The 54943-nt window shown below is 75.5% G+C and carries 54 protein-coding genes and 1 pseudogene (1 of these 55 cut by a window edge); 36 read left to right on the forward strand and 19 right to left on the reverse strand.

What is annotated here, in order from left to right:
- The 4 genes from ACZ402_RS17895 to ACZ402_RS17910 form a co-directional block, all read right to left on the reverse strand.
- Positions 1-488 (reverse strand): ClpX C4-type zinc finger protein (locus tag ACZ402_RS17895; protein ID WP_375825523.1); only part of this gene is annotated, 488 nt, incomplete at its 3' end.
- Between the two features lie 89 nt (positions 489-577).
- Complete coding sequence (gene zapE / locus ACZ402_RS17900; RefSeq protein WP_375825522.1) at positions 578-1792, reverse strand: cell division protein ZapE; 1215 nt, start codon at positions 1790-1792, stop codon at positions 578-580.
- A gap of 9 nt (positions 1793-1801) precedes the next feature.
- A complete protein-coding gene (locus ACZ402_RS17905; protein WP_375825521.1) occupies positions 1802-2746 on the reverse strand; it encodes a permease prefix domain 1-containing protein in 945 nt (314 codons plus the stop codon).
- Positions 2743-3087, reverse strand: coding sequence for a PadR family transcriptional regulator (locus tag ACZ402_RS17910; RefSeq protein ID WP_375825519.1), 345 nt, complete (start codon positions 3085-3087; stop codon positions 2743-2745). Before ACZ402_RS17910 ends, ACZ402_RS17905 begins: the two co-directional genes overlap by 4 nt.
- Before the next feature lie 118 nt (positions 3088-3205).
- On the opposite strand from ACZ402_RS17910, the gene ACZ402_RS17915 reads away from it, so the two are divergent.
- The gene (locus ACZ402_RS17915; protein ID WP_375825518.1) at positions 3206-3916 is read left to right on the forward strand and encodes a metal-dependent transcriptional regulator; all 711 of its coding nucleotides are present in this window, start codon (positions 3206-3208) and stop codon (positions 3914-3916) included.
- 129 nt (positions 3917-4045) lie between these two features.
- Here ACZ402_RS17915 and ACZ402_RS17920 read toward each other — a convergent pair whose 3' ends face one another.
- A complete protein-coding gene (locus tag ACZ402_RS17920) occupies positions 4046-4672 on the reverse strand; it encodes a superoxide dismutase (protein ID WP_375825516.1) in 627 nt (208 codons plus the stop codon).
- Between the two features lie 147 nt (positions 4673-4819).
- Here ACZ402_RS17920 and ACZ402_RS17925 point away from each other — a divergent pair, with 147 nt between their 5' ends.
- The 3 genes from ACZ402_RS17925 to ACZ402_RS17935 all read left to right on the forward strand — a co-directional run bounded on the left by ACZ402_RS17925 (position 4820) and on the right by ACZ402_RS17935 (position 6274).
- Complete coding sequence (locus ACZ402_RS17925; protein WP_375825515.1) at positions 4820-5176, forward strand: iron chaperone; 357 nt, start codon at positions 4820-4822, stop codon at positions 5174-5176.
- Between the two features lie 83 nt (positions 5177-5259).
- On the forward strand, positions 5260-5697 hold the full coding sequence (gene arfB, locus ACZ402_RS17930; RefSeq protein ID WP_375825514.1) for an alternative ribosome rescue aminoacyl-tRNA hydrolase ArfB: 438 nt from the start codon (positions 5260-5262) through the stop codon (positions 5695-5697).
- A gap of 157 nt (positions 5698-5854) precedes the next feature.
- Entirely contained in the window at positions 5855-6274 is a 420-nt protein-coding gene (locus ACZ402_RS17935) for a VOC family protein (RefSeq protein ID WP_205201125.1), read from the forward strand.
- Here the strand turns inward: ACZ402_RS17935 and ACZ402_RS17940 are convergent.
- Positions 6271-6990, reverse strand: coding sequence for a helix-turn-helix transcriptional regulator (locus ACZ402_RS17940; protein ID WP_375825513.1), 720 nt, complete (start codon positions 6988-6990; stop codon positions 6271-6273). The two genes, ACZ402_RS17935 and ACZ402_RS17940, sit on opposite strands and share 4 nt — an antisense overlap.
- A gap of 231 nt (positions 6991-7221) precedes the next feature.
- Between ACZ402_RS17940 and ACZ402_RS17945 the strand changes: the two genes are divergently transcribed.
- The 14 genes from ACZ402_RS17945 (at position 7222) to ACZ402_RS18010 (ending at position 23319) form a co-directional block, all read left to right on the forward strand.
- A complete protein-coding gene (locus tag ACZ402_RS17945) occupies positions 7222-9048 on the forward strand; it encodes a fatty acyl-AMP ligase (protein WP_375825512.1) in 1827 nt (608 codons plus the stop codon).
- Complete coding sequence (locus tag ACZ402_RS17950; protein WP_375825511.1) at positions 9045-9311, forward strand: acyl carrier protein; 267 nt, start codon at positions 9045-9047, stop codon at positions 9309-9311. The genes ACZ402_RS17945 and ACZ402_RS17950 overlap by 4 nt, the downstream gene beginning before the upstream one ends.
- Positions 9308-10285: a 3-oxoacyl-[acyl-carrier-protein] synthase III C-terminal domain-containing protein gene (locus ACZ402_RS17955; RefSeq protein ID WP_375825510.1), complete on the forward strand. Its 978-nt coding sequence runs from the start codon at positions 9308-9310 to the stop codon at positions 10283-10285. The genes ACZ402_RS17950 and ACZ402_RS17955 overlap by 4 nt, the downstream gene beginning before the upstream one ends.
- Entirely contained in the window at positions 10282-11757 is a 1476-nt protein-coding gene (locus ACZ402_RS17960; protein WP_375825509.1) for a preATP grasp domain-containing protein, read from the forward strand. Before ACZ402_RS17955 ends, ACZ402_RS17960 begins: the two co-directional genes overlap by 4 nt.
- Positions 11754-13070 carry a type III PLP-dependent enzyme gene (locus ACZ402_RS17965; protein WP_375825508.1) on the forward strand — a complete coding sequence of 439 codons (1317 nt, stop codon included), beginning with the start codon at positions 11754-11756 and terminating at the stop codon, positions 13068-13070. The genes ACZ402_RS17960 and ACZ402_RS17965 overlap by 4 nt, the downstream gene beginning before the upstream one ends.
- A 71-nt stretch (positions 13071-13141) precedes the next feature.
- A complete protein-coding gene (locus ACZ402_RS17970; RefSeq protein WP_047233438.1) occupies positions 13142-13432 on the forward strand; it encodes an acyl carrier protein in 291 nt (96 codons plus the stop codon).
- Position 13433: 1 nt separating this feature from the next.
- On the forward strand, positions 13434-14381 hold the full coding sequence (locus ACZ402_RS17975) for a hypothetical protein (RefSeq protein WP_375825506.1): 948 nt from the start codon (positions 13434-13436) through the stop codon (positions 14379-14381).
- A complete protein-coding gene (locus tag ACZ402_RS17980; RefSeq protein WP_375825505.1) occupies positions 14378-15196 on the forward strand; it encodes an acyl-CoA dehydrogenase family protein in 819 nt (272 codons plus the stop codon). The genes ACZ402_RS17975 and ACZ402_RS17980 overlap by 4 nt, the downstream gene beginning before the upstream one ends.
- Positions 15193-16350 (forward strand): acyl-CoA dehydrogenase family protein, encoded by a 1158-nt coding sequence (locus tag ACZ402_RS17985; protein ID WP_375825504.1) that lies wholly within the window; start codon positions 15193-15195, stop codon positions 16348-16350. The genes ACZ402_RS17980 and ACZ402_RS17985 overlap by 4 nt, the downstream gene beginning before the upstream one ends.
- 58 nt (positions 16351-16408) lie before the next feature.
- On the forward strand, positions 16409-18250 hold the full coding sequence (locus ACZ402_RS17990) for an MATE family efflux transporter (protein ID WP_375825503.1): 1842 nt from the start codon (positions 16409-16411) through the stop codon (positions 18248-18250).
- On the forward strand, positions 18247-20454 hold the full coding sequence (locus tag ACZ402_RS17995; protein ID WP_375825501.1) for a hypothetical protein: 2208 nt from the start codon (positions 18247-18249) through the stop codon (positions 20452-20454). The genes ACZ402_RS17990 and ACZ402_RS17995 overlap by 4 nt, the downstream gene beginning before the upstream one ends.
- On the forward strand, positions 20451-21221 hold the full coding sequence (locus ACZ402_RS18000) for an HAD-IA family hydrolase (protein WP_375825500.1): 771 nt from the start codon (positions 20451-20453) through the stop codon (positions 21219-21221). Before ACZ402_RS17995 ends, ACZ402_RS18000 begins: the two co-directional genes overlap by 4 nt.
- Complete coding sequence (locus ACZ402_RS18005) at positions 21218-21985, forward strand: 4'-phosphopantetheinyl transferase family protein (RefSeq protein WP_375825499.1); 768 nt, start codon at positions 21218-21220, stop codon at positions 21983-21985. The genes ACZ402_RS18000 and ACZ402_RS18005 overlap by 4 nt, the downstream gene beginning before the upstream one ends.
- Complete coding sequence (locus ACZ402_RS18010) at positions 21982-23319, forward strand: condensation domain-containing protein (RefSeq protein ID WP_375825498.1); 1338 nt, start codon at positions 21982-21984, stop codon at positions 23317-23319. The genes ACZ402_RS18005 and ACZ402_RS18010 overlap by 4 nt, the downstream gene beginning before the upstream one ends.
- Here the strand turns inward: ACZ402_RS18010 and ACZ402_RS18015 are convergent.
- Positions 23306-24106, reverse strand: a complete 801-nt coding sequence (locus ACZ402_RS18015; RefSeq protein WP_375825497.1) for a thioesterase family protein — start codon at positions 24104-24106, stop codon at positions 23306-23308. The genes ACZ402_RS18010 and ACZ402_RS18015 overlap by 14 nt on opposite strands.
- A gap of 162 nt (positions 24107-24268) precedes the next feature.
- Here ACZ402_RS18015 and ACZ402_RS18020 point away from each other — a divergent pair, with 162 nt between their 5' ends.
- The gene (locus ACZ402_RS18020) at positions 24269-25288 is read left to right on the forward strand and encodes an NAD(P)H-dependent flavin oxidoreductase (protein WP_375825496.1); all 1020 of its coding nucleotides are present in this window, start codon (positions 24269-24271) and stop codon (positions 25286-25288) included.
- 22 nt (positions 25289-25310) lie between these two features.
- Here the strand turns inward: ACZ402_RS18020 and ACZ402_RS18025 are convergent, their stop codons facing one another.
- Positions 25311-26270: an ArgP/LysG family DNA-binding transcriptional regulator gene (locus ACZ402_RS18025; RefSeq protein WP_375825495.1), complete on the reverse strand. Its 960-nt coding sequence runs from the start codon at positions 26268-26270 to the stop codon at positions 25311-25313.
- A 52-nt stretch (positions 26271-26322) separates the two neighbouring features.
- Between ACZ402_RS18025 and ACZ402_RS18030 the strand changes: the two genes are divergently transcribed.
- Entirely contained in the window at positions 26323-26988 is a 666-nt protein-coding gene (locus ACZ402_RS18030) for a LysE/ArgO family amino acid transporter (RefSeq protein WP_375825494.1), read from the forward strand.
- A 12-nt stretch (positions 26989-27000) separates the two neighbouring features.
- On the opposite strand, the gene ACZ402_RS18035 is transcribed toward ACZ402_RS18030, so the two are convergent.
- From ACZ402_RS18035 to ACZ402_RS18045, 3 genes are all read right to left on the reverse strand, one after another.
- Positions 27001-27381 (reverse strand): VOC family protein, encoded by a 381-nt coding sequence (locus tag ACZ402_RS18035; RefSeq protein ID WP_375825493.1) that lies wholly within the window; start codon positions 27379-27381, stop codon positions 27001-27003.
- A 43-nt stretch (positions 27382-27424) separates the two neighbouring features.
- Positions 27425-28192 (reverse strand): methyltransferase domain-containing protein, encoded by a 768-nt coding sequence (locus ACZ402_RS18040; RefSeq protein ID WP_375825492.1) that lies wholly within the window; start codon positions 28190-28192, stop codon positions 27425-27427.
- A gap of 146 nt (positions 28193-28338) precedes the next feature.
- On the reverse strand, positions 28339-29208 hold the full coding sequence (locus ACZ402_RS18045) for an MBL fold metallo-hydrolase (protein ID WP_375825491.1): 870 nt from the start codon (positions 29206-29208) through the stop codon (positions 28339-28341).
- A 100-nt stretch (positions 29209-29308) separates the two neighbouring features.
- Here ACZ402_RS18045 and ACZ402_RS18050 point away from each other — a divergent pair, with 100 nt between their 5' ends.
- From ACZ402_RS18050 to ACZ402_RS18065, 4 genes are all read left to right on the forward strand, one after another.
- Positions 29309-29827, forward strand: coding sequence for a VanZ family protein (locus ACZ402_RS18050; RefSeq protein WP_375825489.1), 519 nt, complete (start codon positions 29309-29311; stop codon positions 29825-29827).
- Positions 29828-29962: 135 nt separating this feature from the next.
- On the forward strand, positions 29963-30937 hold the full coding sequence (locus ACZ402_RS18055; protein WP_375825488.1) for a LacI family DNA-binding transcriptional regulator: 975 nt from the start codon (positions 29963-29965) through the stop codon (positions 30935-30937).
- Between the two features lie 199 nt (positions 30938-31136).
- Entirely contained in the window at positions 31137-32174 is a 1038-nt protein-coding gene (gene glsA, locus ACZ402_RS18060) for a glutaminase A (RefSeq protein ID WP_375825487.1), read from the forward strand.
- On the forward strand, positions 32171-33811 hold the full coding sequence (locus ACZ402_RS18065) for an MFS transporter (RefSeq protein ID WP_375825486.1): 1641 nt from the start codon (positions 32171-32173) through the stop codon (positions 33809-33811). The genes glsA and ACZ402_RS18065 overlap by 4 nt, the downstream gene beginning before the upstream one ends.
- A gap of 4 nt (positions 33812-33815) precedes the next feature.
- On the opposite strand, the gene ACZ402_RS18070 is transcribed toward ACZ402_RS18065, so the two are convergent.
- Positions 33816-34952, reverse strand: a complete 1137-nt coding sequence (locus tag ACZ402_RS18070) for a YihY/virulence factor BrkB family protein (RefSeq protein WP_375825485.1) — start codon at positions 34950-34952, stop codon at positions 33816-33818.
- A 337-nt stretch (positions 34953-35289) separates the two neighbouring features.
- On the opposite strand from ACZ402_RS18070, the gene ACZ402_RS18075 reads away from it, so the two are divergent.
- The 3 genes from ACZ402_RS18075 (at position 35290) to ACZ402_RS18085 (ending at position 40012) form a co-directional block, all read left to right on the forward strand.
- Positions 35290-35679 carry a carboxymuconolactone decarboxylase family protein gene (locus ACZ402_RS18075; protein ID WP_375825484.1) on the forward strand — a complete coding sequence of 130 codons (390 nt, stop codon included), beginning with the start codon at positions 35290-35292 and terminating at the stop codon, positions 35677-35679.
- Positions 35680-35710: 31 nt separating this feature from the next.
- Positions 35711-37945 carry a winged helix-turn-helix domain-containing protein gene (locus ACZ402_RS18080; protein WP_375825483.1) on the forward strand — a complete coding sequence of 745 codons (2235 nt, stop codon included), beginning with the start codon at positions 35711-35713 and terminating at the stop codon, positions 37943-37945.
- 150 nt (positions 37946-38095) lie between these two features.
- Positions 38096-40012, forward strand: coding sequence for a heavy metal translocating P-type ATPase (locus ACZ402_RS18085; protein ID WP_375825482.1), 1917 nt, complete (start codon positions 38096-38098; stop codon positions 40010-40012).
- A gap of 7 nt (positions 40013-40019) precedes the next feature.
- Here the strand turns inward: ACZ402_RS18085 and ACZ402_RS18090 are convergent, their stop codons facing one another.
- A complete protein-coding gene (locus tag ACZ402_RS18090) occupies positions 40020-41192 on the reverse strand; it encodes an epoxide hydrolase family protein (protein WP_375825481.1) in 1173 nt (390 codons plus the stop codon).
- A gap of 205 nt (positions 41193-41397) precedes the next feature.
- Between ACZ402_RS18090 and ACZ402_RS18095 the strand changes: the two genes are divergently transcribed.
- The 6 genes and pseudogenes from ACZ402_RS18095 to ACZ402_RS18120 all read left to right on the forward strand — a co-directional run bounded on the left by ACZ402_RS18095 (position 41398) and on the right by ACZ402_RS18120 (position 47113).
- The gene (locus tag ACZ402_RS18095) at positions 41398-43764 is read left to right on the forward strand and encodes an arylsulfatase (protein ID WP_375825480.1); all 2367 of its coding nucleotides are present in this window, start codon (positions 41398-41400) and stop codon (positions 43762-43764) included.
- Positions 43765-43887: 123 nt separating this feature from the next.
- The gene (locus ACZ402_RS18100; protein WP_375825479.1) at positions 43888-44364 is read left to right on the forward strand and encodes a DUF6325 family protein; all 477 of its coding nucleotides are present in this window, start codon (positions 43888-43890) and stop codon (positions 44362-44364) included.
- A gap of 24 nt (positions 44365-44388) precedes the next feature.
- Positions 44389-44709, forward strand: a complete 321-nt coding sequence (locus ACZ402_RS18105) for an SHOCT domain-containing protein (protein ID WP_375825478.1) — start codon at positions 44389-44391, stop codon at positions 44707-44709.
- A gap of 32 nt (positions 44710-44741) precedes the next feature.
- On the forward strand, positions 44742-45119 hold the full coding sequence (locus tag ACZ402_RS18110; RefSeq protein WP_375825526.1) for an SHOCT domain-containing protein: 378 nt from the start codon (positions 44742-44744) through the stop codon (positions 45117-45119).
- Positions 45120-45177: 58 nt separating this feature from the next.
- Positions 45178-46454: pseudogene (locus ACZ402_RS18115) on the forward strand (glutamate decarboxylase).
- Between the two features lie 5 nt (positions 46455-46459).
- Positions 46460-47113, forward strand: coding sequence for a hypothetical protein (locus ACZ402_RS18120; protein WP_375825477.1), 654 nt, complete (start codon positions 46460-46462; stop codon positions 47111-47113).
- Positions 47114-47171: 58 nt separating this feature from the next.
- Here the strand turns inward: ACZ402_RS18120 and ACZ402_RS18125 are convergent, their stop codons facing one another.
- Both ACZ402_RS18125 and ACZ402_RS18130 read right to left on the reverse strand, forming a co-directional pair.
- The gene (locus ACZ402_RS18125; RefSeq protein ID WP_375825476.1) at positions 47172-47843 is read right to left on the reverse strand and encodes a peptidase; all 672 of its coding nucleotides are present in this window, start codon (positions 47841-47843) and stop codon (positions 47172-47174) included.
- 360 nt (positions 47844-48203) lie between these two features.
- Positions 48204-48719 carry a mycothiol transferase gene (locus tag ACZ402_RS18130; RefSeq protein WP_375825475.1) on the reverse strand — a complete coding sequence of 172 codons (516 nt, stop codon included), beginning with the start codon at positions 48717-48719 and terminating at the stop codon, positions 48204-48206.
- A gap of 301 nt (positions 48720-49020) precedes the next feature.
- Between ACZ402_RS18130 and ACZ402_RS18135 the strand changes: the two genes are divergently transcribed.
- Both ACZ402_RS18135 and ACZ402_RS18140 read left to right on the forward strand, forming a co-directional pair.
- Positions 49021-49749, forward strand: a complete 729-nt coding sequence (locus tag ACZ402_RS18135) for a DUF2306 domain-containing protein (protein ID WP_375825474.1) — start codon at positions 49021-49023, stop codon at positions 49747-49749.
- A 189-nt stretch (positions 49750-49938) separates the two neighbouring features.
- A complete protein-coding gene (locus ACZ402_RS18140) occupies positions 49939-51813 on the forward strand; it encodes a cation:proton antiporter (protein WP_375825473.1) in 1875 nt (624 codons plus the stop codon).
- On the opposite strand, the gene ACZ402_RS18145 is transcribed toward ACZ402_RS18140, so the two are convergent.
- Positions 51789-52763 (reverse strand): SMP-30/gluconolactonase/LRE family protein, encoded by a 975-nt coding sequence (locus ACZ402_RS18145; RefSeq protein ID WP_375825471.1) that lies wholly within the window; start codon positions 52761-52763, stop codon positions 51789-51791. The two genes, ACZ402_RS18140 and ACZ402_RS18145, sit on opposite strands and share 25 nt — an antisense overlap.
- Before the next feature lie 105 nt (positions 52764-52868).
- On the opposite strand from ACZ402_RS18145, the gene ACZ402_RS18150 reads away from it, so the two are divergent.
- Positions 52869-53318, forward strand: coding sequence for an Lrp/AsnC family transcriptional regulator (locus ACZ402_RS18150; protein WP_375825470.1), 450 nt, complete (start codon positions 52869-52871; stop codon positions 53316-53318).
- Positions 53319-53387: 69 nt separating this feature from the next.
- On the opposite strand, the gene ACZ402_RS18155 is transcribed toward ACZ402_RS18150, so the two are convergent.
- The 3 genes in view from ACZ402_RS18155 to ACZ402_RS18165 are tightly spaced (at most 20 nt apart) and all read right to left on the reverse strand, a layout consistent with a single transcriptional unit that may run on beyond the window.
- Positions 53388-54137, reverse strand: a complete 750-nt coding sequence (locus ACZ402_RS18155; RefSeq protein ID WP_375825469.1) for a zf-HC2 domain-containing protein — start codon at positions 54135-54137, stop codon at positions 53388-53390.
- Positions 54134-54640 (reverse strand): sigma-70 family RNA polymerase sigma factor, encoded by a 507-nt coding sequence (locus tag ACZ402_RS18160; RefSeq protein WP_375825468.1) that lies wholly within the window; start codon positions 54638-54640, stop codon positions 54134-54136. The genes ACZ402_RS18155 and ACZ402_RS18160 overlap by 4 nt, the downstream gene beginning before the upstream one ends.
- Positions 54641-54660: 20 nt before the next feature.
- A protein-coding gene (locus ACZ402_RS18165) for a YceI family protein (RefSeq protein WP_375825467.1) crosses the window boundary here: on the reverse strand, positions 54661-54943 show its 3' end. It continues 404 nt past the right edge of the window; 283 of the gene's 687 nt are visible here — the last part of the coding sequence; the start codon falls outside the window, past its right edge; it ends in the stop codon at positions 54661-54663.

Below are 54943 nucleotides of genomic sequence, written 5' to 3' on the forward strand. Positions count from 1 at the left end.
TTCAACATCCGCGCCAACGTCTGCGCCAGATACGTCTTGCCCGTCCCCGTCGGACCGATCAACAAGATGTTCGACTTCGCCAGCTCCACGTAGTCCGGGTCGTCTGTCGCGGGGGCGTCGCCGGCCTCCTCGGCGGCAGCGGCGGCGCGGACGCGCTTGTAGTGGTTGTGCACCGCGACGGCCAGGGCTCGCTTGGCACCGTCCTGCCCGACGACGTAGCGGCTGAGGTGCGCGAAGATCTCGTGCGGCGTGGGGAGGGGACCGTCGCCGGTCACGACGTCCTGCGACGCGTTCTCGGCCTCGCGGTCCTCCTCGACCATCTCGAGGCACAGGGCCACGCACTCGTCGCAGATGAACACGCCCGCGGGCCCTGCGATGAGCCGCTTCACCTGGCGCTGGGACTTGCCGCAGAACGAGCACGTGAGCGCGTCCGCCGCGCGCGGACCGCGCTGCCCGCGCGTGTCGTCGGTGCCGTCGGTGCGTGCCACCGGGTGCCTCCAGTCCAGTCGGTTGCGGCCGATCGTAGCCGCCGCCCACGACACGCCGGGTCGCTCTCCCGGGTCCGGGCGTGCCGGGTTCAGCCGCGCGGGGCGCCCGCGGGAGGACGAAGACCGTCCTCGGGCGCGGCCAGGAGCTGGAGCCGGCTGGCCGTCCGGAAGGCGTCGGGCCGGTCCGGCATCGTCGTGCGGAAGGTGGCCAGGGCGCGGTGCGACGTGACGACGAGCTCGACGTCGGCGTCCACGAGCACGTCCACGACCGCGATGAACCGCTGCTGGGCCTCGCGGTCCACGTCGGTGAGCAGCGGGACGTCGGTCACGACCCAGCGGCGGAAGCGCGCGGCCCAGTCGAGGTACTCGAGCGTGGACGTGGGCCGGCCCGCCAGGTCGTCGAAGGTCACCCAGAGCTCGCCGTCCGCCCGTGCGGCGGTGACCTCGAACGACCGCGTCCCGGTACGGACGAGCGCCCGCGACCCCTGGGCGGGGGCGACGAGCCCGTGGTCGGCGAGCTGCGCCGTCGTGCCGGGACGGAGCCACGCGCCGCCGGCGAACCCGCCCCGGCCGCGACCCCCGAGCGTCCGGTAGTCGGTCGGGCCGGCGAGCTCGACCACGTCGAGGTGCGCCCGCAGGAGCGCGATGCCCGGCTCGGCGACGTGGTGCCACAGCGGGTTCGGCAGCAGCGTGCCGGGCTCGTAGTTGGAGGTCGCGAGCACGACGACGCCCGCCTCGAACGCCCGGCGCAGGAGCCGGGTGAGCAGGGTCGCGTCGCCGGTGTCGTGCAGGTGGAGCTCGTCGAGGTAGAGCAGCGTGGTCCCGCGCAGGAGGTCGTCGATCGCGGCGTCGACGGTGCCGGGGCGTGGCTCCGCCGACTCCTCCGGCGGCCCGGGCGGCGGAGGCTCCGCGGTCGGCGCGGCCGCGCGGGTGCGCCACCCGCGCGTCGGGCCGCCCTGCCCGACGGCGGGGCGCGGCCCGGCGAGGGCGCTCACCCGCTGGGCGTGGATCGCCGCGTGCAGCGCGCGGAACAGGTCGTACACGTGGACCCGCTTGGCCGCGCCGGCGGGGAGCCCGGCCGCGACGGCCGCGAAGAACGCCCCTGCGAGCCACGACTTCCCGCGCCCCGCGGGCCCCCACACGTACAGCCCGCGGACGGGGCGCCGTCGGGCCCCGGCGAGCTCGTCGCCGAGCCGGGCGAGCCGGTCGAGGAGCGCGGACTGGTCCGGGTCGAGCGCGAACCCCTCGCGTGCGGCCGCCGCCTCGACCGCACGCCGGGTGCGGTCGAGGCGGGAGCGGGTCACCGGGCCAGCCTAGGCACGCGGGCTGCGCAGGGCCTTCACCCAGACGCTGACGACGTCCCAGCCGGTGATGACCAGGGTGCCCGCGATGATCGCGTTCGAGAGCCAGGTGACCGAGTCGCCGCCCGTGACGTCGAGGAACGCCGGGTTGACGAGGCGGTCGGCGCTCGCGAGCCAGACGACGGCGCCGGCGAACAGCGCCCCGACGACGGTGTTGGCGACCGCGAGGCCGACGGTCCACCGGCCGCGCGCGTACACGAGGATCGTGAGCACGATCTCGACCGCGACGAGCGCGACGAGCACGCCGGTCCAGACGGGCCACAGGTCGGGCTGCAGCACGGGGACCGCGGTGCCGTCGGGTCCCCGGTACGTCGCGACGTTCTGGAGGAGGAGCACGGCGGCGACCAGGACGAGCAGGCCGACCGACACGACCGTGTCGGCGAGGGTGACCTCGCGGGGCGCGCGCTCGCTCGGGAGGCGGTCGACCGTCCACGGGCCGGTGAGCTCGTCCTGGCTCCGCGGGGTGCCGTAGCGCTCGAGCAGGACGAAGACGAGCGTCGTCCAGAACGCGATCTGCAGGGCGACCGACGCGGTCGTCCAGATGCCGCTCCAGATGGCCGACCCGACGGCGTCGCCGTCGACGAGGTCCGTCGCGAGCACGATCGCACCGGGGATGAGGCTGACCCAGAGCAGCACCTTGAGGAGGCGCAGCCAGTCGAGGTAGAGCGTCGGGCCGATGAGGTAGAGCGGGCGGCCCGCGAGGTCGGCCGCGAGGCGGTCGGGGTCGCCGAGGTCGTTGAGGACGTCGGTCTCGGCCCGGGCCGGGTCGGTGCCGGCCTCGACCTTGGCCTCGACGGCGTCGGCGACGGACGCGCGCAGCTCCTGCTCGAGGTCGGCGTGCTGGTCCGCGGGGACGCGGCGCAGCGTGGCGGCGACGTAGCGGTCGGTGAGCGTCATGACGTGCCTTCCTGGGAGTCGATGGTCTGCAGGCTGCGCGCGATCGCGAGCCACTCGTCGAGCAGGTCGCGGGCGAAGCGCTCGCCCGCGGGGGAGGTGCGGTAGAACTTGCGCGGCCGCGCCTCGTCGGTGTTCCACTCGCTCGCGAGGAGGCCCTGCTTCTCGAGCCGGCGCAGGAGCGGGTAGAGCGTGTTGGCGTCGACGGGGACGCCCGCCGCGGCGAGCGCCTCGAGGAGCCCGTAGCCGTAGCCGGGCGTGCGCAGCAGCAGCAGGCTCGCGACGACGACGGAGCCTCGGCGCACCTCCTGGCTGTGCCCGGCGAAGATCTCGGGATCGGTCATACCTCACACCATAGTGTGCGGCACACAGTATGCACAACTGGCACATCATCGTGTCGACGCCGGAGCGCTAGACTGGAACGGTTCCAGAGAAGAGTGCGTACCTGCCGCGGGAGGCCGAGTGACCGACCTGATCGACACCACCGAGATGTACCTGAAGTCGATCTACGAGCTGCAGGAGGAGGGGATCCCCCCGCTGCGCGCGCGGATCGCCGAGCGCCTCGGGCACTCGGGGCCGACCGTCTCCCAGACCGTCGCGCGCATGGAGCGCGACGGCCTCGTCGTCGTCGGCGGCGACCGCCAGCTCGAGCTCACGACGCTCGGGCAGCAGACGGCGGTGCGCGTCATGCGCAAGCACCGCCTCGCCGAGCGGCTGCTCACCGACGTCATCAAGCTCGACTGGGAGCAGGTGCACACCGAGGCCTGCCGCTGGGAGCACGTCATGAGCGACCTCGTCGAGCAGCGCCTCGTCGCGCTCCTCGACCACCCCGCGCACGACCCCTACGGCAACCCGATCCCGGGCCTGCGCGAGCTGGGCGAGGACCTGCCGGAGGTCGAGTACCTCGACGGCGTCGTCTCCCTGTCGGCGCACCTCGCCGCGAGCGGCACGACCGACGGGGCCGAGGTGCGCGTCGTGCTCCAGCGCATCGCCGAGCCGGTCCAGGTCGACGTCGACCTCCTCGCGCGCTTCGCCGAGGCGGGCGTCTTCCCGCGCCAGACCCTCGTCGTCGCGGTGAACGACGGCGCCGTCACGGTCTCGGGCGACGGCGCGGAGACGGTCCTCGACCTGCCCGACGACGTAGCGCGCCACCTCTTCGTCACGGCGGACTGACCCGTCGCCCGGCAGGGCGCCGAACACGACATGAGGGTCGTTATCCAGTGGATAACGACCCTCATGTCGTTCTCGCGGGCGGGCGGTGTTGTGCCCGCCCGGGCGGGGCTTGTCCTCGCGGGGGGTTGGTCAGGCGGGGACGATCAGGCCGGCGGTCTGGGTCTTGGCGCGCTGGAGGCGGGCCTCGGCGTCGGACCAGTTGACGAGGTTCCACCAGGCGGTGACGTAGTCGGCGCGCACGTTCTGGTAGTCGAGGTAGTAGGCGTGCTCCCAGACGTCGAGCAGCACGATCGGCGTGAGGCCGAGGGTGAGGTTGCCCTGCTGGTCGTAGAGCTGGACGGTGACGAGCTTGGAGCCGATGGAGTCCCAGGCGAGGATGGCCCAGCCCGAGCCCTGGACGCCGGCGGCGACGGCGGCGAACTGCCTCTTGAAGGCATCGAAGGAGCCGAAGTGCTCGTCGATCGCGGCGCCGATCTCGCCGGTGGGCTCGCCGCCGCCCTCGGGGGAGAGGTTGGTCCAGAAGGCGGAGTGGTTGACGTGGCCGCCGAGGTTGAACGCGAGGTTCTTCTCGTGGAGGTTGATCGCGGCGAAGTCGCCGGTCTCGCGGGCCTCGGCGAGCTTCTCCAGGGCGGTGTTCGCGCCGGTGACGTAGGCCTGGTGGTGCTTGGAGTGGTGCAGCTCCATGATCCGCCCGGAGATGTGCGGCTCGAGCGCACCGTAGTCGTAGGACAGCTCGGGGAGAGAGTAGACAGGCATGGTTCCTCAGGTTCCTTCCGTCGGTATGCAGCCACGCTAGGACCTCGACCACGGTTGAGGTCAAGGTGGGCGCACTGTGATCTTGCAGGTCGGACGGACCGTCCCGCTCGGCGAGCGGTCCGCCGCGGGCCGCGGGACGATTTCCGGATGGGGACCGTCACGGACTACCTGGCCGGCCTCGACGAGCCGGACCGGACGACCCTCGGGCGCGTCGTCCGGGTCGCGCGCGACGTCGCGCCCGACGCCACCGAGGGCACGAGCTACGGCATGCCCGCCCTGCTGCACCGCGGCAAGGCGCTGCTCAGCGCCATGGCGTCGGCGAAGCACCTCGCGGTCTACCCGTTCAGCCCGGCCGCGGTGACCGCCGTCGAGCCGCGGCTCGACGGCTTCTCGCACGCGAAGGGGACCGTCCGGTTCTCCAGCGACCATCCGCTTCCCGACGACGTCGTCCGCGACCTCGTCGCGGCCCGCGTCGCGGAGATCGACGCGCAGCTCGACCGCTGACCGTCGGGCCGTCGCCTGCCCGCGCCCGCGGGGCGCGACCGAATCCCCTGGGCCCCGCGGGCGCCGTCGGGCACCATGGGCGGATGCCCGACGACGCCCGCCCCGGCCTCCGCGTGACGACCACCCTGGTCGTCCCCGAGGCGGAGCTGTCGTGGCGCTTCTCCCGCTCGTCCGGGCCGGGCGGGCAGGGCGTCAACACGACGGACTCGCGCGTCGAGCTGTCGTGGGACGTCGCGCGGTCGGCGGTGCTCACGGAGTCCCAGCGCGCCCGGGTGCTGGACCGGCTGGGACGGCGGGTCGTGGACGGCGTCGTCACCGTCGCGGCCTCGGAGCACCGGGAGCAGCGGCGCAACCGCGAGGCCGCGCGGACGCGGCTCGCCGCCCTGCTGGCCGACGCCGTCGCCCCGCCCGGCCCGCCGCGGCGCGCGACGCGGCCCACGCGCGGTTCGGTGGAGCGCCGGATCGGCGCCAAGAAGCGGCGGACCGAGGTCAAGCGCCTGCGCCGCCCGCCGCAGGACTGACCGGGGCCGTCGCGGCTCGCCGAGCACGACCTCACGCGCGGTCGAGCACGACGTCGCTGTCGTTCTCGGCGCGAGAACGCCGGCAACCCCGTGCTCGGCGGGAGGTCCGCTGATAATGCGGTGCCGCGTGGCCCCGGGGCGTGGCAGGGTCGCGACCATGACCTCTCGCATCTCCCACACCACGTTCGACGCGCGCGACTCCTACGCGCAGTCCGTCTTCTGGGCCCAGGTCCTCGGGTACACCGACGTGCCCGGCGACCCCAACCTCCCCGGCCACGAGGAGTGCATGATCATCCCGCCCGCCGACGCGACGACGCCCGCCGAGAGCCGCGGCCACGTCCTGTTCGTCGAGGTGCCCGACGACAAGGAGCTGAAGAACCGCGTCCACCTCGACCTGCGGCCCACGGACCGCACGCGCGAGGAGGAGGTCGAGCGCGTGCTCGCGCTCGGGGCGACGCAGGTCGCGGACCGGCGTACGCCCGACGGCGGGGGCTGGGTCGTGCTCGCCGACCCGGAGGGCAACGAGTTCTGCATCCTGCGCAGCGACGCGGAGCTGGCGGCGGCGGCCGCGCGCTAGCGGTCCGTGATCCGGATCCAGCCGCGCTGGGCGGCCCGCGCGCCCGCCTCGAACCGGCTCGTCGCGCCGAGCCGGCCCATGAGCCCGGCCGCGTGACGCCGGACCGTCCGCGGCGACACCCCGAGCCGCGCGGCGACGGCGGTGTCGGTCTTGCCCTCGGCGAGGAGCCGCAGCAGCGTGTCCTCGCTCGGGGCCAGCGCGTCGTCGGCCGCCCGCGCCCGGCCCCACTCGGACTCGGCGAGCGCTCGCAGCGCGAGGACGGCGTCCCGGTCGGTCACGGCGCGCGTGCGGTCGGGCCGGGCGACGAGCACGACCGTGTCGTCGAGGGCGACGAGCGACAGGGGCAGCGCCGGCGCCACGCGGTGCTCGACGGCGGGGCCGCCGTCGGGCGCGTCGTCCGGGGCGCTGGGTCCCGGGCGGTGGTCGGCGGCCGGTGGTGCACCGGCGAGCGGTCCGTCGCCGCCGGGACCGTCGTCGAGCCCGTCGTCGGGCGGTGCGTCGTCCGTCGGCCCGACGCGGGGCGGCGCTGCCCGCTCGACCGTCACGACCCGCACGTGCGCCCCGCGGCGGGCGCGGTCGCGCACGCGTGCCCACAGCGGGTCCGGGTCGTCACCGCTGCCGTCGTCGAGGACGAGGACGTCGCGCGCGCGGCGCAGCGCGACGGCCCTCGCGGAGCGCCTGGCGCCGAGCACCGGGTCCCGCTCCGACGACGTCACACGGGGTGACTGTAGTCGACCTCCTCGGGAGTGCCGAGAGCCGTCCCGGCGGTCGGACCCTTGTGACGAACGCGGAGGTCAGCGGGCATTTGTCCTCTTCCGGACACGTCGGATTTGTTTACACCGCGACGTTCCGCTGCCAGGCTTCCCCCGGACCGCCGGGTCGGGCTTCGTGCTGCCCGGCGTCCTACGTGCCGGGACGGTCCCGGCGCCGGTGACGGAGGGGGCCACATGGGCGCGCAGCCGGACGACCTGACCCTCGTGGACCTCGTCCACGAGCATGCACGCGAGCGACCGGACCACGCGGCGGTCGTCGTCGTGCCGGAGGCGGGCGAGCGGCGCACCCTGACCTACGCCGAGCTCGACGCGCAGGCCGCCGCGCTCGCGGCCGACCTCGCGGACCGGTACGAGCAGGGCGACCGCGCCCTCGTGCTCTACTCGGCGACCGCGTCGTTCGTCGTCGGGATCGTGGCCTGCTTCTACGCGGGCCTGATCCCCGTCCCGTCCCCGCTCCCGGGCGGGCAGGCCTACCAGCGCGAGCGCGTGCGCGGCATGCTCGTCGACTGCGACGCCGCCGTCGTGCTCGTCGACCCGACCGCCGCGAGCGAGACCACCGAGTGGGCCGAGCCGCTGCGGCGCGCCGACGGCGGCCCCGTCGTCGTGACCGTGGTCGACGGCGCCACGGACGGACCGGCCCGGCGCGGGCGCCCCGGCCCGCAGGACGTCGCGTTCCTGCAGTACACCTCCGGGTCCACGAGCAGCCCCAAGGGCGTCGTCGTCACGCACGCGAACGTCCTGCACCACCACGAGGCGTTCACGACGACCCTCGGCCTCGTCCCGGAGGACGTCTTCTGCAGCTGGCTGCCGGGGTACCACGACTTCGGGCTCGTCGGGATGCTGCTCGTCCCCCTGGGCCTGGGCGCGACGGCGGTCATCGTCCCCTCCACGTCGTTCCTCAAGCGTCCCGTCCGCTGGCTCTCCGCGATCACCGAGACCGGGGCGACCGTCACGGCGTCACCGAACTTCGGCTACGACCAGTGCGCGCGGCGCGTGCGCGACGACCAGCTCGCCGAGCTCGACCTCACCCGCCTGCGCTGGGCGCTCGGCGGGGCCGAGCCGGTGGACCCCGCCGTCCTGGACGCCTTCACGCGCCGGTTCGAGCCCGTGGGCTTCCGCGGCTCGGCGCACGGCCCGGGGTACGGCCTCGCGGAGGCGACGCTGACGGCGACGTACCCGGACCGCCGGCTCCCGCTCGTCATCACCGCCGACGAGGCGGCGCTCGCCGACGGCCGGCTGGTCGTGCTCGAGGAGGCGTCGTTCCTCTCCGCCCTCCCGGACGCCGCGGCGCAGGGCCGGGGCAGCGTCCCGGGCGCGCGGCTCGTGTGCTGCGGCCTGCCGAGCGGCGTGGAGCTGCGCCTCGTGGACGACCAGGGCGTCGAGGTGCCGGACGGCGCGGTCGGGGAGGTCTGGCTGCGCGGCGGCACGGTCGCGGCCGGGTACTGGGGCGACGCGGCGGCGGGCGCGACGGCCGAGACGTTCGGCGCCGTCGCGGCCGACGGCACCGGCCCGTGGCTGCGGACCGGGGACCTCGGCGCGCTGCACGGCGGCCAGCTGGTCGTCACGGGCCGGATCAAGGAGCTCCTCATCGTCGCGGGGCGCAACCTGTACCCCTACGACCTCGAGCGCGAGCTGCGCCGTCTGCACCCCGGGGCCGAGGGCCGCCCGGGCGCGGTGTTCGAGGCGGAGGGCCTGCCGGGCACGCTGTGCGCGGTCCAGGAGTTCCGGCCCACGCCGGGGGCTCGTCTCGACGGCGCGAGCGCCGAGGACGAGCTCGACGCCGTCGTGCGCCAGATGGCCTCCCACCTGGCCTCGGTCTCGGGCGCCGCGGTGCACGACGTCGTCCTCGTGCGTCCCGGCCAGGTGCCGCGGACCACGAGCGGCAAGATCCAGCGCGGTCGGGCGCGCGACCTGCACGGCGCGGGCGACCTCGCCGCGCTCCACTCCCTGCGCGCGTCCCGCGACCGCGCGCGCACCGAGCTCGCAGGGACCCGCTCATGACCGCACCGCTGCCCGACTCTCTCGACGACCTCGTGCTCCGGCACGTCGCCAGCGCCCTGGGGGTCGCGCCCGCGGACGTCGACCCGGCGGGCGACCTCGCCGGGCTCGGCCTCGGCTCGGTCCAGGTTCTCGCCCTGCTGGGTGACCTGGAGGACGCGCTGGGCGTCGACCTGGACCCGGAGGCGGTCGTCGACAACCCGACGCCGCGGGCGCTCGCCGAGCACCTGCGCAGCGTCGTGGACGTCCCCGGGACCGCGGCATGACGACCCTCGTCGACGTCGGCGCGCACGTTCCCGCGACGCGCGTGCCCATCCGCGACCTCGCGGACGAGCTGGGCCTCGACCACCTCGAGCTGGGCGTGTTCGAGCGGTTCTTCGGGCTGCGCGAGGTGTGCACGGCGCCGGACGAGAGCCTCACCGACCTGCTCGTCGCCGCGGCGCGCGCCGTGCCCGGCCTCGCGGGCAACGAGGACCGCGTGCGGTACGTGCTGGGCGCGCGGACCATCGCGACGGTCGCTCCGGTCGGGGTGAACCCCCTGCACGACGCCGCGGACCGCCTCGGGCTGGACCACGCGGTCGTGTGGACCCTCACCCAGCACGCGTGCGCGTCCGCGCTGCTCGCGGTCGACGTCGCGGGCCGCCTGCTCGCGGCCGACGGAGACCCCGACGCGCTCGCGCTCGTCCTCACCGGGGAGAAGGCGTTCAGCCCCGGGTCCCGCCTCATCGAGGGCACGACGATCATGGGCGAGGGCACGGCGGCAGTCCTCGTCGCGGCGGACGCGACCGGCGGGGTCTCGGCGCGGGAGGGCAGCCCCGTGCTGTCCTACGCGACGCGCACCCTGGGCGAGTACCACCAGGTCCCGCTCCCGGAGGACCTGGCCGCGCCGTTCGGCGTCGCGTACACCGAGGTGCTCGCGGAGGTCGTGGTCGAGGCCGTCGAGCGTGCGGGCCTGACGCTGGACGACCTCGCGCTCGTCCTGCCGCACAACGTGAACCGCGTGTCGTGGCGGCGCCTGTGCTCGCGCCTCGGGCTGCCGATCGCGCGCGTCCGGCTCGACGACGTGCCCGTGACGGGCCACTGCTTCGGCGCCGACTCGTTCATCGGCTACGCCGCCGCGCGCGCCGAGGGCCGGCTGCGCCCCGGCGACCCGTTCCTCATGGTGGCGGTCGGGCTGGGTGCCACGTTCTCCGCCATGGTCCTGCGCTACGCGCCCCACGAGACGGAGGAGCCCGCATGACGGTCGAGCAGGTGGCGGAGGCCGCCACCCCGGACGCTGCCCCGCCGGCCCTGACGGCGACCGGTCGTGAGCCGTTCCTCGCGCGCACCAAGCGCGCGCTCGCGGGCGCCCCCGACGCGCCGCTGGTGCTGCTCGGGAACTTCGAGGTCGAGGACGCGTGGGCGGTCGGGGAGGTCGGCCTGCCCTCGGTCGGGGGCGCGTCGGCGACGGCCGCGCTCGTCAACCGCATGGACGAGCTCGCGCTGCTGCTCGCCGGCCCCGGTGACCACGTCGTGCTCAAGGCCGAGCCCGACCCGGACCACCTCGCCCACCTGGACGCGCTCGGCGTCGGGCTCCCGACCGTGCACGTCGCCGAGTCGAGCGACCCCCTGCGCACCGTCACGCTCGACGCGCTCGACTCGCCCGCGCTGCTCGCGCGCCTGCGCGACCTCGCGGGGGACGGCGTCCGTCTCCTCGCGCACGGGACGTCGGCGGCGGAGGAGGACCTCGCGGCCGCGACCGGTCTGCGCTCGGTGCTCGTCGACGCCGCGACGACCAAGGCCGTCAACAGCAAGGTCTACAGCCGTGGGCTGTGCGACGAGCTCGGGATCGAGCAGGCGCGCGGCTGGGCGTGCCGCACCGTCGAGGACTTCGAGCGCGCGTGCGCCGAGGCGGCCCGGCTCGTCGCGGACGGCGCGACCGTGGGCGTCAAGGACGCGTACGGCGTCTCCGGCAAGGGGATCCTCGTCGTCGACGACCCCCGCCGCCTCGACCAGCTCGTGCGCATGGTCACGCGCCGGGCCGCGCGCTCGGGCGACGACCGCCTCGCCGTCGTCGTGGAGGTCTGGGCCGACAAGGCGACCGACCTCAACTACCACTTCACCGTCGCGCAGGACGGCTCGGTCGCGTTCGACTTCGTCAAGGAGGCGATCACGGAGGGCGGGGTCCACAAGGGCCACCGCATCCCGTCGCGCCTGCCTGCGGCGCAGGTCGACGCGCTGGCCGAGCTCTCGGGCCGGCTCGGCGCGCGCCTCGCGTCCGACGGCTTCCACGGCCTCGTCGGGGTCGACGCGCTCGTGCGCACGGACGGCTCGCTGCTGCCGGTCCTGGAGATCAACGCGCGCAGCAACATGTCCACGTACACCGTCCCCCTGCAGGAGCGGTTCCAGCCGGAGGGCTGGGTCGCGCTCGCGCGGCAGTACCCGCTCGTGCTCGACGCGCCGCTGCCGTTCGCGGCGCTCCACGACGTCCTCGGCGACCTGCTCCCCGGCGCGCCCGGGCAGGCGGGCCTCGTCGTCCAGGGGACCGGCACCGTCAACGCCGGCGCGTCGTCCCCGACCCCGGGCGGCACGTTCGCCGGCCGGCTCCACGGCCTCCTCGTCGCGCCCGACGAGGACGCGCTGACCCGCCTCGACCGCGCCGTGACGGAGCGGCTGGCCGGGCGCACCACCGCAGGACCCACCGCGGACCCGACCGAAGGAGACCCCCGATGACCGCGACGCCGAGCCGGCCGACGCCCGGGAACGCGGACCTCACCGCGGTCGCGGAGGAGTTCGGCACGCCCGTGTACGTGTACGACGGCGACGTGCTCGCCGCGAACTACCGCGCGCTGCGCGAGCGGCTGCACCCCGCGCTGGGGATCTTCTACTCGCTCAAGGCGAACCCCAACGTCAGCATCTGCGGGCTGCTGCACTCGCTCGGGGCGAACGCCGAGGTGTCGTCGCTCACCGAGCTGCGGACGGCGCTCGCGGCGGGGGTCGCCCCGCAGGACATCCTGTTCCTCGGGCCGGGCAAGAGCCGGGACGAGCTCGTCGCGTGCCTCAACTCGGGCGTGCGGGCGATCATCGTCGAGTCGCTGCCGGAGCTCGCGCTGGTGGACGAGCTCGCGCGCGCGACGGGGCGCGCCGCGCGCGTGGTGCTGCGCGTCAACCCGTCGTTCTCCGTCAAGGGCTCCGGGCTCACGATGGGCGGCAAGCCGCGCCAGTTCGGCATCGACGAGCAGCAGCTCCTCGACGCGCCGGACCTGTGCGCCGGGCTCACGACGGCCCGCGTCGTCGGGGTCCAGGTGTACATGGGCACGCGCATCCTCGACGAGGGCACGATCGTCGAGAACACGACGCGCATCTTCGAGCTCGCCGAGCGGCTCGCGGACCGGCTCGGGTTCCCGCTCGAGCTGGTCGACGTCGGCGGCGGGCTCGGCGTGGCGTACTTCGAGCGCGAGCGCGACCTCGACGTCGACGTCCTCACCGCGGCGCTCAACCCGGTGATCGAGGCGTTCGTGCAGCGCCACCCCGCGACCGACCTCGTCATGGAGCTCGGCCGGTACCTCGTGGCGCTGTGCGGCACGTACGTGGCGCGCGTGCGCTACGTCAAGGAGTCGATGGGCGAGCGGTTCGCCGTCGCCGACGGTGGGACGAACCACCACATGGCGGCGGTCGGCATCGGCTCGTTCGTCAAGCGCAACTTCCCGATGCGCAAGATCGGCCCTGTGTCGGGAGCCGAGGACGTGCCGTGGAACGTCACCGGCCCGCTGTGCACGCCCAACGACACGATCGGCAAGGCCGTCCCGCTCCCCGCGGACCTCGCGGCGGGCGACCTCGTCGCCGTCGACCGCTCGGGCGCGTACGGCGCGACCGCGTCGCCCGTGCACTTCCTCAGCCACGGGTATCCCGCGGAGGTGCTGACGCTGGGCGACGACGCGTTCCTCGTCCGGCAGGCGGACACGCCCGACGACCTCCTGGCCCGCCAGGTCTTCCACGACCTCGGCGCGCGCGTCGCCCCGGCCGAGGCCGTCGCCGCCCCCTGACCCGCCGGCCGTCCGGCCGTCACCCGCCACCCGCTCCCGCGGGCGCCTGACCCACCACCCGGAGGAACATCGTGAGCACCAGCACGAACACCGAGTCCCAGGAGGCCCTCGGCCGCGAGCGCGTCGTCGGCGCGGTCGTCGAGGCGCTGTCGAGCGTCCTCGGGCGCCCGCTGCCCGACGTCACGGACGCGACCCGCCTGTTCGACGACCTCGACCTCGACTCGACGAGCGTCCTCGGCCTGCTCATGGCCCTCGAGGACTCGCTCGACATGGAGGTCGACCCGGAGTCGCTCGAGCAGCACCACCTCGAGAGCGTGGGCTCGCTGACGGACTTCGTCGTCGAGCACTCGACGCGGAACTGACGTGACGCTCGGGGGCGGGAGCGGGTCAGCGTCCTGGGCGGAGCCCGGCGGCGCCGTCCTGCGCGTGCGGGGCGCCGTGGACGTCCCGGTCGACGACCTCGTCCCCGTCGGGGACGGCACGCGGCGGTCGGTCGCCGAGGACCTGCGGTACGTGTACGGCGAGGACCAGCCGACGGACTGGCTCGAGGCCGGGCCGGGCCGCGACTACCCGACGATGATCCGCGCGGCGCGCGCCGCGCTGGGCGACCGGGGCCTGCTCGACGACGTGCGCCTCGTCGTCCTCGTCGTCACCACCCCGGACCTGCAGCACGAACGCCTGCTCGGCGGGTTCGTCGCCGACCTGTTCGACGACCGGCCGTACACGTTCTGCGTGACCGAGCAGGGCCTCGCGGGCCCGTTCACGGCGCTGCGGCTCGCGCACGAGGAGCTCGCGCACGGCGGTCCGCAGGGGGTCGGGCTCGGGGGAGATGCCCTCGTCCTCGTCCTGGAGCAGTGCACGCTGCCCCCGACCGCGACGCGCGTCCCCGCGCGCGACCGCGTCGTCGCGCTCGTCGTCGGGCACGGCGGCGCGGGCCGGCCGGTCCAGGCGCTGTCGGTCGCGCGTGCGGCGCGCGGCCCCCGTCCGGCTGCCGCGGTGCACGACGTCGCCCAGGCGCCGGGGCGTGAGCCGTCGCCCGACGCCCGGCGCGTCGTCCTCGGCATCGACGTCGACCCGGGCGAGGTGCCGGACGTCGACGGCGGCGTCGTGCTGCACGCCGACCCGGGCGCGGCGGCGACGGGCGTCTGGGAGGTCCTCGCCGCGTGCGACGACGTCCCGGACGCGCCGGTCGTCCTGCACGAGCGGTGCCTCGAGCTGGGCTACCGCTGCTCGCTCGTCCTCGGCCCGCGCTCCGTCGCCGCGGCCTCCCCGGAGGCCGACGACCTGTCACGAGAGGCGGTGCTCGCATGAGCACGGACGTCGTCGCCCCTGCCCCCGTCGCGGCGGTCGAGGCGCTGCCAGAGGAGGGCGGCGCAGCGATGCGCGTGGCCGTCCCGGCCGACCTGCGGGCCGTCGCGCGCGAGCTCGGCGCGGTCGCGGCGCTCACCGCGCTCGGGGACCTGCTGCCCGTCGCGGCGCTGCCGGGCGAGTGCGTCCTGCTGCCCGACGACGTCCCGCCCCCGGGCGGGTGGGCGCGGGTCGGCGAGGTGGCGTCGGACGTCGGCACGCTGCTCGTGTGGCGGGCGCCCCACGCCACCGTGGCACCCGGATCGGCCGCGCCCGCCGCCGAGGCGACCAGGCCCGCCGCACCCGCCGCCGACGAGGGCGCCGCGTCCGCCGCGGCCGACGCCGCCTGGCGGGTCGGGGTCGCGTGGGTCCGGACCGGGCTGTGCGAGCGCCTGACGGACCGGGCCGTGGAGCGGCTGCGGGGCCGCACGGTCGGCGGCACGGCGACGGTGAACCTGCCGCCCGTCCGCCTCGTCCTCGCGGACGCCGCGCTCGCGCACCTCGAGGCGCAGGCGCTCCTGGGCGGGGTCGCGGCGCGGGACGCCGCCGCCGGGTCGCCCGACCGCGGGCCCGCGGTCTCCGGGACGTCGCTCGCGCGCGTCACCGCGGTCCTCGACCGCTCGTCGCGTGCCGTCCACAACCTGTTCGGCGCGTCGGGGTACGTCGACGGCGACGCCGCGCGGCTCGCGCGCACGATCGACCTGCTCGGCCACGCGAGCGGGACGCTGCCGGGCCGCGTCGCCGAGACACCCCACGGCCGGGAGGGGCAGGACGCATGAGCACCGTGGACCTCGTCGCGCTGCGCGACCACCTGCGGCCCGTCGGCGCCGCGCTCCGCGAGCACGCCCTCGCGATCGACGCCGACCCCGCCGCGCTCCAGGTGCTCCTGGACTCCGGCGCCCTGCCGTACCGGCAGCTCGGCGGGTTCCCGCCCGGCTATCTCGACGACCCGCTGCGCGTGCGGGGCGTGCCGGTGCACGTGCGCACGTGCGTGGAGCGCGTCGTCGTCGCCGAGACGCTCGCCCGGGGCGACGCGTCCGTCGTCGTCGGGGCACCGGGGCCGTCCATGTCCGGGGTCGTCGTGGACGACCTCGCCGACGAGGAGCAGCGCGACCGCTTCTACCGTCGCGTGGCGCAGCCGGGCACGTGGACGTTCTTCGGCCTCACGGAGCCCGACCGTGGCTCGGACGCGGCGGCGCTGGAGACCGCGGTCGCCCAGGCTGAGGGCGCTCCCGTGCTGCGCGGCCACAAGAAGTACGTGGGCAACGTCGCGCGCGCGAGCCTCGGCGTCGTGTTCGCCCGGCACCGCCCGGGCCCGCTGGGCGTCGGCGTCTACCTGGTCGACACCGACCGGCCCGGCTTCGACGCCGCGCCGCTCGTGACCACCGGGATGCGCGCCGTGCAGCTCGGCGAGGTGCGGCTGCACGACGTGGCTCTGCTGGAGCAGGACACGCTCGGGCGGCACCTGTCGCCGTCGCGCCGCGGGCTCCTCGGGGCCGTGCGCACCTTCAACCGGCTGCGCCCGGTCGTCGCGTCGCTCGCCGTGGGTGTCACGCAGGCCGCGCTCGACTACGTGCGCGCCGAGCGGTCGTCGTTCACCGCCGACGAGCGCTGGCGCCTGGAGACGTTCGACGACCGGCTCCACGCCGCGCGCGCGCTCGTGCTCCAGGCCGCACGCGCCGCCGACGCGGACCCCGCGGACGGGACGCTGCCGGCGGCGGCCAAGGCCACCGCGCTCGACCTCGCCGAGGAGGTCACGCACGCGGTGCCGCCGCTCCTCGGCCCGGGCGCGCGGTGGGAGCACCCGTACCTCGACAAGCTGGTCCGCGACGTGCCCGGCCTGGAGATGATGGAGGGCACGCGGACCGTGCAGCGGCTCACCCTCGCGCAGGGCTGGCTGCAGGGCAGGGCACGGCATGCCGAGCTCGTCTAGGGAGGCGGGCGCGACCCCGGTCGCGACCGCCTCGCCGCGACCGGAGGCGCCGCCGCCCGTGCCGCCGCCTCCTGTCGTGGGCCCGACGGTCGGGGCCCTGCGGCGTCGCGTCGTGCGCCTCGCCGCCCCGATCTGCGCGGCGCTCGTCGTCGGGGCGCTCGCACAGCTCGTCATCGCGGCGCTGCTCGGGCACATGGGCGACGACGCGCTCTACGTCCGGTCGCTCTTCATCCCCGTGACGTTCCTCGTCCTCGCCGTCCAGGAGGGCCTCGACGTCTCGACCCAGGTCGGCTTCGCGCGCCTGCACGGGTCCCGGGGCCGGGCCGGGGGCCCCGGCACGGGGAACGACGCCGAGGACGGCGGCGGGGCCGGCGCGGGCGAGGACGGTGGCGCGGCCGTCGTCCCGAGGTCGGCCACCACGGCGCTCCTGGGGCGGTTCGTGGCGGCGGGCGCGGCGGTGCTCGGCGGGGTCGCCCTGCTCGTGGTCCTGGCCGCGCCGGTGCTCGCCGCCGTGCTGTCCGTGCCTGCGCCGCTCGTCGCCGAGTTCGTCGCGTTCGCGCGCTGGACCGTGGTCGCGAGCGTGCTGTCGGTCCCGACGGCGGTCGCGGCCGCCGCGCTGCGCGGGTGGGCGCGCACCGGGGCGTCGGCGACCGTGGCGCTGCTCGTCGCGGGGCTCCAGGTGCTCGTCGTGTGGCTCGTCGGACTCGTGGGCGGGTTCGGCGTGCTCGCGGTCCCGGTCGCGATCACGGGCTCCACGCTCGTCGGCGCGGGCGTCGCCTGGGCGCTCCTCGTGCGCGCCCGGCTCCTCCCGCGGCCGGGTCACGTCCCCGGGCTGCGTCGCGCGCTCGCCCTGCGCCACCACCCGGCACCGCAGCGGCTGGCGGCGTGGTGGCGACGGGTGCTCCGGGCGCTGCCCGCCGGCTCGTGGACGACGCCGGCCCCGCCTCCGCCCCCGCCTCCGCCCCTGCCGCCATCGTCCGCGACGACGACGGCTCCGACCCCGGCCACGGCACGGCCCGGACGGCCGGGTGCTGCGACGTCCGTCCCCCCGGCCGCCCCGGACGTCGCGGAACCGTCGACGTCGGACGCGCCCGCCGAGGGCGTGGGCGTCGAACGGGTCGACGTGCGCGGGCTGCTCCTCGGCGTCGGCCTGCCGGTCGGCCTGTCCTACCTGCTCCTCACGGTGACGAACCTCGTCATGGTGTGGGTCCTCGGGCCGTCGGGCACCGACGTCGTCGCGGGGTTCGGCGGCGCCGCGACGGTCCAGACGCTCGTGATCGTGCCCGCGATCGGGCTCGCCGCGGCGGTGAGCATCGTCATGAACCAGCAGTGGGGTGCGGGCGAGCTGGGGCTGCTGCCGCGCACTCTGCGCGCGGGCACGGTCGTCGTCGCGGGCGTGTACGTCGTGGTGGGGGCGCTCGTCCTGCTGACCGCGCCGCTCGTCGCGGGTCAGCTCGCGGCCGACCCGGACGTCGCCGCGCAGGCGGCGCTCTACCTGCGGGTGGTCGGCCCGTCGTACGCGGGCGTGGGGCTCGTGCTGTACCTCCTGACCCTGCTGGAGCAGCTCGGGTACGGGCGCGTCGCCGTGACGCTCAACGTGCTCTACCACGCCGTCTCGCTCGGCGTCGGCGGGATCTTCGCGCGCGCGGGCGGGGGACCGGCCGCGCTGTACGCGACGATCGCGGTGACGAACGTCGTCGGCCTCGTCGTCATGCTCCCCGTCGCGGTGCGCCTCGTCCGGCGGCGGGCCGTCGAAGCTCCGGCCGAGGCGGCCGAGGCGGCCGAGGCGCCCGAGGCGGCCGAGGCGGCCGAGACGGCTCAGACGGCCGGGACGGCCGGTTCGGCCGAGACCGCCGGGACGGCCGAGACCGCCGGGACGGCCGTGGAGGTCGCGCCGTGACCGCGCGAGGGACGACGCCGCCTGCCCAGGACGCCCCGGCCCGTACCGCACTGGTCCGCGACGTCCCGGTCCGCGACGCGTCGGTCCGCGACGCGTCGGTCCGTGCCGTGCCGGGAATGGGCGCGCTCCCGCGGACGGCGACCGGTCCGAGCTCGGTCGCCCCCGAGCCCGTGCTCAGCGTCGTCGTCATGCACCACCCGGCGCGGGGCGACGTCTCCGACCTGGTCGCGGCGTGCGCGCCGCTCGACGTGCGGGTCGTCGAGGACCCCGAGCCCGACGGTCCGCCCAGCCCGCTGCGCACCGCGAAGCGCGCGTGGGCCGCCGTGGCCCCGGGCGCGACGCACCACCTCGTGCTGCAGGACGACGTCACCCCGGTCCCCGGGTTCGCCGAGCTCGTGCTGCGGGCCGTGCGCGCGCGGGACCGGCACGCCGTCGCGCTCTACTCGAACTGGAACAGCCCGCGCAACGCCTACCTCGTGCGCGCCGCGGCCGTCGCCGGGCAGGCGTGGGCGCCGCTCGGGCACGACGAGTGGGTGCCCACGCTCGGCCTCGTCCTCCCCGCGGAGGGCGCGCTGCGCCTCGCCGCGCACCTCGCGACCCTGCCCGACGACGAGCGGGACGACGACGAGGCCGTCGTGACGTTCTGCGCGCGCGAGGGCTACCCCGTCGTCGCGACCCTGCCGCACCTGCTGGAGCACGGTGACGGCCCGAGCCTCGCGGGCAACGACGCGCACGGGGCCCGGCACGCGACGGTCCCGGCGGGCGACGCCGTCGACCCGGACGCCTGGGACCGGCCCGGCCTCGACCGCGAGCCGGCCCGTTCGCCGACCACCGGGCGGCCCGTCGCGGTCACGCTCGAACGGTCGCGCTGCACGCTGCGCGTGCTCCGTCCGGGCGCGGGCGAACCGCTCGAGCACCCGTTCGGCTGGGGCTGGGACGCGTGGTCGTGGTGGCTCGGCGTCGACCCGGCGGCCGTCGCGCACGACGTGTCGGTGCTCGTCGCGGGCGCCTCCCCGGAGCTCGGCCAGGTCTCGCGGGACGCGCTGCTCGAGCTCGGCGCCGCGTGCTGGTTGCTGGGCCACGACGTCGCGCACAGCGACTGGCCCCCGCCCGCCGGCCCCGACGCGCCGGCGCACCGGGCCGCCGCCGTCCGGACGTGGGTGCTCTCCGGCCTCCTCCCCGCCGACCGCCCGGACAACCTGGTCGAAGAGCTCGTAGCGTTCGGCCTCGACGCGCTGCTCGCCGGCAAGACGTCGACCGGTACCCCGTCGAACCCGGGGTTACGGGCGGGTTCGGAGCCGGGGTCGCCCACAACCCCGGGTTCGCCACCCGTCGTCGGGGCGGGGGCGCGCGACGGCGCGGCGGTCGACCGGGCCGTGCTTGCCGCCGCTCGGCTTCTCGGGGAGCGCGACGCCGAGGTCGTGTGCCGGGCGGCGGGACCCGCGGTGCCCGTGCGCGTCGTCGTGCACGACTGCGCGGCGTGCGGCGCGCGCGCCGAGGACGCGGTGCGGCGCCTCACCGCGCAGGTCGACCTCGACGGCGCCGCCGAGCACCGTGTCGCCGGGAGCGCCGAGCACCGTGTCGCCGGGACCGGCGAGGACCGTGTCGCCGGGACCGGCGAGGACCGCGTCGGCGGGGCCGACGACGCCGCGGGCGGGGGCGGGACGCCCTCCGGCCCGTCCGACCGTCCCGTGCCACCCCTGACACCCGAGGCGTCTGACGCGCCTGACGCACGCGAGGCGCCCGACGGCGCGGACGGCCCGCGCGGCCGGGCCGTCGTCGAGATCCTCGCGTGCGAGCACGTCGAGCCGCGCGGGCTGCTCGGCGTCGATCCCGGCGGCCGCTACGTCTCGCGCGGGCTGTGGGCGGCGCGCAGGGCGGTCCCCGCACCGCCGGGCGCGACGGCGGGCGAGCCGCACCGCACGACGGCGCACCCGTCCGCCGCCGCGCACGTCACCGCGGCGGAGGCGCTGGTGACGCTCACCGATGCCGATGCGGCGCACCTCACGGCGGCGGAGGTCCTGGTGGCGCTCGCCGGCGCCGACGCGGCGCACGTGCTGCCGGTCGTGGCGCGCGCGGACGGTGACGCGCCGGGGCGGCCGAGCCCGGCCGCGCTGGGGCTGCTGCACGTGCCAGGGCTCGCGCAGCGGTACGCCGACCTCCACGCGGAGGCGCGGCTCGCGCGCGCGGTGGAGCTGCTGTGAACGCGATCCCGACCGGTGCGTCGGCGCGCGCGTCGGCCGGCGCGTGGGCGTGGCGTGGGGCGGCCCTGCTGCTCGACCTCGACGGGACGCTCGTCGACTCCTCGGCCGCGATCGAGCGGCACACGCTCGCGTGGGCGGCCCGGCTCGGGCTCGACGGCGACGCGGTGGTCACGGCGTCGCACGGCCGTCGCGACGTCGAGGTGGTCCGCCTCGTGGCGCCGGACGCCGACGTCGCGCGCGAGGTCGAGTGGCTGCACCGCATCTCGTGCGACGACACCGAGGGCGTCGTCGCGGTGCCCGGCGCGGCGGAGCTGCTCGACGGCCTGGACCCGCGGGCCTGGACGGTCGTGACGTCGGCGGCGCGCGAGGTCGCGCTCGCGCGGCTGACGGCCGCCGGGCTGCCGGTGCCGGCGCGGTTCGTGTGCGCGGAGGACGTGACGCGCGGCAAGCCCGACCCGGAGGGGTTCCTCGCGGGGGCGCGGCTGCTCGGCGTCGACCCGCGGCGGTGCCTCGTCCTGGAGGACTCCGCGGCCGGGGTCGCCGCGGGCCGGGGCGCGACGGCGACCGTGCTCGCCGTCGGCCCGGACGACGTCCCCGGCGCGCACCACGGCGTCCCGGACCTGCGCCCGGTCGTCGCCCGCGCGGTCGACCGCCGGGTGGAGGTCGTCGTGACGACGCGCGGCGCGGGCACGTTCGGGGGCGCGGCCGAGGGGCCGCTCGACGAGCTGCTGGAAGACGACGACGGCCTGCCGGAGTTCGTCGCGTGAGCGCGGTCGATCCGGAGCCCGAGGTCGAGCTGTGGTTCGTCACCACGACCCCGCCCCCCGCCGAGCACGACATCAGTGTCGTTCTGGGCTCGATTCCGACAGCCAGGTCGTGCTCGACGGCGGGCGACGTCGTGCTCGGCGCCGAGGTGCTGGACGCGGCGGAGCGTGCCCGTGCCCGGCGCCTCGCCTCGCCCGCCGACGCCGCGCGGTACGTGCGCGCCCACGTCGCCGCGCGCGAGATCCTCGCCGCGCGTACGGGGCTGCCGCCCGCCGACGTGCGCTGGGAGATGGGGCCGCACGGGAAGCCGGGCCCCGTCGTCGGGCAGCGGTGGAACCTCAGCCGCAGCGGCGACCACGCGCTCGTGGCGCTCGCCGAGACGGACGTGGGCGTCGACGTGCAGGTGCGCGACCCGCGCGTCGACGTCCACCGCCTCGCCGCGCGGTTCCTCGCCCCCGAGGACGCACGGTCGGACGCGGACGCCGACCCGTGGCGGCGCCTCGCACGGCTGGAGGCGTGCGCCAAGGCGGTCGGCGGACGGCTGCTCGACGTGCTCGGGCTCGACGTCCGGGCGTCCGGGCTGGTGCGGGCCGACGGCGGCCCCTGGCGCGGGCAGGAGTGGTGGGTGAGCGACGTGGCGGCACCCGCGGGCGCCGTCGCGGCGTGCGCGACGCCGGGGCCGCGGCCGCACGCGCTGCGCACCCGGGTCTGGGGCGCGGAGCACCCGTCGCCCCCGGTGCGTACGGGCGCAGGAGGTGCGTGGTGAGGGTCGTGCACCGTGTCGAGGTGAGCGGTCGCGCGGGCGAGGGGCCCGCGACGTGGGGCCAGACCGCGATCCGACGGGCGCTCGCCGCCTTGGAGCCGCTGGACCACCAGTTCAACCTCGTGTGGGGCGGGCCGCTCGACGAGCCCGTGCCGACCGAGGCCGCGACCGCCGTCGTGCGCGCGCTCGTCGAGCGGCACGACTCGCTGCGGACGCGCGTCCACCCGCACGGCGGCGGCTTCCGCCAGGAGCTGTGCGGGGCGGGGACGGTCGAGGTCGTCGAGGAGCGTGTGACCGACGTGGCGGACGTCGCCGCGCACGGCGCGCGCCTGCGCGACGAGCTCTGGGGTCGTGCGTTCGACTACCCGGCCGAGCTGCCCGTGCGGGCCGGGCTCGTGACGGTGGACGGCGCGGTGCACCACACCGTGCTCGTCGTCGCGCACACCGCGCTCGACGGCTGGGGGCTGCCCGTGCTCGACGGCGACCTCACGGCCCTCGCCGCGGGTGCCACGCTGCCGGACGTCGGAGCGTGGACGCCGCTCGACGAGGCGGCCTGGCAGGCCTCGGACGAGGGGCGGCGGCACGACGCCGCGGCGCGCGCACGCACCCTGCGCACCATGCGCGCGGCCCCGGCGCAGGTCTTCGCGCCGCGTCCCGCCGGGGCGCTCGACGGCGGTCCGCGGTACCGGCAGACGGTCCTGCGGTCGCGTCGCCTGGGGCCTGCGGCCGAGCGGGTGGCGGCGCGCTGGCGCACGAGCGCGTCCGGCGTCCTGCTCGCGGCGTCGTGCCGGGCGCTCGCCGCCGCCGCGGGCCGGGACGACCTCGCGCTGCAGGTCATGGTGAGCAATCGTTTCCGCCGGGAGCTCGCCGAGGCCGTCGTCACGACGGCGATGGAGGGCCTGGTGCACGTCGACGGTCTCGACGCGCCGTTCGACGAGGTGGGCACGCGGGTCTGGCGCGCGGCGATGACGGCGTACCGGTCGGCGTACTACGACAAGGACCGGCTCCAGGAGGAGGCCGCCGCCGACCCGTCGACCGCCCACGACGGCACCTGCTGGTACAACGACCGCCGCGGCACCGGGCCCGACCGGACGCTGCGCGCCCGCCCCACGCGGTCGCGGCGGCTCGCGCGCGCCGACGCGTCCGACGAGCAGGGCGGCGTCTCGCTCACGCTGCACCTCGTCGACGCCCCGGACGGCGGCATCGACGTGGTCCTCACCGCCGACACGGCGCGCCTGGACGACGCGACCGCCGAGCGGGTCGTCCGGGAGGTCGAGCGTTGCGTCCTCGACGCGTCGCGCGCGGGGAGCCACGGCGGGACGGTCACGCGCCGGTAGGGGCACCCTCCGGCGCGGCGAGCGCGCGGACGACGAGGGCCTGCGCGAGCGTCCCGAACGGTCCGGCCTCGTCGTGGAGCGTGCTGTGCGTGACGCCGGAGCCCGCGGGGCCGAAGACGACCGAGGTGTCCAGGCCGACCCAGCCGCCCAGCGGCGCGCGGAAGAGGTGGGCCGTGAGGTCGACGTTGGGGAAGGCGACCTGCCGCGGGTCCGCGCGCACGGCCATGCCGTTGGCGGCGTCGAGCAGACCCGCGGTGCGCGCGAGCGGGCCCACCTCCTCGTCGGCGACGAGCGGCACGTCGGTGCGCACCCAGACCGTCGCGCGTCCCGGCTCGACGGCGGTGCGGCGGACCTCGACGGAGTCGATGAAGCCGCCGGGCCAGACGGTCGCGGGGTCCCACGGCGCCGTATCGTCCGGGCCGGGCACCGGGTACGGTGCCCCACCGGCGAGGTCGGCGGTGTCGCCCGTCCGCACGAGCCACGCCCGGAGCGAGACGGCGCAGCGCCCCGCGCACCAGAGCGTCGCCTCGACGAGCTCCACGCCCCGCCCCGGGCGCACCACGCTGACCTGCGTCTCCACGTCGCCGATCGGGAACACGCCCCAGATGTCGTAGGCGAGGCGCGACACCGCGAGGTCGTCGCGCCCCCGGGCGACGCGGTCGGTCTCGACGACGTGCGCGAGCAGCCCGAGCGCGGGCGCGACGTGCTGCTCGTCGGTGCGCCACGCCCCGCCGACGTGCGGGGTCGCGCGGAACGTCGTCGGGCCGGTGCGGAAGAAGTACGCCATCGTGCTCCTCGGTGGGGGTGGTCGCTCGGCTCTGCGAGCGGGTGACCCCACGAGTGTGCCCCGGTGCGACGGCGGTCGGTGCCCGTCGACGGCACCGACACGTCCGAGGGGCGACCACGGGGGCGAGGTCGAGCCGTTCCGTCGACCTGAGAGGATCCGACCATGAGCGCGCCGATCCTCGACTCCCCGCTCCCGATCGTCGCCGCGCCGATGGCCGGCGGCCCGACGACGGTGGCGCTGTCGGCCGCCGTCGCGTCCGCCGGAGGGTTCCCGTTCCTCGCCGGTGGCTACACGACGCCCGAGGCGCTGGCGGCCCAGGTCGAGCCGCTCCGCGCCACGGGGCACGCCTTCGGGGTCAACCTGTTCGTGCCGTCGCGCGACGTCGTCGACCCGGACGCACTCGCCGCTTACGCCGCCGAGCTCGCGCCGGAGGCGGACGCGCTCGGGGTCGTGCTCGACCCGACGCCCGTCGCCGACGACGACCGCTGGGAGGAGAAGCTCGCGCTCCTGCTCGCGCGGCCGGTGCCGGTGGTGTCCCTGACGTTCGGGCTGCCCGACCGGGACACGGTCGCCGCCCTCCGCGCCGTCGGGACCCGGGTGCTCGCCAGCGTCACCACGCCCTCCGAGGCGAGGCTCGCGCGCGACGTCGGAGTCGACGGGCTCGTGGTCCAGGGCTCCGACGCGGGCGGCCACAGCGCCGTCCACGACCCCGGCCGGGACCCGGAGCCCGTCGCGACGGCCGAGCTCGTCCGGCGGGTGCTGCGCGAGGTGGACCTGCCGGTCGTGGCCGCCGGTGGCGTCGACGGACCCGGGGCGGTGCGCGGGCTCCTCGACGCCGGGGCGCAGGCCGTGGCCGTGGGCACGCTGCTGCTGCGGACCGGCGAGGCGGGCACGTCGCCCACCTACCGTCGCGCCCTCGCCGACCCCGCCTTCACCGAGACGGTCCTGACCCGGGCGTTCACCGGCCGGCCCGCCCGGGCGCTGCGCAACGGCTTCGTCGAGCGCCACCGGGGGAGCGCACCCGTCGCCTACCCCGCGGTGCACCACCTGACCCGCGGGCTGCGGCAGGCCGCTGCCGCGGCGGGCGACGCCGACCGCCTGCACCTCTGGGCGGGGACCGGCTACCGGCACGCGGCGGACGGGTCCGCGGGCGACGTCGTGCGGGCGCTCGCGGGCGTCTGAGCGGACGGGCAGCGGCCGGACGTCAGGAGTCGCCGAGGGCGGCGCGGGCTGCCCAGGCGACGGCGGTCGCCAGGCGGTCGAGAGACGTGGAGTGCAGGCGCCACTGCTGCCAGTGCTGCGGCACGTGCATCGCCCGGGCGTCGTCGAAGCCGACGAGGCGTCCCTCGCGCTCCGCCCGGGCGCTCTGGAGGTCGGGGAGCATGCCCCAGCCCATGCCGAGCTCGATCGCGCGGCGGAACTCGTTCGACGCGGGGACGTGGTGGCGGGGCGGGTCGATCACCGTCCCCGCCATACCCCCCGCCGCTGTCCCCACCGCCTCCTGGGCGCGCAGCCGCAGGTAGCGCTCCTGGAGGTCGTCCTTGCGGTCGAACGCGAGGACGGGCGCGCGGGAGAGCGCGACGGCGGTCGGGCCCTCGGGGAACCAGCGCGCGGCGAACGCGGGGCTCGCCATGGGGCGGTAGCGCATCTGGCCGAGCAGGGTCGATCGGCAGCCCGGGACGGCCTCGGCGACCGAGGTCACCGCCGCGACCGCAGTGCCGTCGCGCAGCAGGCCGATGGAGTGCTCCTCGTCCTCGCGCAGCACCTCGAGCCGGGCCCACCCCGACGCCTCGACGAGCGCGGGCAGCGCCCAGGTGGTCAGGGCGTCGCCGGAGACGACGAGCGTGACCTCGGGCAGGGGCACACCGCCGTCGGCCGCGGGGTCGCTCGGACGCGTCGCGGTCCCGATCCCCAGCTCCGCGAGCACGTCCGCCTGCTGCAGCGCGAGGTGGCGCGCGTGCCGGACGAGCACCTGGCCCGGCGGCGTGAGCTCGGCGGGCTTCCCGCGCCGCACGAGCACCTGGCCCACCGCCGACTCGAGCGCGCGCACGCGCTGGCTCACGGCGGACGGGGTCACCCCGAGCCGCTGGGCGGCTGCCTCGAACGTCCCGGCGACGGAGATCGCGGCGAGCGTGCGGAGCTGGTCGGGCTGAAGGTCCACCATGAAGCAGATCTTAGGGAAGTGCAGAATCTTTCGCTGTACTTCATGGAGCCGCGTGCCTACCGTCGAGGACGTGCTCGCCGCTCTCTCGCCCCTCGCCGCCGGTCTCGCCGCCGGGCTGTCCCTCATCGTCGCGATCGGGGCGCAGAACGCGTTCGTGCTGCGCCAGGGCCTGCGCCGCGAGCACGTCCTGCCCGTCGTGCTCGTCTGCGCGCTCTCCGACCTCGTCCTCATCGCCGCCGGGACGGCCGGGCTCGGCGCGCTCGTGACGGGCGCGCCCGCGCTGCTCACCGTGGTGCGCTGGGGCGGCGCCGCGTTCCTGCTCACGCTCGCGGCGCTCGCCGCCCGGCGCGCCCTGCGTCCCGGCGGTCTCGATCCGGCATCGGGCGCGGGTGCGACGAGCGCCCGCTCCGCCGTCGGGACGTCGCTCGCCCTCACGTGGCTCAACCCGCACGTGTACCTCGACACCGTCCTGCTCCTCGGGTCGCTCGCGGCGGGCTACGCCGCCACGCACGCCGGAGGAGCGGGCGACCCCGACGCCGCCCGCTGGCTCTTCGGGGCAGGCGCGATGGTCGCGAGCATCGCCTGGTTCACCGCGCTCGGCTTCGGCGCACGCCTGCTCGCACCCGTGTTCGCCCGGCCCGGCGCGTGGCGCGTGCTCGACGGCGCGATCGCCGTCGTCATGGCGACGATCGGGGTGTCGCTCCTGCTCGGCGGCTGAGGCGGCGCGACCTCAGGACGTCGCCCAGACCCCGAGCTCGTTGCCGCTCGGGTCGAGGAAGTGGAACCGCCGGCCGCCGGGGAACTCGTACGGGCCCGCGACCACCTGGCCGCCCGCCCCCTGCACGGCGGCGAGCGTCGCGTCGAGGTCCGCGGAGAACAGCAGCACGAGCGGCCCGCCCCGCGAGACGTCGGCCGCCTCCGCCAGGCGCAGCCCGCCCGCCTCGTCCGCACCCGACTCCGCGGCCGTGCGGATCCCCGCGTACCCGGGGCCGTAGGAGACGAACTCCCAGCCGAAGGCCGCGCCGTAGAACGCCTGCGCCGCCGCGAGGTCGGTCACGGGGAGCTCGACGTAGTCAATCGAGTGGTGGATGCCGTGCGCATGGGTGCTCATGCGGTCATCGTCGCGCGGGCCACCCACAGGGACGCGCCCTCGGTCAGCGCACGGCGACCACGACGAACAGGGTCACCGAGGCGAAGAACGGCGCGGTCGTGAGGTGCGCGACCCAGCGCTCGTACGCGTCCGGGTCGAGGTGCCCGGCGTCCCGTGCACGCCGGGCGACGCGCCCGAGGCCCAGGACGGCGTCGGCCTCGCCGACGTCCTGGAAGACGGCCGTGACCGGGACGATCCGGCGGACGGACAGACCCGAGCGCTGGGCGAGCGCGGGGAGCCGTCGGCCCGTCCACGCGTTGCGCACCACCTCCTCGACCACGTACGCCTGGTACGCGTGCGTCGTCGCGCGGTCCGGCCCGTCGATCGCGAGGGTCCCCCACTCGGGCTCCGCCAGCACGGCGCGCCCGCCCGGGCGGAGCACGCGAGCGATCTCGTCGACGGCGCGGTCGGGGTCCGCGACGTGCTGGAGCACGCGATCCGTGTGGGCACGGTCGGCGCTCCCGGTGTCGAGGTCGAGCTCGTGGGCGTCGCCCGTCCGCACCGTGACGTTGCGGGCCCCCGCCACGAGCTCTCGTGCCGCCTCGACGGCCTCGAGGTCGCGGTCGATCCCCACGACCAGCCCGTCGGCGCCGACCGCCGCGCTGAAGGCCAGGAGGTCGGCACCGGGGCCGCACCCGAGGTCGACGACGGTGTGGCCGTCCGCCAGGGCGAGCTCCGCGGTCACCATCGCCTTGTAGCCGCGCCCGAGGTCGGACGCCGCCAGGCGCATCAGGTAGTCGTCCGGCCGGGTGGCCTCGAAGATGTCCGCCATCCGGCGATTCTCGGCCCTCGTCGGCGGGGCCGGCTGGATGGAACGGCAGGATCCGGGACGGAGACGGTGAAGGGGCCGAACCGTCGCGCAAGGATCGAACGTCACGGAACCATGACCCTGTCGACGGACCCGCGGGCGGCGACCGGTCACGTGAGGTGGTCGAAGTCGCCGCGGACCCAGGCGGCGTGGCGCTGCGCGGAGCGGAGCACGACCTCTCGCGCGTGGGCGGGGACGACGCCCTCGAAGTTGTTGTACAGCCGCTCGAACGGGCGTCGCGCGACGTGCTCGGCGACGCGCAGCACGACGGCGGCGGACAGCGGGATGCGGTTGGGGTAGGACCGCATGAAGCTGACCGACGTGCGGTCGGGGTTGGCGAAGATCGTGTCCCCGGACAGGAGCACGCCCCGGCCCTCGGCGCCGGCCGCCCAGTGCACGACGGCGCTCCCGGGGAAGTGGCCCCCCGGCTGCGACAGGACGACGCCGGGCAGCACCTCGCGCTCGCCGGTCCAGGTCTCGATGACCGGGTCGGGGCGCGCGACCCAGTGCGCGTCCGCCTCGGCGACGAGCACGGGGACGTCACCGAGGGCGCGGCTCCACGCGACCTGGACGCCGAACATGTGGGGGTGGCTCGCGGCGATCGCGACGACCGGGCCGAGCGCGCGCACCCGGGCGACCGCGTCGTCGTCCACGTAGCCGGGCGGGTCCCAGAGCAGGTTGCCGGCGGGGGTGCGCACGATCTTGGCCTGCTGCCCGATGCCGACGTTCGGCTCGCTCGACAGGCCGAACAGGTCGGGCTCGAGCTCCTCCAGCACGAGGCGCTCGCCGGCCGCGGCGAGCTCGGCGAGCGTGGTCCACGCCTGCCCGGTCGCGGGGACCCACTGGCGCTCGTCGGCGCAGATGGCGCACACGTCGGGTCGTTCGGCGTGCTCGACCGCGCACGTGCGGCAGATCCACCACTCCTCGTGGGAGGCGGGAGCGTCGGTCGCGAGGGGCTCGGGGGACGGCGTCGTCGTCATGGGCACAGGTCTACCGCGTCCCACCGACACGCGTCACCCGTCACTCAGCACCCAGGCACGGAGGCACCCGGGCACCCGGCACCTGCGATACTGGCCGCCCATGATCGCCACCGTCCTCGTCGCGCACCCCTGGCTGTCGCCGCTCGCCCTCCTCGTCCTCGTCGTCGTCGGACCGCTCGTGGGCGCGTGGCTGACGGGCCGCCGGCCGCTGGCGTGGGTGCTGTTCGGCGTCTCCCTGCTCCCGGTGCTCCTGCTGACCCTCGTGCCGGTCGACCGCGAGCTCTTCGCGGTGTGCACCGTGAGCTGGGCGCTGCCGACCCCGGGTCGGGTCGAGCTCCTCGCGAACGTGGTGCTGTTCGTGCCGCCGGTGCTGCTCGCCGCGGTCGCGCTCGGCCGGCCGCTGGTCGCGCTCCTCGGCGGCGTCGTCGCCTCCGCGCTCGTCGAGGTGGTCCAGGCGCTGGTCCCGGCGCTCGGGCGGTCGTGCGACACGAACGACTGGCTCTCCAACTCGATCGGGGCGCTGCTCGGCGCGGTCCTCGCCGTGGTCGCGCTCCGGCTCGCGGCCCGCCGGGAGCGCGCGACGAACCCGGGTTCGGTCCCCACCGCGCGCCGGTCCTGAGGAGCGACCCCGGGATCGACGACGGACCGGGCTCCGACACGACCGTGGGAACGCTTCCACCGACGGCCCTCCGGGGTTAGCGTGGTGCTCCGGGCGCCGCCCGTCATCGCCGACCGGACCGCCCAGGAGATCGCCATGCCGCCCACCACGCTCGACGACGTCGCCGCGGCGGCCCGCGTCTCGCGGTCCACGGCCTCGCGCGTCGTGCGCGGCACGGGCCCCGTGTCCGACGCGGCGCGCCGCGCGGTCCTGGCCGCCGTCGAGGAGCTCGGGTACGTCCCCCACCCGGGCGCGCGGTCGCTCGCGAGCGGGCGCGGCGAGCGCGTCGTGGTCGCGGTCGGGTCGCCGTCCGCGGACCTGCTGGGCGACCCCTACGTCGCGCGCGTCGTCGCGGCGGCCAGCCGCGCGGCCGACACCCAGGGCGTCGGCGTGGCGCTGCGCTGGCTCGGCCGCGACCCGCGCGACGAGCTGGCCCGCCTCGCGCGCGACCCGGGCGTGGGCGGCGTGCTGCTCGTCGACTACTCCGCCGAGGTGCTCGCGAGCGTGCCGCGCGCGCTCGTCGACCGGGTGGCGGCGATCGGCCCGGCCGACGGGCGCGTGCCCTCGTACGACGTCGACGCCTCCGCCGGGATCACCGCGCTGGTCGAGCACGTGCTCGCCGACGGGCGGCGCGACGTCGTCATGCTCACCGGTCCCGGCTGGCTCCCCGGCGCGCAGCGCGCCGTGGAGGCGTACGACGCCGTCGTGCGCGCGGCCGGGCTCCCGCGCCGCGTCGTGGCCGCCGACCTCACGTCCCTCGCGGGCGCGGAGGCGGCGCGCGAGTCCCGCCGGCGCTGGCCCGCCGTCGACGCGCTCGTCGCGATGAGCGACACGCTCGCCGTCGGCGCGATGCGCGCGCTCGCGGAGGACGGCGTCCGCGTGCCCGACGACGTCGCGGTCACCGGGTTCGACGACCAGCCCTTCGCGGAGCAGGCCGGCCCCGGCCTGACGACCGCGACCCACCCCGTGGAGCGGATCGCGGCCGCGGCGACGGCGGCCCTGCTGGACCGCCGCCGGCGCGACGACGAGCGCACGTTCCCCTCCGTCGTCGTCCGCCGCACGAGCGCCTGAGCGCGACCGGGCACGCCTGACCGGCCGCCACCCGCCACCTGCCACCCGCACGCCGGGCCCCAGCCCCGGCGACGGCAGGACCCGCACCCGACCGTCGCGCCGGCCCGGCCCGGCCGCGCGCGCCTCGTCCTGCGCCCGCGGGGCGGACGTGGCAGCATCGCGCGTGGTCGTCTCGGACGATCCGGACGGAGGGGACAGGATGGGACTGGACGTCGACGGGGTCGAGCAGGAGGTCGCGACCGGGTCGCTCCCGGGCTGGGACCGCGTCGAGGAGCACGTCCGCGCGGCGCACGAGCGCTACCGCGGGCACGACGACGGCACGGTCGCCGACTACATCCCCGTCCTGGCGGAGGCGGACCGTGCCCTGTTCGGGGTCTGTGTCGCCGAGTCGAGCGGGGCGGTCCACGCCGTGGGCGACGCCGACGTGGAGTTCTCCGTCCAGTCCATCTCCAAGGCGTTCGTCTACGCGCTCGTCTGCGAGGCCTACGGCCACGAGGGGGTGCTCGAACGGGTCGGGGTGGACAACACGGGCCTCGCGTTCAACTCCGTCATGGCGGTCGAGCTCCACGACGGCCACCCGCGCAACCCCATGGTCAACGCCGGTGCGCTCGCGACGACGGCGCTCATGCCCGGCTCGTCCTTCGCCGAGCAGTGGGAGAACGTGCGGACCGGCCTGTCCCGGTTCGCCGGTCGGCCGCTCGAGCTCGACGGGGTCGTGTACCGGTCGGAGTCGGCGACGAACATGCGCAACAAGGCCATCGCGCGGCTCCTGGAGAGCTACGGGCGGATCGAGGTCGACCCGCTGGAGGTCGTCGACGTCTACACCAAGCAGTGCGCGCTGCGCGTGAGCGCGCGCGACCTCGCCGTCATGGGCGCGACCCTCGCGGACGGCGGGGTCAACCCGGTCACGGGCGAGCGCGTGGTCTCGGCGCAGGTGTGCCGGGACACGCTCGCGGTGCTCGCCTCGACCGGGATGTACGAGCGCTCGGGGGAGTGGCTGTTCGAGATCGGTCTTCCTGCCAAGTCCGGCGTGGCAGGAGGGATCGTCGCCGTCGCCCCCGGCAAGGGGGCGATCGGCACGTTCTCACCACCGCTCGACCCGGCCGGGAACAGCGTGCGCGGCCAGCGTGCGACCGCGTACCTCTCGCGGACCCTCGGCCTCAACCTCTTCGCGTCGTCCCCGCACGTCCCCGTGACGCCCACCCGCACGACCGAGAGAAGGGACCCCGCCCCGTGAGCACCCGAGACGTCGTCGACAGCAGCGCCGCAGCGGCGACCGAGGACCGCCGGTCGTGGGTACCCATGGTCGGCCTGTTCCTCGCGCAGGTCCTCATGTCGTTCAACGTCGCCGCCCTGCCGGTGTCGTTGGGCGGGATGGTGGAGGACTTCGGCGTCCCGCCGACCGTCGCGAGCACGACGATCGTCGTCTACGGGCTCGCGGTCGCCGCGCTCGTCATGACCGGGGCCAAGCTGGGGCAGCGGATCGGGTGGGTCGCGATCTTCCGGGTCGTCGTGGCGACGTTCGCCGGCTCGGCGCTGCTCATGATCCTCTCGCCGACCGTCGCGTGGGCCATCACGGGCCAGGCCCTCGCGGGCGCCTCGGCCGCGATCATCGTGCCCGCGCTCGTCGCCCTCATCGCGGAGAACTACCGCGGACCTCAGCAGGCGACGGCGATCGGCTCGCTGGGCTCGGCGCGCGCGGTGTCCGGCATGAGCGCGTTCTTCATCGGCGGCGCGCTCGGGACGCTCATCGGCTGGCGGCCCACCTTCGTCATCGTCCTCGCGCTCGCCGTCGCGGTCTTCGTCCTCAGCTTCCGGCTGCGCTCCGACGCCGGCGACCCCGGCATCCGGATCGACCTCGTGGCCGCGGTGCTCATCGGCGCGGCGGTCGTCGCGCTCACCCTCGGCTTCAACAACCTCAACGCCTGGGGGCTGTTCTTCGCCGCTCCGGGCGCCCCGTTCGACCTCGTCGGCGTCTCGCCCGCGCCCGTGCTCGTCCTGCTCGGCATCGTGCTCGGGCAGGCGTTCTTCTGGTGGACGCGGCGCCGGACCGCCGCCGGCAAGGTCCCGCTCGTCGACCTGTCCGTCCTCGCGCGGCCCAGCGAACGGGCGGCGGTGTACGCGATGTTCGTGGTGGTCGCCCTCGAGGCCGCGCTGAACTTCACCGTGCCCTTGTACATCCAGATCGTGCAGGGCCGCACGCCGTTCGACACCGCGCTCGCGATGATGCCGTTCAACCTCACCGTGTTCGTCACCGCGACGCTCGTCGTGCGCTTCTACCGGCGCTACCCGCCGCGCACGATCGGGGTCTTCGGCTTCACCCTGACCACCGTCGCGCTGCTGTGGCTGTCGTTCGTCGTGACCAACAACTGGGAGACGCTGCCCACGATCCTCGGCCTCGTCGTCTTCGGGATCGGGCAGGGCGCCCTGGTGACGCTCGTGTTCAACGTGCTCGTCACGGCGGCGCCCAAGACCCTCGCGGGCGACGTCGGCTCCGTCCGCGGCACGACGCAGAACCTCGCCTCGGCGGTCGGCACGGCGCTCGCGGGGGCGCTGCTCGTGACGATCCTGTCGTTCAGCGTCGGGCGCGCCGTCGTCGAGCACCCCGAGCTGCCGCCGTCGCTCGTCGCCCAGGTCGACCTCGACACCGTCAACTTCGTGAGCAACGACGAGCTGCGCACCGTCCTCGCGGGCACCGACGCCACCCCCGCCCAGGTGGACGCCGCCGTCGCGCTCAACGAGGACGCGCGCCTCGGCACGCTGAAGATCGGGCTCCTCGTCCTCGCGGGGGTCAGCGCGACGGCGATCCTCCCCGCGAGCCGCCTGCCGCGCTACCGGCCCGACGAGATCCCCGACCCCGCGCCCGCCCGGTAGCCCGCTACGCCTCGCGGTCCCCGGCGCCGTCGGGCCCGTCGGCGGAGCGGTGGGCACCGCGACCCGACTCCTGACCGGCGCCGCCGTCCCGGGTCTCGGCGTCGGTGGAGCGCCCGCCGCTCCGGCGCAGGGCGCGAGCCTGCTCGACCGCCTCGTCGCGCTTGGCCGCCTTCTTGTCGCTCGCGCGCGTGTCGCGCGGCGGCAGCTGGAGGCGCTCCTCGGCCTCGAGCCCGCCCTGGAGCTCCCGGCTGCGCTCGACCTCGGCGTCGAGCTCCGCCCCGAGCAGCAGCGCGAGGTTCGTGAGCCAGAGCCACAGCAGGAAGATGATGACGCCGCCGAGCGCCCCGTACGTCGCGCCGTAGCTGCTGAGGCCGCTGCCGAGGTAGAGCCCGAAGCCCGCGGACGCGACGACCCAGACGAGGATCGCGAGGATCGCGCCCGGGCTGACCCACCGGAACCTCGGCTGCTTCACGTTGGGCGTGAGGTGGTAGAGCAGCGCGACGAGGAGCACCACGAGCAGGAGCGCGACGGGCCACTTCGCGACCTGCCAGACGGCGATCGCCGTGTCCCCGAGGCCCACGAGCGCGCCCACCTGCCGCGCGATCGGGCCGGAGAGCACGAGGCTCGCGACGACCAGGCCCGCGAGGATCACGGTGATCACGGTGACGCCGAGCATCACGGGGCGCAGCTTCCAGACGGGGCGTCCCTCCTCGACCTCGTAGATGCGGTTCATCGACCGGGCGAACGCGCCCACGTACCCGGACGCGGACCACAGGGCCAGCACGACACCGATGACGAGCGCGAACCCCGCCTTGTCCGTGTTCGCGGCCTGCTCGACGAGCGGCTTGATCGTGTCGAGCGTCGTGGACGGCACGACCCCCTCGACGCTCGTGAGCACCGAGTCGACGGCCTTCTCCCCGTCGCCCACGAGGCCGAGCAGGGAGACGAGCGCGAGGAGCGCGGGCGCGGAGGCGAGCACGGCGTAGTACGTGAGGGCCGCGGCGAGGTCGGTGCACTGGTCGTCCAGGAACTCGCGTACCGCGCCCTTGAGCGCGAACCCCCACGACGGCTTGTGCAGGTCGGTGGGGGAGCCCGGCTTGCGCTCGGAGTCGGGCTCGGGGCGTTCGGTGTCCGCGGTCATCGGGCCTCCTCGGTCGACGTCGCGGCGGGCCGCGCCCCTCGGCGCCCCCGCCGGGCCTGTCCGCCTCCAGGCTCGGTTCGGTGCCGAGCGCTCGCAAGCTCGGCGCGCGACGTGCGAGGGCCTCGTCGAGGACGAGGACGGCGAGCGGCAGGGCGAGCGGGACCCCGAGGCGGAGCTGGGAGAGCGTCGGCCTCGCCCGCTGCGCTCGTCATGCGTTCTGCGTGACGACCTCGCGCCGCGCCGTCGTCATGCTGGCGGGGAGGGGCGATCGGGCAGGGGGACGGGCCCGGGACGGCCGGCCCCGGCCGGGCCCGCGTCGGAAGGGTGGATGGTCGGCATGGACCATGCGGAGGTGCTCCGGCGGCTCACGATCAACGACGAGCGCGTCGCGGACGGCGCAGCGCTCGGGGACGACGCGCTGTCCGCGCGCGACCGGGCCCTGGTGCGGATCGCGGCCGCGGTCGCCGTCGGCGCGTCGGTCCCCACCTACGGCGCCGAGATCGACGCCGCCGTCGAGGCCGGGATCGACCCCGCGGAGGTGGTGGGCGTCCTCGCGGCGGTCGTGCCGGTCGTCGGGCTCCCGACGGTCGTGGCAGCCGCGCCGCGGGTCGCGCTCGCCCTGGGCCTGGAACCCGTCGAGGGGTGGGAGGACGCCGGTGGTCCCGTGGACGACGGCGCACCGGAGGACGGCACGCCCCGGCGGGGTGATTTCCCCCGTTCCGGTTGAGGGCCCCGGGGGGCGCTCCTAGGCTGCTCGCGTGTCCGACGGGAGCCGTCAGGCGGTCACCGCGCGACCGGATCTCAGCACCGCGCTGCTGGCGGGCAAGGTCGAGCCTCCGGCGCCGCGCCGGGGTGCGGTCTCGCGGCGCGGTCTCGTCGAGCGCGCGCGGCGCGACGGCGCGCGCGTCGTCGTGGTGACGGCTCCGCCGGGCTACGGCAAGACGACCATGCTCGCGGAGTGGGCGAGCCTCGAGGACCGCGCGGTCGCGTGGGCCAGCCTCGACCGGCTCGACGACGACCCCGGCGCCCTGCTCACGCTCCTCGCGCTCGCGTGCGCGCGCGTGTCGCCCGAGGTCGCCGCGGTGGCGGCCGAGATGCGCGGTACCGGCGCGGCGATGCTCGGCCGGTCGGCCCCGCTGCTCGCGTCGGCGCTCGCGCGCACCGCCACGCCGTTCGTCCTGTTCGTCGACGACCTGCACGAGGCAGGCTCGGCGTCCTGCCGGGACGCGCTCGAGGTCGTGCTCGGCGGCGTCCCGCGCGGGTCCCAGGTCGTCGTGGCGAGCCGTCGTGCCCCGGGGTACGACGCGCGCCGCCGGGTGGAGGGCGACCTCGTCGAGGTCGGTCCCGACGACCTGCGGGTCGACGCCGACGGTGCGCGCGAGATCTTCCGCGCGGCCGGGGTCGACTCGGACGATGCGCTGGGCCGCGTGGTCGAGCGGTGCGAGGGCTGGCCCACGGGCGTCTTCCTCTGCGCGCTGCTCGTGCGCGACGGCGAGGACCCGTCGTCCCTCACGGGGACCGACCGGTTCGTCGCCGACTACCTGTACCGCGAGTGCATGACCCTCCTCCCCGTGCGGACCCAGCACTTCTTGCGCGCCACGGCCGTCCTCGACCAGCTCTCGGCGGCGACCTGCGACGCCCTCCTCGGTACCACGGACGCCGCGGAGCGGCTGCGCGAGCTGGAGGACGCGAGCCTGTTCCTCGTCCCGCTCGACCATCACCGCGGCTGGTTCCGCTACCACGCGCTGTTCCGCGAGTTCCTGCTCGCGGAGCTCGACCGGGTCGAGCCCGACGCCGTCGCGCCGCTCCACCGTCGCGCCGCCGCGTGGCACGTCGAGGAAGGGCTGGAGGCCCGTGCGGTCGAGCACCTCCTCGCGGCGGGCGACGTCGAGGAGGCGGCCGTCCTCGTCGGGCGCCTCGCGCTGCCGACGTACCAGGACGGCGGGGTGGCCGTCGTGACGCGCTGGCTCGACACCCTCGGCGACGCCGTGGTCGAGGCCTTCCCCGAGCTCACGGTCGTCGCCGCGTGGCGCGCGCTGCTGCTCGGCGAGTCCCCGGCGGCCGAGCGGTGGGCCGCCGTGCTGGAGGGTTTCGACGCCGGCCTCCTCCCCGACGAGGACCGCGTCGCGCTCGAGTCCGCCCGGTGCCAGGTGCGGGCCGCCATGTGCGTCGACGGGCCGGAGGCGTCCCTCGCGTGCGCGACGTACGCCGTCGAGCACGAGCCCGCGTGGAGCCCGTGGCGCGACCAGGCGCTCCACCTCCTGGGCTCGGCCCACCTTCTCGTGGGCGACCGGGACGCGGCGCGCGACGCCTTCGTCGAGGCGGTGGCCTGCGGTACCGAGGCGGGAAACCCGGACTCGGTGCTCCTCAGCGAGGCGGAGCTCGGCGTCCTCGCGCTCGACGACGGGCGGTGGGACGAGGCGGAGCGGCACGCGCGCGCCGCGGTCGCCACGGTCGACGACCACCACATGGAGGGCTACTCGACCACGGCGATCGCTCTCGCCGTGCGTGCTCGCGTCGCCGCCCACCGGGGCGAGCGCACCGCGGCGGAGCGGTTCGTCGCCCGCGGGATGCGCGCCCGCGTGCCGTGCACGTACGTCATGCCGTACCTCGCGCTGCGCGTCCGGCTCCAGCTCGGGTACGCGTGCCTCGCCCTCGGGGACCGCACGACGGCGACCCACCTCGCCGCCGAGGCGGCCGAGCTGCTGCGGCGCCGCCCGCGCGTCGGGCTCCTGGTGGACGAGGTCGCCGCCTTCCGGGCCCGGCTCGAGACCGTCGCCGCGACGCACGGCGCCCCGCCGCTCACCCCGGCCGAGCTCCGGCTCCTGCCCTACCTGCAGACCCACCTCACGATGGCGGAGATCGGCCGTCGGCTCTTCGTCTCCCGCAACACCGTGAGCACCCAGGTCGGCGCGATCTACCGCAAGCTCGGCGCGACGACCCGCGGCGCCGCCGTCGAGCGTGCGGTGATGCTCGGCCTCCTCGGGAGCTAGGTCGCCGAGGGGGACGTGAGCCTCCCGGACCTTCCTGCCTCGAAAAGCCCGATCTATGGTGAGGCTTTCCTTTCTCTTGCTTCGATCAATGTCGTTCGGCAAGGCTTTGCTTGCTTGAAACAATGCGAGTGCTCGACAAAGATCATATGCATGAGCCGCATTTTCTCCGCTGCGCGCGCCTTTCCGTGGGTGACCGCGACCCTCGTCGTGATCGCCGTCGCGGGCGTGCTGTCGGCGGTGTGGCCCGAGGCCGTGCCGTGGGTGCTGGGGGTCTACGCGGGCGCGATGGCGCTCCGGGCTGCGGTCGCGATGGTCGCGGAGCTGCGCTCGGGGACCTTCGGCGTCGACATCCTCGCGGTGACGGCGATCGGGTCGACGATCGCGGTGGGAGAGTTCTGGGCCGCCGCCGTCATCGTGCTCATGCTCACCGGCGGCGAGGCGCTGGAGGAGTACGCGTCGGGCCGGGCGCGCAAGGATCTGACCTCGCTCGTGTCCAACGCCCCGCGCACCGCGCACCTCCTCACCGCCGACGAGGCGGTGCGCGACGTCGACGTCGCCGACGTCGAGATGGGTGAGCGGGTCCTGGTCCGCGCGCACGAGATCGTGCCGCTCGACGGCGTCCTCGTCTCCGACGCCGGGGTGTTCGACGACTCGTCCCTCACGGGGGAGTCGCTGCCGCAGGAGCGCGTCGCGGGGGACACCGTGTACTCGGGAGCGATCAACGGCGCGAGCGCCGTCACGATCCGGGTCGCCCGGCGCGCCGAGGACTCGCAGTACCAGCGGATCGTCGCGCTCGTCGAGGAGGCCGCGGCGAGCCGCGCCCCGATGGTGCGTCTCGCCGACCGCTACGCCCTCCCGTTCACGGCGCTCGCGCTCGCGATCGCGGGCATCGCCTGGTGGGCCTCGGGCGACCCGCTCCGGTTCGCCCAGGTGCTCGTCGTGGCGACGCCCTGCCCCCTCATCATCGGCGCGCCGGTGGCGTTCATGGCGGGCATGAGCCGTGCGGCCCGCCGTGGCGCGATCATCAGGTCCAGCGCCACCCTGGAGAAGCTGCACCGGGCCGCGACCTTCGCCTTCGACAAGACCGGCACCCTCACGCGCGGGACACCCGCGCTCACCGACGTGCGCCCGGCGGGGGGCCTCGACCCGGACGCTCTGGTGCGTCTGGCAGCCGGGGCGGAGCAGGCCTCCGTGCACGTGCTCGCGGACGCGATCGTGCGGGGCGCGACGGCCCGCGGTGTCGTGCTGCCGGTGCCGCAGGACGTCACCGAGACGACGGCCGGTGGTGTGACCGCGACCGTCGACGGCGTCCGCGTCGTGGTCGGCAAGCGGACGTTCGTGGCCGAGCGGACCGGGTCCCAGGTGCCCGTGCCCGGGCTCACCCCGGGCGAGCTCGCCGTCCACGTCGCGGTCGACGGCGCCTACGCCGGGTGCCTCGTCCTGCGCGACGAGGTGCGCGCCGACGCCGCCCAGACGGTGGCCGGCCTGCGTGCGCGCGGCATCCGCCACGTCCTCATGGTCACGGGCGACGAGGAGGCGACGGCCCGCGCCGTCGCCGACCAGGTCGGCATCGACGACGTCCGTGCCGGGTGCCTGCCCGCGGACAAGGTCGCGGCCGTGCGCGACGTGCCCGAGCGACCCGTGGTCATGGTCGGCGACGGCGTGAACGACGCCCCGGTGCTCGCCGCGGCCGACGTCGGTATCGCCATGGCCGCCCGCGGATCGAGCGCCGCGACCGAGTCCGCCGACGTCGTCATCCTTCCGGACGAGGTCGGGCGCGTGGCCGAGACGCTGGAGATCGGGCGCCGCACCGTGGACGTCGCCCGCCAGAGCATCTGGATCGGGATCGCCGTGAGCGTCGCGCTCATGCTCGTCGCGACCACGGGCGCGCTCCCGGCCGTGGTGGGCGCGTGGCTCCAGGAGGCCGTCGACATCCTCGCGATCGCCTGGGCGCTGCGTGCGGCCGGCCGTACGGTCCGGCTCCCAGGCCTGCGCCGGAGCGGGTCTCCGGCCGCGGTCCCCGCGCCGAGTCCCGGACCCGCGACGAGAACGCGCACCCCGGCCTGACGGGCGGCTAGAACCGGCCGAAGAACGACCGCAGCTCGTGGGCGTAGCTCTCGGGCTGCTCGAACGGGGCGAAGTGTCCCCCGCGCGGCGGCTCGGTCGCGTACACGGTGTTCGCGACGCGGTCGAGCCACGCGCGGGGCGGGCGGACCACGTCGCCGGCGAACACGGAGAACCCGGACGGCACGTCGACGTAGCGGGCGAGCTGCTCGCGGGGGATCGCGGCGTTCGCCCGGTAGGCGCGGACGCCGGACCCGACGTTGGCGGCCGCCCAGTGCTCGGTGAGGAGGTCGAGGACCTCGTCCCGCGTGTACACCGACTCGAGGTCGCCGCCGCAGTCGCTCCACGACCGCAGCTTCTCCACGACCCACGCCGCGAGACCGGCGGGGGAGTCGGTGAGGCCGACCGCGAGCGACTGCGGCTTGGTGGCCTGCACGGCGGCGTAGCCGCCCTCGGTCGTGCGCCACCGCACGCTCTCCTCCAGCCAGTCGCGCTCCTGGGGCGTGAGGGACGCCGGGTCGCCCGTGAACAGGGGCAGACCGGCGTCGGTGCGGTGCACCGCGATCACCCGGTCGGGGAAGTCGAGCGCGAGGAACCGGGCGACGTGGCTGCCCATGTCCCCGCCCGCGACGAGGAACCGGTCGTAGCCGAGGGCGGTCATGAGCTCCGCCCACAGGGCGGCGACCGTGCGGTTGTCCGGGGTCGGGCCGGAGGGGACGTCGGAGAACCCGAACCCGGGCATGTCGGGGACGACGAGGTCGAAGGTGCGTCGTCCCGCGCCGCCCGGGGCCGCGGGGTCGCCCGGCTCGGTCAGGAGCGGCACGACCTTGCGGTACCGCCACGCGGAGTCCGGCCAGCCGTGCGCGAGCAGGAGCGGGAGCGGGGGAGCGTCGCCGGGCCGCGGGGTCGCGAGCGCGTGGACGAGGTGGACGCGGGTCCCGTCGATCGTGGCGCGCCGGCTCGGGAGCGCGGAGAGCCGTGCCTGGTGCGCGGCGAAGTCGAAGCCGTCGGCCCAGTAGGCGACGAGGTCACGCAGGTACGCGACGTCGGTGCCGGCGTCCCACCCGAGCCCGTCCGGGGCGTCGACCCACCGGGTCGCGCGGAGCCGGGACCGGAGGTCGGCGACCACCGCCTCGGAGATCTGCGGGGTGTGGTCCTCCAGGTCGGTCACGAGGTACGCCATGCGACCGAGGCTAGCCGGACCTCGATCGCGGGAACGTCGTTCGCACGATCTGCGTGATGCCCTCGCGGCCGGGGCGGACCTACGGTCGACGCGTCGTCGGGCCGCCGGGCGTTTCCCACCTGCACGACGGCCCGGCGACCGCTCGCCCGCCCCGGGGCCGGCGAGAGCGCCGTCCGTGAGGTCCTGGACAGACAGGAGAGAGTCGATGAGTGACGAGCCCCGCCGCACGGTCGTCGGACCGCCGCTGCCCGCCGAGCGGTCGCTGCCGTTCCCGCCCCGTCGGTCCGGCAGCGTCGCCGGCCGGACGATCCAGGAGTCCACGTACTCTCCGCGCCCGCCCGAGCGGCACCTGCCCGCGGACGCGCCGAACGTCGTCGTGATCCTCATCGACGACGCCGGGCCCGCGCTCCCCACGACGCTCGGCGGGGCGGTGCGCACCCCGACGCTCGACCGGGTCCGCGCGAACGGCATCGGGTACAACCGGTTCCACACGACCGCGATGTGCTCCCCGACGCGCGCGTCCCTGCTCACCGGGCGCAACCACCACCGGGTCGGCAACGGGCAGATCGCGGAGCTCGCGAACGACTGGGACGGCTACTCCGGTCACATCCCGAAGAGCAGCGCGACGATCGCCGAGGTGCTGCGCCAGTACGGCTACGCGACCGGCGCGTGGGGCAAGTGGCACAACACCCCGGCGGAGGAGACGACGGCGTCCGGACCGTTCGACCGCTGGCCCACGGGGTACGGGTTCGAGTACTTCTACGGCTTCCTCGCGGGCGAGGCGTCGCAGTACGAGCCGCACCTGGTGCGGAACACGACCCCGACGCTCCCGCCGAAGACCCCGGAGGAGGGGTACCACCTTAGCGAGGACATCGCCGACGACGCGATGCGCTGGCTCCGCGACCACAAGGCGAACGCACCGGACAAGCCGTTCTTCGTCTACTGGGCGACCGGAGCGCTGCACGGGCCGCACCACATCATGAAGGAGTGGGCGGACAGGTATGCCGGGGCGTTCGACGACGGCTGGGACGTCTACCGGGAGCGGGCGCTCGCGGGCGCGAAGGCGGCGGGCTGGGTGCCCGAGGACGCCGAGCTCACGCCCCGCCCGGACAGCCTCGCGGGGTGGGACGACATCCCCGACGACCAGAAGGCGTTCCAGGCGCGGCTCATGGAGGTCGCGGCCGGGTTCGGCGAGCACGCGGACGTGCAGGCCGGGCGGCTGCTCGACGAGGTCGAGCGGCTGGGGTACGCGGACGACACGATCGTCGTCTACATCTGGGGCGACAACGGCTCGTCGGGCGAGGGGCAGAACGGGACCATCAGCGAGCTGCTGGCCCAGAACGGCATCCCGTCGACGGTCGAGCAGCACATCGCCGCGCTCGACGAGCTCGGCGGGCTCGACGCCCTCGGCACCCCCGCGACGGACAACCAGTACCACGCCGCGTGGGCGTGGGCAGGGTCCTCGCCGTACCAGGGCATGAAGCTCCTCGCGTCCCACCTCGGCGGCACGCGGAACCCGATGTTCGTGAGCTGGCCGGGGCACATCGAGCCGGACCCCGTGCCGCGCACGCAGTTCCACCACGTCGTCGACCTCGCGCCGACGATCTACGAGATCCTCGGCATCTCCCACCCGGACACGGTGAACGGCGTCCCGCAGGACCCGATCGACGGGACGAGCTTCGCCTACTCGATCGACGACGCCGCTGCCGAGGGACGACGTCGGACGCAGTACTTCGAGATCATGGGGAGCCGGTCGGTCTACGCCGACGGCTGGATGGCGTCGGCGACCGGTCCACGCCTGCCGTGGGTGCAGGGGATGCCGGCCGGGATCCGGACCTGGACCCCGGACGAGGACCCCTGGGAGCTCTACCACCTCGACGAGGACTGGAGCCAGGCGCACGACCTCGCCGCGGAGCACCCCGAGAAGCTCGCCCAGCTCAAGGAGCTGTTCGCGATCGAGGCGGCCCGCAACGACGTCCTGCCCGTGGGCGGCGGCCTGTGGGTCCCGGCGATCCACCCCGAGGACCGGATCAGCCCGCCGTACACGGAGTGGGACCTGTCCGGGGACACGGTGCGCGTGCCCGAGTTCTGCGCGCCCGCGCTCGGCAACCGCCCCAACCGGGTGGAGATCCGGCTCTCGGTGCCCGACGCCGCGAACGGGGTCCTCTACAAGCTCGGGGGAGCGGGCGGCGGGCTCACGTGCTTCCTCCTCGACGGCGTCCTCACGTACGAGTACAACCTCTTCCTCATCCAGCGGTCCGTGGTCCGGTCGAGCGCACCGCTCACGGCCGGCGACCACACGGTGGAGGTCGTGACGACGTACGTCGAGCCGCGGCCCGCGGGGCCGCTCGAGGTCGTCCTGCTGGTCGACGGCGAGGAGGTCGGCCGGGGCACGGTGCCCGTGAGCGCGCCGCTGCTCTTCTCCGCGAATGACTGCCTCGACGTCGGGCGCGCGTACGGCGGCGCGGTGTCGCGCGCGTACGCGGACCGCATGCCGTTCGCGCTCGACGGGCGCGTCGACGCCGTGCACGTGGAGTACCTGCTGCCCGCGACCGACGGGGCGGACAGGTAGGGGCCGGAGGCGCCGCCGGCCGGGAGTTCACTCGTTCTGGGTGAGGACGCGACCGACGGCGACGACGAGCCTGAGGACAGGCCCGCGCACGGCGCGCGGGACGGACGCGGAGAGGACGCGACGATGACGCAGGAACTCAGCGACGGGGTCGGGAGCGAGCTCGGCGACCTCGAGGAGAGCGGGCCGATCGACTTCCTGGTCATCGAGCTGCCGACGGACCGCGCGACGGGCGACGCCGCCTTCCCGCACCTCGTCGACCTCGTGGACCGCGGGATCATCCGCGTGCTCGACCTCGTGGTCGTGCGCCGGGAGGACGACGGCAGCGTCGTCGGCCTCGGGCTCGAGGAGCTCGACGACGGGTCGACCGAGCTCGCGGTGTTCGAGGGGTCGCGGTCGGGCCTGCTCGGCGACGACGACCTCGACGAGGCCGCGAGCGCCGTCGAGCCCGGTATGACGGCCGTCGTGCTGGTCTACGAGAACGTCTGGGCGGCGCCCTTCGCGACCGCCCTGCGCCGCAACGGCGCCCAGCTCGTCGCGAGCGGGCGCATCCCGGTCCAGGCGCTCATCGCGTCGCTGGACGCCACCGAGCCGGACGCCTGATCCGGCCGCCCTAAGGAGGATCCCGTGCCAGGACTGATCCGCGGCGTCGCGCGCACCGCCGTCGTCGCCGGAACCGCGACCGCCGTCTCGAACCGCGTCTCCCGCCGCCAGGCGGGCCGCTGGGCCGCGCAGGAGAGCGCGCAGGAGCCGCAGTACGCCGCGCCTCCGCAGCAGTACGCGGCCCCCCAGCCGACCTACGCCGCGCCCCCCGCCCCCGCGCCCGCGGCGGCGCCGGACATGGATGCCCGCATCGCGCAGCTGACGCAGCTCGCCGCGCTGCGCGACCAGGGCGTGCTCAGCCCCGCGGAGTTCGAGGCGCAGAAGGCACGCATCCTCGCGGACTGAGCGAGGACGACCCCGACACGAAAGGCATGGACATGGACACCTTCTGGGACTGGTTCTGGCTCATGGTGTGGTGGTTCTTCTTCGTGATGTATCTGGTGATCCTCTTCCAGATCGTCGCGGACCTGTTCCGCGACCGGCACCTGAGCGGGTGGTGGAAGGCGGTGTGGCTGCTCGCGCTGATCGTCGTGCCGTTCCTGTCGGCGCTCGTCTACCTGATCGCGCGCGGCAAGGGCATGGGTGAGCGGCACGCGCAGAGCGTGGCGAGCGCCCAGGCGGCGACCGACGCGTACATCCGGGGCGTCGCGGGCTCGTCCCCGTCGTCGCAGATCGCGGACGCGAAGGCGCTGCTCGACGCCGGCGCGATCGACGCGCAGGAGTTCTCCGTCCTCAAGGCCAAGGCCCTCGCCTGACGCGACCCCGTCAGGACCGTCGAACGAGCCAGAACCCGGCGTGTCGGAAGGAACCAGCATGACCGACGAGCAGCACGTCCTGCGCCCGACCAACACGCGACCCGGCGTGCGGGCGGTCGCGCCACGCTTCACCATGCCGGACGCCGAGATGGAGCCGACGTCCGCCTACCAGGTGGTCCACGACGAGGTGATGCTGGACGGCAACTCGCGCCTCAACCGCGCACGGCGGCGGTCGAGGAGAACTGCTGGCGCATCCTCGGGTCGCTGTGGAACGTGCCGGACGTGCAGGACTGCATCGGCACGTCGACCATCGGGTCGTCCGAGGCGTGCATGCTCGGGGGCCTGGCGCTCAAGCGGCGGTGGCAGCTCGCGCGCCGGGCGGCGGGGAAGCCGGCGGACCGGCCGAACCTCGTCATGAGCTCGGCCGTGCAGGTGTGCTGGGAGAAGTTCTGCAACTACTTCGAGGTCGAGGCACGGTACGTGCCGATCTCGGAGGAGCACCCGTGCCTCGACGGCAACGACCTCGAGAAGTACGTCGACGAGAACACGATCGGCGTCGTCGCGATCTTGGGCGTGACCTACACGGGCATGTACGAGCCCGTGAAGGAGATCGCGGCGGCGCTCGACGCGCTCCAGGAGCGCACCGGCCTCGACGTCCCGATCCACGTGGACGGCGCGTCGGGCGCCATGATCGCGCCGTTCCTGCAGCCGGAGATCGACTGGGACTTCCGCCTGGAGCGCGTGCACTCGATCAGCACGTCGGGGCACAAGTACGGGCTCGTGTACCCCGGGGTCGGCTGGGTCGTGTGGCGCACGCTCGACGCGCTGCCCGAGGAGCTGGTCTTCCGGGTGAGCTACCTCGGCGGGAACATGCCGACGCTCGCCCTCAACTTCTCGCGCCCGGGTGCCCAGGTGCTGCTCCAGTACTTCCAGTTCCTGCGGCTGGGCCGGGAGGGCTACACCGCGATCCAGCAGGAGTGCCAGGACGTCGCCAAGTACCTCGCGCACGGGATCGAGGACATCGGCGCGTTCGACCTGTGGAACGACGGGTCGGACATCCCGGTGTTCGCTTGGCGGCTCAAGCCGGGCCACACGGAGAACTGGGACCTCTACCACCTCTCGGACCGGCTGCGCATGAAGGGCTGGCTGGTCCCCGCCTACCCGATGCCCGACGACCTCGCCGACCTCACCGTGCAGCGCATCGTCGTGCGCAACGGCGTGAGCCGCGACCTCGCCGACGACCTCCTCGAGGACATCCGGGTCGAGACGGAGTGGCTCGACGGGCTCACGTCGCCCATGCCCGCCGAGGGCCGGCGCTCGGGCTTCCACCACTGACCGTCGTGGACCGGCGGGAGCGTCGTCTGCGGCGCGAGGCGTGGGGGTTCGCGGTCGGGTCGCTGTGCTTCCTCGTCGGGGCGCTCCCGCCCTACGCCGACGCCGTCGGTGCGGTCGCCACGAACGTGACGTTCGTCGTCGGCGCGGTGTTCTTCACCGCCGCCGCGTTCGTGCAGCTCGGCCTCAGCGGGCGGCGCCCGCCGCGCGCGGGGACCCACCCGGCCGACCGGTGGGACTGGTGGGCGGCGGCCGTCCAGCTCGTCGGGACGCTGTGCTTCAACGTGAGCACGACGGCGGCCCTCGTCGCGGCGGTCGACGACCCGACGGCGCTCGGCGCGGGCTGGAAGCCGGACGCCTACGGGTCCGTGGCGTTCCTCGTGTCGTCGGCGTTCGCCGTCGTCGCGACGCGCGACCGCGGGCACCTGTGGGACGTCGACGCCCGCACCTGGCACGGCACGTGGCTCAACCTGGTCGGCTCGGTCGCGTTCGGCGCGTCGGCGGTCGGGGCGTACGTCTCTCCCGCGACGGGCACGTACGTGAGCGAGTGGTGGGACGACGCCGGCACGCTCGTCGGGGCGGTGTGCTTCCTCGTCGCGGCGCTGCTGTCGCGGCGGTCGGTCGACGCGCCCGCGCCGAGCGACGCGCTCCCGGCCGGGTGACGCACGTCGGGGTGCGTCGCTCGGCCGGGAGCGCAGCGCTCGCGGGCGGAAGGCTGGATCAGCTCCGGCGCGCGCGGCGCGTGAGGAGCACGATGGCGGCGCCCACCGCGGCGAGGCCCGCGGCGAGGGCCGCGTACAGGCCGACCGTCGCGCCGGTCTCCGCCAGGCTGGGGTTCTGCGCGGACGCGCTGATCTCGTTCGACACGGGGACGACGCCGGCCGGGTCGTCGTGCCCGGGCGGGTTCGTCGCGCAGTCGGGCGAGGAGGGCGGGTAGACCGTGGTCACCAGGACGTGCGGGTTGACCTCGAAGCTCACGTCGACGGCGGGGCGCACCCAGTCGTACTCGTCGCCCTGGACCCACTCGCCGTCCTCGAGGCGCCACCCCGGCCAGTCCACGCCCTGGCCCTGGTCGTCCACGACGGCGCCCGGCCACAGCAGACGACCCTGCAGCGGCAGCCCGGACGTCACGACGCTCTCCCCGTCGGGGTTGATCCACGTGACCGTCACCGTGTCGTGCTCGGTGCCCTCGACCTCGATCGCGTAGTCCAGGTACGCCGCGTCCTGCTCGCACGCCGAGACGAGCGTCGTCAGCCGCATCGACGGCTGGGCCGGCACGTACGTGTCATCCTCGGCGGCGTGCGCGGCCGGGCCGGCGAGGAGCGCGGCGGAGGCGGCGAGGGTGGCGGTGGTGGCCCGCACCAGGGTGCGGCGTCCGGTCGTGGTGCTCATGGTGGTTCCCGTCGGGTCGTGGTCGGTCGAGCGCGACGGGAGCCGTCCAGGGCGCGACCGTGCCACCGCCGAACAGGCGGTTCAGGGTGGCAAGGGCGCGGACGTGTCGGACGCGTGAGGCGGCACCGCCGTGATCGCCGGTGCCCGCACTGGCAGGGGGCTGAGCGTACGGGCACCGGCTGGCCCCCACGCTAGACAGCGAACTGAACGGCCGTCCAGTTCGATGCCGGGTGAATGTCCCGCGCCGAGAACGACACCGGTGTCGTTATCAGGGCGAAAGCGACAGCAAGGTCGTGCTCGACGGCGTGCAGCGTCGTTCTCGCGGTCGCGACCTGGTTGCAGGTGTCGTGCCGGCGCTCGTCACGCGCGGTGCGTGCGTTCCAGGACGCCGCGGACGTAGGCGGCCTGGCCCGCGTGCTGGAGGCTGTCCACGGCGATGCTCACGAGCCGGACGCCGAGCGTGACCGGCGGGTCCCACGCCTCGTCGACGACGCGGTCGAGGTCCTCGTCCGTCAGCGCGGCGAGCACGTCGTGCGACTCGACCTGCACGGCGTGCACGTAGCCGAGCAGCAGGTCGTCGCTCGCCCGCACGTGGCCGACGTCGGCGGCGGACTGCCCGTAGCCCGTCGCACGGTCGTCGAACGGCAGGTCGAAGCGGCTCGCCCACCCGTCGCGCGTCCACACCTGCTCCCGCCCGACGGCGGCGGCGACCTGCGCGTCCTGGCCGCGAGCGAGGTGCCACGCCAGCCAGGCGATCGTGTTCGCGCCCGGGTCGACGCGCGCGGTCAGCACGTCCTCCCCGAGCCCGTCGATGGCGCGGGTCGCCGTCGGTCCGATCCGGCCGAACAGGTCCTCCAGCACCGTGCGCGCGTCCACGTGTCTCCCTCTCGTCGTCGGGCACCGTCCCCAGCAGCCTCCGACGACCCGCGCGCGGTCGCGACCCGAACGGCACGTCAGCGAAGGGTGACGACGACGGTTCCCGTCTCGCGCCCGTGCTCGACGTGCCCGTGCTCGACGTGCAGGCGCGCGTCCACGATCCGGTCGAGCGGCTACGCGCGGTCCACAGGGTGCTGCGCGGACGCGCGGTCTCGCGCGCCCACCGCTCAGGGAGCGGTCAGGGCGACGATCCGGGTGTTCCCCGATCCGTCGGGGCGAGCCGCCGTGGTTCGGTGCCGACATGACCACCACCCGGCCCGTCCGCCCCGTGCCCGTCGCTCCCCGCGCCCGGGGTGCGCGCACCGCCGTCGCGACGCTGACGCTCACGTCGCTCGCGATCGCGGCGTTCGCCGTCCTCCCGTACCTCACGGCGTCCCTCCCCGCGCTGGCCCGCGACGACGTCGGGCTCGCCGCCGCGTACGCCGGGGCACCGGGGTTCGTGCTCGGCGCGTTCTACGCCCACGTCGTCGCGGGCGGGGTCGCGCTCGTGTGCGCCCCGTTCCAGCTCTGGGCCGGGCTGCGCCGCCGGCGCCCGGACGTGCACCGCTGGACGGGCCGCGTCTACGTCGCGGCCGTCGCGGTCGGCGGCGTCGCCGGGCTCGTCCTCGTCCCGGTCAACCAGGCCGGCCTCGTCGGGACGCTCGGCTTCGGGACGCTGGCCGTGCTGTGGCTGTGGACGACGTGGCGCGGGTACCGCACGGTCCGCGGCGGCGACGTGGCCGCTCACCAGGACTGGATGACGCGTAGCTTCGCGCTCACCTACGCGGGCGTGACGCTGCGCCTGTGGACGACGGCGCTCGTCGCGGCCCAGTCGGTCGCCCTCGGCGACGCGCTCGACCCGGACGTCGCCTTCGAGCGTGCCTATGCGCTCGCGCCGTTCCTCTCCTGGGTGCCCAACCTCGTCGTCGCGGAGCTGCTCGTCCGTCGCCGGCGCGCCCGGCGACCTCAGCGCACGAGCCCCGACTCGTAGGCCGCGACGACGACCTGCGCAGGGTGCCGGCTGCGCAGGTCTGTCGACCGCGCAACCCCGGGCTCGGCACGGTGGGGTGACGCGCGGACCCGGGTCGGCGCGCGGCCCGACGGCGGTGCGGCGGTTAGCGTTGTCCCGTCCCCCGCGCGCGCCGACCCGGGCGCGGCGCCGTGGTAGCCGGAGGTGCCGATGGAGTTCCCGTTCAGCCTCACCGAGGAGCAGATCCTCTCCCTCATCGTCGTGGGCACGCTCGCGGTCGTCGCGATCGTCGGCGTGAACGTCCTCGCGCCCAGGGCGGGGGTGGCGGCACCGCTGGTCCTCGTGGCGGTCGGCGTCGCGGTGAGCTTCGTCCCCGCGGTGCCGGAGATCCACTTCGAGCCCGAGTGGATCCTCGCGGGGATCCTGCCGCCGCTCCTGTACTCGGCGGCGGTCGGTCTGCCGACGATGGACTTCCGGCGGGACTTCACGGCGATCAGCGGGCTCTCGGTCGTGCTCGTCCTGCTCAGCACGGTGCTGCTCGGGTACCTCTTCACGTGGCTGATCCCCGGCATCCCGCTCGCCGCGGGCTTCGCGCTCGGCGCGATCGTCAGCCCGACGGACGCCGTCGCGACGTCGATCGTCAAGCGCCTCGGCGCGTCGCCGCGCGTCGTGACGCTGCTCGAGGGCGAGAGCCTGCTCAACGACGCGTCCGCGCTCGTGCTCCTGCGGTCGGCGATCGCCGCCATCGCGCTCACGGTGGCCAGCGACGGCGTCGCCCCGGCGTTCTCGCTCTGGGCGGTCGCGGGCGACTTCGTGTTCGCCGTCGTCGTCGCGGTGCTCCTCGGGTTCCTCGTCGGCTTCCTCGGCCTGACCGTGCGACGTCGGCTCGTCAACCCGGCGCTGAGCACCGCCGTCTCGTTCGTCGTCCCCTTCATCGCGTACCTCCCCACGGAGGAGCTCGGCGCGTCGGGCCTCGTCGCGGTCGTGACCGCCGGGCTCGTCACCGGCAACGGCGCCGCCAAGTACCTGCGGCCGCAGCACCGCCTCGCCGAGGAGTCGAACTGGCGCACCGTCGAGCTCCTCCTCGAGGGCACGGTCTTCCTCCTCATGGGGCTCGAGCTGTTCGCCCTCGTCACCGACGTGCAGGAGGCGCACGGGAGCCTGTGGCGGGCCGTCGCGATCGCGGCGCTCGCCGCCGTCGTCGTCCTGGTCGTGCGCTCGGCGTACGTGGCCACGCTCCTGCGCTCGCTCGCCCGGCGGGCGCGCCGCGGCGAGTCGATGCGCGGCGTCATCGAGGGCATGCAGGAGAAGCTCGACGCGCGCTTCGCCCCGGACGGGACGCCCGTCGCGCCCGTCGCGCCCGCGGTCGAGAAGGAACCGCCGGACGGGGCCCCGGAGCGACGGGGCGCCGCGATGGTCGCCAAGGCGCCCCCGGAGCGGGTGGGCCGCCTGCGGTCGTCGCTGCGCCGTCGCGCGGCCGACATCGACTACCTCACGGCCGAGCCGCTGGGGTGGCGCGAGGGCACGCTGCTCGTCTGGGCCGGGATGCGCGGCGTCGTGACGCTGGCGGCGGCGCAGACCCTGCCCACGGACACGCCGCAGCGCTCGTTCCTCGTGCTCGTCGCCTTCGGGGTCGCCGCGGGGACGCTCGTCGTCCAGGGCGGCACGCTGCCGTGGGTCGTGCGCCGGCTGGGGCTGGCGGGCGGGTCGACCCGCGCCGACGAGGACCGCGGCGCCGTCCGCGTCGAGCTCGACGCCGCCGCCGTGGCCGTCATCGACGCGCCCGACCTGCGTCGCGACGACGGCACCACGTACGACGGCGACGTCGTCGCGCGCGTGCGGCGCGACGTCGTGCGCGAGCTGGAGAACCGCGACACCGACGCGGCGACGTCGGCCGACCTCTTCGCCCAGTACAAGGAGCTGCGTCTGCGCGCCATCGCGGCGCAGCGGGTCGCGCTGCTCGACGCGCGGACCTCGGGCGCGTACAGCTCGCAGGCCCTGCGGCACGCGCTCGACCTCCTCGACGCCGAGCAGATCGACCTCGAGCTGCGCCGCGGCCCCTACGTCCCGGGCGACGACGACTGAGGGCGGAGGGCCGCGTCCGGGCGGCGGCCGGGACCGGACGGGTGGAGCCCGGTGACGGCCATGACCACCGAGTAGAGGCTCGTCTCGGCGGTGAGGAAGAGCCGGTTGCGCTTGGGTCCGCCCCAGGCGATGTTCGACACCGCCTCGGGGACGACGAGGCGCCCGATCAGGGTTCCGTCCGGGTCGTAGCAGTGCACGCCGTCGTCCATGGCGGCCACCCACAGCCGCCCGTCCGCGTCGAAGCGCAGGTTGTCGAAGCGCGCGGCGGGACGGCCGGCCGCCTCCGCGAAGACGCGCCCGGGGGAGAGCGTGCCGTCGTCGCGCACGTCGTAGACGCGCACGTGGCCGGCACGGGTGTCGGACACGAAGAGCTGTCGCTCGTCGGGTGAGAACACGAGCCCGTTCGGCGCGCCGAGATCGTCCGCGACGAGGCGCACGTCCCCCGTGGTCGGGTCGAGGCGGTAGACGTTGTTCGCACCGATCTCGCTCGACGCCCGGTGCCCCTCGTAGTCGCTCGTGATCCCGAAGTCGGGGTCCGAGAACCAGACGGTGCCGTCGGACCGGACGGCCGCGTCGTTCGGGCTGTTGAGGCGTCGGCCGTCCCAGCGGTCCGCGAGGACCGTGACCGAGCCGTCGTGCTCGGTCCGGGTCACGCGGCGGTTGCCCTGCTCGCACGTGACCAGGCGGCCCTGCTGGTCGAGCGTGCTGCCGTTGCTGTGCCCGGCGGAGCGGCGGAAGACCCGGACGTCGCCGCTCTCCTCGTCCCAGCGCAGCATCCGGTCGTTGGGGATGTCGCTCCAGACGACCTGACTCCAGGCCGGGACGTAGATCGGGCCCTCGGCCCATCGGCACCCGGTGTACAGGACCTCCAGGTCTGCGTCGCCGTTCATGCAGCGTCCGGTACGGAAGCGCTCGTCGAACATCTCGTACAGCGGACTACGAGAACTCATCCATCCACCCCATCGCGTAGAACGAAGAACAATCTTCGGTACAGCGAGAAGATTGGGTGATGGGATACTGTCCTTGCAAGTCATCGCCGAACGGACGGAGAAGTCGTGGACCACCTCGACCGTGAGCTGCTCGTCCAGCTCCAGCGCGACGCGACGCAGTCGTACGCGACGCTGGGAGAGGCCGTGGGCCTCTCGGCCGGCGCCGCGCACGAGCGCGTCCGCAAGCTCCGGGCGCGGGGCGTCGTCCGTCGCACCACGATCGACGTCGACCCGGCTGCGGTCGGCGGGGCGCTGCTCGCCTACGTGATGGTCGACTCCGACGCCTGGATGGGCAGCTCCGGGGACGACTTCGCGGCGATCCCCGAGGTCGTCGAGGCGCACGTCACGGCGGGCACGGCGTCCGTGCTGGTCAAGGTCCGGACCGCCACCACCGAGCAGCTGCAGGACGTGCTGCGCCGGATCCACGCCGTCGACGGCGTCAGCGGGACCCAGTCCGTCGTCGTCCTCGAGACCTTCTTCGAGCGACCGGTCTCGCCCGCCACCCCGCCGGCCTGACCGCGCGGCGGCGTCCCTCCCGCCGGCCTGACCGCGCGGCGGCGTCCGCCGGGCGCCGGGCCGGGGACGTCACACGTCGGCCGCGGCCAGCGGGCCATCGACCCCCACGACGCCGAGCTCGAGGCGTGCGATGCCGTCGACGGGGACGGCGGACGACGCGCCGAGCCCGTCCGAGGTCCCCGCCTCGGTGGACGACCACGTGGCGACGACCTCCCGGGCGCCGGCGTCGTCCACGAGGACGAGCTGGTACGTCGCACCGTCCTCCCACTCCCCGACGGGGTACGAGCACGACCAGTCGAGACGCGTGCCCCACGCGGCCGGGGTCAGCGTGAGGTCGGCGCGCACGTCCGCCGCCCCGACCGGCTCCAGCGCGACCTCGGTCGTCGCGGTCGCGACCGGGGGCGCGGCGACGTCCGGCCGCGTGACCGCCGCGCCGCCCACGCCGCCCGCCACGACCAGCCCGACGGCGGCCGCCGAGAGCAGCGCGCGACGTCGGACCTGGCGGTGCCGCGCGCGTGCCGCGACGGCCGCGAGCGGGACGACGGTGCCGTCGTCCCCGTCCGGCGCGTCGCCGCGCACGACGCCCGGTGCGCTGGAGAGCGTGCGAGAGCCGGCGCCGTCCACGAGCGCGTCGGCGTGCTCCGCGGTGAGCATGCCGAGGATCCCGGGCATGCCGGCGAGCTCGCCGACCGCCTCCCGGCACGCGGGGCACGACGTGAGGTGCTGCTCGAACGCGCGCCGGTCGCGCGGGCTGAGCGCACCCAGCACGTACGCCGCGTCCCACTCGCGGTACGGGTCCGGGGGAGGGGTGGCGGTCATGACGAGACTCCCTTCTCCTGCAGCGCGAGCCTCAGCGCGCGGAGCGCGTAGTGCATGCGGGACTTCACGGTCCCGGGCGGGACGCCGTGCGCCGACGCCATCTCGGCCACGGAACGCCCGTGGTAGTACGCGTCGACGACGACGGCCCGGTGCTCGGGGGAGAGCGACACGAGCGCGTCGGCGACGAGCCACGCGTCGAGGACGGCCTGCGTCGCGTCCGCCTCGCCGTGGTCGGGGACGTCGGCGCTCGCGAGCTCGCGGCGGTGGTGCGCGCTGCGCAGCTCGTCCACGACGAGGTTCCGCGCGACGGTGAAGAGCCACGCGCGCACCGAGCCCTCCGGGCGCCCCAGCACCTCGGGATGGCGCCACGCCCGCAGCAGGGTCTCCTGGACCACGTCCTGCGCCTGCGCGGGGTCGTCGGTGAGGCGCGCGACGTAGCGCTCCAGCGCGGGACCGTGCGCGGCGTGGACCGCCCGCAGCAGGTCGTCGGCGTCGGCGCGCACGCGCGGCGCCTCCCCGTCCGTCACGACCCGGCCGACGGCACGAGGTCGAGGCCGAACTCGACGCTGCCCGCGTCGTCGACCGTGACGAACCCGAGGCTCGGCGCCTGGACGTCGAAGTCGGAGAACGTGATCGGGACGCTCCCGACCACCTGGACGCCGTCGGCGGTCGTGCCGACCTGGGCATCGACCGTGACGGGCCGCGTCACGCCGTGGATCGTCAGGTCGCCCGTGAGCTCGACGTCGGCGGTGCCCGTCGGGAGGTCGGCGGGCTCGGTCAGGGCGAACGTCGCGGTGGGGAACGTC

The organism is Cellulosimicrobium sp. NPDC030954, assembly GCF_055571305.1.

Excerpts from the sequence above, each read along its gene's own strand:
- ACZ402_RS17905 (WP_375825521.1), bottom strand. The coding sequence starts at position 2,746 with ATGACGCTCACCGACCGCTACGTCGCCGCCACGCTGCGCCGCGTCCCC.
- ACZ402_RS17910 (WP_375825519.1), bottom strand. The coding sequence starts at position 3,087 with ATGACCGATCCCGAGATCTTCGCCGGGCACAGCCAGGAGGTGCGCCGA.
- ACZ402_RS17920 (WP_375825516.1), bottom strand. The coding sequence starts at position 4,672 with ATGCCTGTCTACTCTCTCCCCGAGCTGTCCTACGACTACGGTGCGCTC.
- ACZ402_RS17925 (WP_375825515.1), top strand. The coding sequence starts at position 4,820 with ATGGGGACCGTCACGGACTACCTGGCCGGCCTCGACGAGCCGGACCGG.
- arfB (WP_375825514.1), top strand. The coding sequence starts at position 5,260 with ATGCCCGACGACGCCCGCCCCGGCCTCCGCGTGACGACCACCCTGGTC.
- ACZ402_RS17935 (WP_205201125.1), top strand. The coding sequence starts at position 5,855 with ATGACCTCTCGCATCTCCCACACCACGTTCGACGCGCGCGACTCCTAC.
- ACZ402_RS17945 (WP_375825512.1), top strand. The coding sequence starts at position 7,222 with ATGGGCGCGCAGCCGGACGACCTGACCCTCGTGGACCTCGTCCACGAG.
- ACZ402_RS17950 (WP_375825511.1), top strand. The coding sequence starts at position 9,045 with ATGACCGCACCGCTGCCCGACTCTCTCGACGACCTCGTGCTCCGGCAC.
- ACZ402_RS17955 (WP_375825510.1), top strand. The coding sequence starts at position 9,308 with ATGACGACCCTCGTCGACGTCGGCGCGCACGTTCCCGCGACGCGCGTG.
- ACZ402_RS17960 (WP_375825509.1), top strand. The coding sequence starts at position 10,282 with ATGACGGTCGAGCAGGTGGCGGAGGCCGCCACCCCGGACGCTGCCCCG.
- ACZ402_RS17965 (WP_375825508.1), top strand. The coding sequence starts at position 11,754 with ATGACCGCGACGCCGAGCCGGCCGACGCCCGGGAACGCGGACCTCACC.
- ACZ402_RS17980 (WP_375825505.1), top strand. The coding sequence starts at position 14,378 with ATGAGCACGGACGTCGTCGCCCCTGCCCCCGTCGCGGCGGTCGAGGCG.
- ACZ402_RS17985 (WP_375825504.1), top strand. The coding sequence starts at position 15,193 with ATGAGCACCGTGGACCTCGTCGCGCTGCGCGACCACCTGCGGCCCGTC.
- ACZ402_RS18015 (WP_375825497.1), bottom strand. The coding sequence starts at position 24,106 with ATGGCGTACTTCTTCCGCACCGGCCCGACGACGTTCCGCGCGACCCCG.
- ACZ402_RS18020 (WP_375825496.1), top strand. The coding sequence starts at position 24,269 with ATGAGCGCGCCGATCCTCGACTCCCCGCTCCCGATCGTCGCCGCGCCG.
- ACZ402_RS18025 (WP_375825495.1), bottom strand. The coding sequence starts at position 26,270 with ATGGTGGACCTTCAGCCCGACCAGCTCCGCACGCTCGCCGCGATCTCC.
- ACZ402_RS18035 (WP_375825493.1), bottom strand. The coding sequence starts at position 27,381 with ATGAGCACCCATGCGCACGGCATCCACCACTCGATTGACTACGTCGAG.
- ACZ402_RS18040 (WP_375825492.1), bottom strand. The coding sequence starts at position 28,192 with ATGGCGGACATCTTCGAGGCCACCCGGCCGGACGACTACCTGATGCGC.
- ACZ402_RS18045 (WP_375825491.1), bottom strand. The coding sequence starts at position 29,208 with ATGACGACGACGCCGTCCCCCGAGCCCCTCGCGACCGACGCTCCCGCC.
- ACZ402_RS18050 (WP_375825489.1), top strand. The coding sequence starts at position 29,309 with ATGATCGCCACCGTCCTCGTCGCGCACCCCTGGCTGTCGCCGCTCGCC.
- ACZ402_RS18055 (WP_375825488.1), top strand. The coding sequence starts at position 29,963 with ATGCCGCCCACCACGCTCGACGACGTCGCCGCGGCGGCCCGCGTCTCG.
- glsA (WP_375825487.1), top strand. The coding sequence starts at position 31,137 with ATGGGACTGGACGTCGACGGGGTCGAGCAGGAGGTCGCGACCGGGTCG.
- ACZ402_RS18070 (WP_375825485.1), bottom strand. The coding sequence starts at position 34,952 with ATGACCGCGGACACCGAACGCCCCGAGCCCGACTCCGAGCGCAAGCCG.
- ACZ402_RS18075 (WP_375825484.1), top strand. The coding sequence starts at position 35,290 with ATGGACCATGCGGAGGTGCTCCGGCGGCTCACGATCAACGACGAGCGC.
- ACZ402_RS18085 (WP_375825482.1), top strand. The coding sequence starts at position 38,096 with ATGAGCCGCATTTTCTCCGCTGCGCGCGCCTTTCCGTGGGTGACCGCG.
- ACZ402_RS18090 (WP_375825481.1), bottom strand. The coding sequence starts at position 41,192 with ATGGCGTACCTCGTGACCGACCTGGAGGACCACACCCCGCAGATCTCC.
- ACZ402_RS18095 (WP_375825480.1), top strand. The coding sequence starts at position 41,398 with ATGAGTGACGAGCCCCGCCGCACGGTCGTCGGACCGCCGCTGCCCGCC.
- ACZ402_RS18100 (WP_375825479.1), top strand. The coding sequence starts at position 43,888 with ATGACGCAGGAACTCAGCGACGGGGTCGGGAGCGAGCTCGGCGACCTC.
- ACZ402_RS18110 (WP_375825526.1), top strand. The coding sequence starts at position 44,742 with ATGGACACCTTCTGGGACTGGTTCTGGCTCATGGTGTGGTGGTTCTTC.
- ACZ402_RS18125 (WP_375825476.1), bottom strand. The coding sequence starts at position 47,843 with ATGAGCACCACGACCGGACGCCGCACCCTGGTGCGGGCCACCACCGCC.
- ACZ402_RS18135 (WP_375825474.1), top strand. The coding sequence starts at position 49,021 with ATGACCACCACCCGGCCCGTCCGCCCCGTGCCCGTCGCTCCCCGCGCC.
- ACZ402_RS18140 (WP_375825473.1), top strand. The coding sequence starts at position 49,939 with ATGGAGTTCCCGTTCAGCCTCACCGAGGAGCAGATCCTCTCCCTCATC.
- ACZ402_RS18145 (WP_375825471.1), bottom strand. The coding sequence starts at position 52,763 with ATGAGTTCTCGTAGTCCGCTGTACGAGATGTTCGACGAGCGCTTCCGT.
- ACZ402_RS18155 (WP_375825469.1), bottom strand. The coding sequence starts at position 54,137 with ATGACCGCCACCCCTCCCCCGGACCCGTACCGCGAGTGGGACGCGGCG.